The organism is Streptomyces spinosisporus (genome assembly GCF_022698145.1).
GTDB lineage: Bacteria > Actinomycetota > Actinomycetes > Streptomycetales > Streptomycetaceae > Streptomyces > Streptomyces spinosisporus.
In genome coordinates this window covers 1-56,082 of sequence record NZ_JALDAX010000025.1, presented here as the reverse complement: position 1 = coordinate 56,082, position 56,082 = coordinate 1, and the positions used below count along the sequence as shown (strand labels likewise).

Below are 56,082 nucleotides of genomic sequence, written 5' to 3'. Positions count from 1 at the left end.
TCGTACAGGATCTGGGCGAGGTCGCCGAGTTCCTCGGGCACCTTGGCGGATTCGCTGCGGCCGAGCCCGGCCATCTCCACGACGGTCACGCCGTCGGCGCCCTTGACCGCCCGCACCCAGACGCGGCGGCGCTGGATGAACAGGGAGCCGGCGAGACCGAAGATGGCGACGAGCGCGCCGCCGAGCGCCCAGTCGGTGCCCGGCTGCTGGACGATCTGGAAGTTCGCCCACTGCTTGGTGCCGTCGTAGGTGACCGAGCCGGCGCCGTTCGGGAGCTTCATGGTCTGGCCGGGCTTCAGATTGGCCCTGAGCTGGGCGCCCTTGGCGTCCTTGAAGCCCTTCACATGCGATTTGTCGAGCTGGTACACGCTCTGCGGGATGCCGGAGTTGACGCCGAGGTCGCCGTGGTACGGCTCCAGGTTCAGCACCGGGTTCTTCAGCGCGGGGAATGTGGAGGCCGTCTCGTTGCCCGGGGTGTACGTGGGCAGCAGGAAGGCCTTGATGCCCAGTTGCTCGCTGACGCCCTTGGCGTCGGCGTAGCCGTCGAGGACCTTGATGACGCCGGTGGAGGTGACGTTGGAGTCGAGCGGAAGGAGGGGGACGGCGTCGTGGTAGACGACCTTGCCCTTGCCGTCGCGGACGGTGATGACGGGCGCGTAGCCGTGGGCCGTGAGGTAGACCTTCGCGTCGCCGATCGACAGCGGGCCGTTGACCTTGACCAGGTCCTTCTGGTCCTTGCCGTAGGCGCCCACGCTGTAGTCGATGGCGGCCTGGTAGAGGCGGGGGGTGCCCTTGTTGGGCCCGCTGGCCTCGTAGGTGCCGGTGAACTTGTCCAGGGTGAAGCTGAACGGCACCAGGTCGTCGATGGTGAAGAGGTTGCCGGACTTGAAGTCGTCGTACTGCGTCGCGGTGTTGGAGAAGCCGTCGCCCTCGACGACGAGCTTGTTGCCCTCGGACTTGAAGAGCTGGCCCCAGCCGAAGGAGATCAGCAGCACGATCAGCGCGATGTGGAAGGCGAGGTTGCCGACCTCGCGCAGATAGCCCTTCTCGGCGGCGACGGCGTCACCGGCGAGGTGCGCGCGGAAGCGGCGCTTCCTCAGCTGGGCGAGCGCGGCCTCGCGGACCTGCTCGGGCCGGGCGTCGGTGCGCCAGGTGGTGTACGCGGGCAGCCGGGTCAGCCGCTTGGGTGCGCCCGGCGGGCGGCCGCGCAGCTGGCCGACGAACTGCCAGGTGCGCGGGATGATGCAGCCGACCAGGGAGACGAACAGCAGGATGTAGATCGCGGAGAACCACACCGAGCTGTAGACGTGGAAGAGGCCGAGCCTGTCGTAGACGGGCGCGAGGACGGTGTGCGCCTTGCGGAAGTCGGCGACCTTCGTCTCGTCGGTGCCGGACTGCGGGATCAGCGAACCGGGGATCGCACCGAGCGAGAGGAGCAGGAGCAGCAGCAGCGCGACCCGCATCGAGGTCAGCTGCCGCCAGAACCACCGGGCCCAGCCGATGACGCCCATCGCGGGCAGGTTGGGGGGTTCCTCCCGGGGGGCGGTGGACAGCTGGGAGCCGGCGGCGCCGAGGTCGGGTTCGTCGGCCCGCTCGGGGGGCGTGGCGGCGGTCGTGGTCTTGCTCATCGATCAGATCCCCACGGTGAAGCCGGCGGACCAGGACTGCATGTCCTGCACGAGACGGTCCCAGGCGCCGGTGAGCAGCAGCAGACCGGTCACGATCATCATCGTGCCGCCGATCCGCATCACCCAGACGTAGTGGCGCTTGACCCAGCCGAAGGCGCCGAGCGCCTTGCGGAAGGCGACCGCGGCGAGCACGAAGGGCACACCGAGGCCGAGGCAGTAGGCGACGGTCAGTATGGCACCGCGGCCCGCGCTGGACTGCTGGGAGGACAGGGCCAGCACGGAGGCGAGCGTCGGGCCGATGCACGGCGTCCAGCCGATGCCGAACAGCGCGCCGAGGACGGGGGCGCCCGCCAGGCCCGCCACGGGCCGCTTGTGGAGGCGGAACTCGCGCTGGGTCATCCAGGGCATCAGCCCCATGAAGAAGATGCCCATGAGGATCATGAGCCCGCCCAGCACCTTCGACAGGACGCCCTTGTTGTCCTGCAGCGTGTCGCCGAAGAAGCCGAACAGGGCGCCGCTGGAGACGAAGACGGCGGTGAAGCCGAGCACGAAGAGAGAGGCGCCGGCGACCATCCGGCCGCGCCGGGCCTCGGCCAGGTCGGTGCCGGTGACGCCGGTGACGTAGGAGAGATAGCCGGGGACCAGCGGCAGGACGCACGGGGAGAAGAAGGAGACGAGACCGCCGAGCAGCGCGATGGGCAGGGCGACCAGCAGTGCGCCGTTGAGCACCGTGCCGTTGTAGCCCGTCGCGGCGAGCGTGGTGACTGAGGTCACGTCACTTCTCCGCGAGGACCGGGGCGATCATCTTGCGCAGGTTGTCCTCGCTGAGCCCGGCAAGCGAGCGGGCGGCGATCTTCCCCTCGCGGTCGAGGACGAGCGTGGAGGGGACGGCCTGCGGGTTGAGGGTGCCCTTCTTGAAGCGGAGCATCAGCTTTCCCGTGGGGTCGTACAGGCTCTCGTAGCTGATGCCGTACTGCTTCTCGAAGGCGACCGCGTTCTGGATGCTGGTGTCGCGGGTGTTGATGCCGACGAACTGGACGCCCTTGGTCCCGAGGTCCTTGGAGACCTTCTCGAAGTTGGGCGCCTCGGCACGGCAGGGCGCGCACCAGGAGCCCCAGACGTTCAGGACGACGACCTTGCCCTTGTAGGAGGCGACGTCGAGCTTTCCCCCGTTGACCGTCTTGCCGGAGAGGTCGGGTGCCGCCGCCCGCTCCCCCTTCTTGGCGGTGGAGATGCCGTCCTTGCCCATGACGAAGTTGGTGTCACCGCCCCCGCCGGAGGCGCCCCCGCTGCTGCACGCGGACAGGGTCAGCGCGGAGGCCGCGGCCACCGCGGGGAGCAGGGCGGCACGGCTGAGCTTCGAGCGCAAGGGGGCGCGGTTGGCGGCACTCATGTGAAAAGTTTCGCATGCCCGTTCTGGGGATCTTGCGCACCCCCCTCAGGTCGCGGAGGCGGTCGACGAAGGCGTCGACGCGGCCTCCTTCAGGAAGGACTTCCAGCCGCCCGCGGGAGCCTGTCCGACGTCGAGCGTGCGCAGCTTGGCGAGCACCTCGGGCTTTTGTACGTCCATCCAGTCGACGTACTGCCTGAAGGAGACGAGGCGCACGTCCGCGCCCTTGTCCTTCTCGCGCGCGATGTGCTTGAACGCCTCCTCGACGGCGTCCATGTAGATGCCGCCGTTCCACTGCTCGAAGTGGTTGCCGACGAAGAAGGGCGCCCGGTTGGTCTCGTACGCCCGCTTGAAGCCGGATATGTAGGCGTTCGCTGCCTGGGTGCGCCAGGCCGGGTAGTGGTAGGCGGGGGCGTTGGTCGAGTTGACCGACTGGTTCGCGAGCATGTTGTAGTCCATCGACAGGACCTCGAAGCTGCGCCCGGGGAAGGGGATCTGCTGCAGCGGCAGGTCCCAGACGCCCTGCTTCTTCACGGGCCAGACCTGGCGGCCGCCGGGCGAGGAGGCGTCGTAGCGCCAGCCGAGTTCCTTGGCGGTGGGCAGCAGGTTGTTCTGGCCGAGCAGACAGGGGGTGCGCCCGCCGACGAGTTCCTTGTCGTAGTCGAAGGGCAGGGAGGGCAGGTCGCTGAAGCCGGTGTTGCTGCGCCACTCCTTCACGAAGGCCTTCGCCTGCTGGATCTCGCTCCTCCACTGCGCGGGCGTCCAGTTGCCGACGGTGCCGTAGCCGGAGCAGAAGTGGCCGTTGAAGTGGGTGCCTATCTCGTGCCCTTCGAGCCAGGCGCGGCGGACGTTGGTGAGCGTGGCCTTGATGTGCTCGTTCGTGAGGTAGCCGATGTCGGAGGCGCCGCGCGGGTTGTTCGGCGGGTCGTAGAGGCGCTTCTTGGACTCGGGCAGCAGATACAGCCCGGACAGGAAGAAGGTCATGGACGCGCCGTGCTCCTTCGCCAGGTCGAGGAAGCGCGGGAAGAGGCCGTTGCCGACCTCGCCGGCGCCGTCCCAGGAGAAGATCACGAACTGGGGCGGGGCCTGACCGGGCTCCAACGGCTCGGGCCTGTCCGGCTGGTGGGGCTGCTTGCCGGTGTACGAGGTCGAACCGTCGCCGATGGGGCGGGCGGAGGGCACTGAGCTGCCGGACCTGCCGCCCTGGGAACCCGAAGCATGGGTGGACCCGTCTGACGGTTTGAGGGAGCCGCACGCCGAGAGCCCGGCGGCGGCCGCGGCACCCGCGCCGAGACCGAGCATTCCCCTGCGAGTGAGAGCGCGCATTCCAACCCCGATTCGTCATGTCCTGTGCTGGTCACCCAGTCAGAGGACATGACGAACGGGGAGGTTCATCGCAAATATGTTGCTCTCGTAACAAAACAGCACGGGCAGTACAGGGAACCCAAACGGGGCGAGTTCCCTCTCCCGCTCAGGCGCCGAAGGCCTTGCTCCGACCCTTGTCCTTGCCCTTGGCCGGCTTCGCGCCCGCGAGGAGATGGGCGGGGACGAGATCGCGGGCCGGTTCGCTGTAGCCGACGGAGACGAGCTTGTCGCCCTGGTAGGTGAAGCTCGTCAGGGACGCCAGCGTGCACTGCCGCTTGCGCGGGTCGTGCCACAGGCGCCGCTTCTCGACGTACGACCGCACGGTCCAGATCGGCAGCTGATGGCTGACGAGGACCGCCTCGTGCCCGCGGGCCTGCTCCTTGGCGGCCTCCAGCGCCTGCATCATCCGTACGACGATGTCGACGTACGGCTCGCCCCACGACGGCTTGAAGGGGTTGGTCAGGTACTTCCAGTTGGCGGGCCGGCGCAGCGCGCCGTCCCCGACGCCGAAGGTCCTGCCCTGGAAGACGTTGTCGGCCTCGATGAGCCGCTCGTCGGTGGCGAGGTCGAGACCGTGCGCCTTGGCGATCGGTGTCGCCGTCTCCTGGGCGCGCTCCAGCGGGGAGGCGCAGACATAGGTGATGTCGCGCGGCGCCAGGTGCTCGGCGACCCGGTCGGCCATCTGCCGGCCGAGCTCGGAGAGGTGGTATCCGCCGAGGCGCCCGTACAGGACCCCGCTGGGGTTGTCGACCTCGCCGTGGCGCATCACATGGACGACGGTGATGTCGCTGCCCGCCGTGTTGCTGCTCTCGCTCATGCTGCCGTGGCCTCCGCCGCCGCTCGGGCCGCCGCCGGAAGGGCGTCGGCGATGCGCTGTACGGCCTGTTCGTCGTGGGCCGTGGACACGAACCAGGACTCGAAGGACGAGGGCGGCAGATAGACGCCCTGCGACAGCATCGAGTGGAAGAAGGCGGTGAAGCGGAAGGACTCCTGCTTCTTGGCGTCCTCGTAGTCGCGGACCTCACGGTCCGTGAAGAAGACGGAGAACATGTTGGAGGCGTTCTGCAGCCGGTGCGCCACGCCCTCCTTGGTCAGCGCCTCGGTGACGAGCGTGCGGATCTGCTCCGATACGGCGTCGACCTTGTCGTACGCGGCGTCGTCGAGCAGCCGCAGCTGGGCGAGGCCGGCGGCGGTGGCGACCGGGTTCCCGGAGAGGGTGCCGGCCTGGTAGACGGGTCCGGCGGGCGCGAGGTGCGCCATGACGTCGGCGCGGCCGCCGAAGGCCGCGGCCGGGAAGCCGCCGCCCATGACCTTGCCGAAGGTCATCAGGTCGGGCCGTACGCCGTCGATGCCGTACCACCCGGCGCGGCTGGTGCGGAAGCCGGTCATCACCTCGTCGGAGATGAACAGCGCGCCGTTCTTCTCGCAGGCGTCCTTCAGCCCCTGGTTGAAGCCGGGCCGGGGCGGCACGACGCCCATGTTCCCGGGCGAGGCCTCGGTGATCACACAGGCGATCTCGCCGGGGTGGCGGTGGAAGGCCTCGTGGACGGACTCCAGGTCGTTGTACGGCAGGACGATGGTGTCGCCGGCCTGGGCGCCGGTGACGCCGGGGGTGTCGGGCAGCGCGAAGGTCGCGACCCCGCTGCCCGCCGAGGCCAGCAGCGAGTCGACATGACCGTGGTAACACCCGGCGAACTTGATCACCTTGGAGCGGCGGGTGAACCCGCGGGCCAGCCGGATGGCGCTCATGGTCGCCTCGGTCCCGCTGGAGACGAGCCGCACCTGCTCCAGGGGCTCGATCCGGGCGACCATCTCCTCGGCCAGCGCGACCTCGCCCTCACCGGGCGTGCCGAAGGAGGTGCCGCGCGCGACGGCCTCCTGGACGGCGGCGACGACCTCGGGGTGGGAGTGCCCGAGGATCATCGGTCCCCAGGAACACACCAGGTCGACGTAGTCCCGGCCGTCCGCGTCCGTCAGATACGCCCCCTTGCCCGCGACCATGAAGCGGGGCGTGCCGCCCACGGCACGGAAGGCGCGCACGGGCGAGTTCACACCGCCCGGTGTGACGGCCTCGGCCCGGTCGAACAGAGCCTGCGAGACAGGCGCTTCGTATGAATATGGCAGTTCGCTCATGACCCGCGACTTCTCCGACCTTCTCCGACTCTTCCGGCTCCGGTTGCCAGTGACCTCCTCAGGGTAGGCCAGGGGGTGCCGGTGACAGCGGGGCGCTGCCGCCGACCGGGAGCCGGCCGCCTCCCGGGATGATCTGCGAAACTGGGACCTGATTCACACAGCTCAAACGGCCCTGCGTACGTATAGATGCTCAGATGGATGTACGGAGGCGTGTTCAGGGGCTGCGAAGATCCTGCGGACAGGTGTTTCAGCGCACGTTTCGGCGGGCGGCCGTGGGGGAGGTCACTGACACGATGATCGGGTTGCGCGGCGGGGGCCACGCGTCCTAGAAAAGCAGTCGGGTGGAGATATGCATCGCGGTGGCGGACTGGGCGAGGGGACTGACGACCTGGGTCCTCGACGTGCCCGGCGGGGAAGGCACCGACGCGCGGCGGAGGAGGCCGAAGCCCGTCAGACTCAGGGTCTATCGAACGAGCCCGGCCGGGCCGAGTCGCTCCGGTCGGGGAGCAGGAATGGTGGTCGGGTGGGGGTGACCTACAAGTACTTCGGCGCGCCGGACGGTGCGACCGCTGCCCGCGTCCCGATCTCGATGCGCCCGGAGGAACTCGGCGGCGACGAGCTCGGGATGAACGGCATGTTCACCAAGATCAAGCCGGAGACGATGGCGGCGATGGTCCTCACCGGCATCGAAGGCGTCCCCCTGCACAAGGTCCCCCCGCTGGAACTGGTCGTCCTCCACCCCGACTACGCCGTGGTCAAACTCCCCACGACCGTCGTCGACCCCCTGCGCGGCATAGGCGAGGAGGCGGTGGGCGCCGCAGCCTTCATCTGGTCGACGGTCCCGGACCGCGGGGGTCCGCGCGACGCGTTCAACGTGTACCAGCTGCTGCACGAGTGGCAGGACTTCAGCCATCGGCTGCATGAGGCGGGGCATCAGCCCTATTGCCTTGTCTGGCCGTGAGCTTGGCTTGCGGTCACTGTGTCTTGGCCTGCCCCCGAACTCCCCCTCCGGACCCGCCGGCTGTTTCAGCGCCGGTGAGTCTGACACTCGGCCCTCAGGCCGGAGGCACCCCCACCACCGAGAAGCCGATCACCGAGCCCCCGCCCTCGCGGCGGAAGGCGAACGGGGCGCCGCCGTGGGCTGTGGCGACCTCGCGGACGATCGACAGGCCGAGGCCGGAGCCGGGGAGGGAGCGGGCGTCCGTGGCGCGGTAGAAGCGGTCGAAGATGCGGAGCAGGTCGCATTCGGCGATTCCGGGGCCGCGGTCGAGGACCTCGACGCGGACCGTGCCCGGGCGGGCGGGGCCGAGGACGGCGATCTCGATGGGGCCCGTGCCGTCGCGGTCGAACTTGGCCGCGTTCTCGACCAGGTTGGACATCGCGCGCTGCAGCATCCCCGGCCGCCCGTCGGTCGTCGTGTCGCCGCTCGCGCGCACCCTGACCTCGCGGCCGGTGCGGCGCCGGGCGAGCCCCGCGACGTCCTCGGCGATCTCGGCGAGGTCCACCCGCTGCGGGGGCTCGCTGTCGGACTGTCCCGCCGCCAGGTCCACCAGCTCGTTCACCAGGTCGGTCAGCTCGCGGGCCTCCTGGCCGAGGTCGGCGACCAGGTCCTCGCGCGCGGCGGGCGGCAGTTCGTCGATCCGGCGCAGCAGGGAGATGTTCGTACGGAGCGAGGTGAGCGGTGTGCGCAGTTCGTGTCCCGCGTCCTGGACCAGGCGGCGCTGGTCCTCCTCCGACTGGGCGAGGCGGCCCAGCATGCGGTCGAAGGCGCGGCCGAGCCGGCCCACCTCGTCGTAGCCGGTGACGGGCACCTCGATGCCGAGCCGGCGGGTGCGGGCGACGTTCTCCGCGGCCGAGGTGAGGATGATCAACCGGCGGGTGATGCGCCGGGCCAGCCACCAGCCGAACAGGCCCGCGCCGAGCACCACCGCGCCCATCAGGATCAGCGTGCGCTGCTGCAGGGCCCGCAGCAGGTCCTCGGTGTCGCTGAACTCCTGCGCGACCTGCACCGCGCCCCGGCCGTCGCCGAGCGAGACGGTGGCGATGCGGTAGACGTCCTCGGCGACGTCGACGTCCTTGTGCTCGACCATCCTCCCGGCCGCCCGGCTCTCCACGATCGAGCGGTCGGCGGCCGTGACCGGCAGGCCGGGCCTGCCGCGGTCGACGACGTCGCCGTTTGGCCCCAGCACCTGTACGTCGGTCCGGGCGGGCCGCACCACGTCGTGCCCCGGCGCGGACGAGGAGAAGTCCTCCGGCGTCATCCGGTGCCGGCTCACCTCGTCCCGTACGTCCTGCACGACTTGGTCGAACACGGACTCCTGGTCGACGCGGACCAGCCGGGCGGCCGCGCTGTACGACAGCACGCCGACCAGCACCGTGACGGCGGCGGTGACCGCCGCGAACGACACGGCGAACGTCGTACGCAGGGAGACCAGCCCGGGACGCCGTAGGGTCGGCAGCCACCTGAGCCGGCTCACTCAGTCCTCCCGGAGCACGTAACCCACACCGCGGATCGTGTGGATCAGGGCCGGGGCCGTGGGTTCGTCGAGCTTGCGGCGCAGGTAGCCGACGTAGACGGCGAGGTTCTTGGAGCCGGGCCCGAAGTCGTAGCCCCAGATGCGGTCGTAGATGGTGGAGTGGTCCAGGACGATCCCGGCGTTGCGCACCAGCAGTTCGAGGAGTTCGAACTCCGTGCGGGTCAGCTCCAGTTCGCGTTCGCCGCGCCAGGCGCGGCGGGCCTGTACGTCCATGCGCAGGCCCGCGGCCTCGATCTGCCGGTCGGGGGCCTGGGGCTGCTCCTTCGGCTGGCCGGCCGGCTGGCCGTTGTCGGGGCTGGTGCGGCGCAGCAGGGCGCGCAGCCGCGCGAAGACCTCCTCGACGTCGAACGGCTTGACCACGTAGTCGTCGGCGCCCGCGTCCAGGCCCGCGATCCGGTCCGCGGTCTCGACGAGCGCGGTGAGCATGAGGATCGGTGTGCGGTCGCCCTCGGCCCGCAGCACCCGGCAGACCTGGAGCCCGTCGATGCCGGGCATCATCACGTCCAGCAGGAGGACGTCCGGCGGCGACTTGTGGGCCTGCGCGAGCGCCTCGACGCCGTCGGCGACCGCGATGACCTGGTAGCCCTCAAGGCTCAGGGCCCGCTGCAGGGCATGGCGGATGGCACGGTCGTCTTCGGCGAGCAGCACAGTCTGGGGCACGCATCCAGTCTGCCTTGGCCGGTCGTGGTTCAGCCGGGTGAGCCGGACCACGATCAGCCTTTTTACCGCGCTCTCACCGTCACAGGCCCGGCCTCACCGTCACAGGCGCGGCCTCACCGTCACAGGGCCCCGCCTCACCGTCACAGGCACGGCCCGCCGGTGCGCCTTCCGCCGTCTCACTGCAGCCCGCCGCCCCCTTGCGACAGCGCCGCGAGCCGCTCGGCGAACGGCACCACGTCGAAGTCGTCCCTGACCGGCCGGACCGGGCGCGCCGCCGACAGGCCCGTCATCAGCGCCGCCAGCTCCTGCGCCGCCCGGTCGATCCTGTCCTCCAGGCCCTCGGCGCCCCAGTCCTCGGAGGCGGCGTAGACCCCGGTGGGGACGACCACCGCGCGCAGGTAGGCGAAGAGGGGGCGCAGTGCGTGCTCCAGCACCAGGGAGTGCCGGGCGGTGCCGCCGGTCGCTGCGATCAGCACCGGCTTGCCCGCCAGGGCGTCCTTGTCGAGCACGTCGAAGAAGGACTTGAACAGTCCGCTGTACGAGGCCGAGAACACCGGCGTGACGACGATCAGTCCGTCGGCGCCGGTCACGGCCTCCTGGGCGGCGGACAGGGCGGGCCCCGGGAATCCGCTGGTGAGGTTGTGCGCGATCTCCACGGCGAGGTCGCGCAGCTCCACGACCTCGGTGTCGACCGGGGTGCGCCGCCCCACCGCGGCGGCCAGCCGGTCGGCCAGCAGCCGGGTGGAGGACGGCACGCTCAGTCCCGCCGAGACGACGACGAGCTTCATGCCACGACCTCCTTCGGTCCGGCGGCAAGCTGCTCCGCGGCAGGCTGCTCGGCCTGCTCGGCGGCCAGCAGGGACGCGTGGGTCGGCGGCTCGGGCACATCCGCCGGACGGTTCTTGGCGAACTCCTCGCGCAGCACCGGCACGACCTCCTCGCCCAGCATGTCGAGCTGCTCCAGCACGGTCTTCAGCGGCAGCCCGGCGTGGTCCACGAGGAACAGCTGGCGCTGGTAGTCACCGGCGTACTCGCGGAAGGTGAGGGTCTTCTCGATGACCTCCTGCGGGGAGCCGACGGTCAGCGGGGTCTGGTCGGTGAAGTCCTCCAGGGAGGGCCCGTGGCCGTAGACCGGCGCGTTGTCGAAGTAGGGACGGAACTCGCGGACCGCGTCCTGGGAGTTCTTGCGCATGAAGACCTGCCCGCCGAGCCCGACGATGGCCTGCTCGGGGGTGCCGTGGCCGTAGTGGGCGTACCGGGTCCGGTACAGCTCGACCATCCGCTTGGTGTGGTCGGCCGGCCAGAAGATGTTGTTGTGGAAGAAGCCGTCGCCGTAGTACGCGGCCTGCTCGGCGATCTCCGGGGAACGGATGGAGCCGTGCCAGACGAACGGCGGGATGCCATCCAGCGGCCGGGGCGTGGAGGTGAAGCCCTGCAGCGGGGTGCGGAACTTCCCCTCCCAGTTCACGACGTCTTCGCGCCACAGCCGGTGCAGCAGGGCGTAGTTCTCGACGGCGAGGTTGATGCCCTGGCGGATGTCCTGCCCGAACCAGGGGTAGACCGGGCCGGTGTTGCCGCGGCCCAGCATCAGGTCCACGCGCCCGTCGGCCAGGTGCTGGAGCATCGCGAAGTCCTCGGCGATCTTCACCGGGTCGTTGGTGGTGATGAGCGTCGTGGAGGTGGACAGGATCAGCTTCTCGGTCCGCGCGGCGATGTGGCCGAGCATCGTGGTCGGCGACGACGGCACGAACGGCGGGTTGTGGTGCTCACCGGTCGCGAAGACCTCGAGCCCCACCTCCTCGGCCTTCAGCGCGATGGCGACCATGGCCTTGATGCGCTCGCGCTCGCTCGGCGTACGCCCCGTGGTTGGGTCCGGCGTGACGTCGCCGACGCTGAAGATCCCGAACTGCATGGTCGCTCAACCTCCAAGTTGTTGACCGTTCAACTATATCGGTGAACGGTCACCAGGGTCTCCGTATTCCGGCACCACCAGGGTCCCGGTAGTCCGGCACCACCAGGGTCCCGGTAGTCCGGCATCACCTGGGTCCCGGTAGTCCGGCACCACCAGGGTCCCCTCACCCCGGCGACTGTCAGTACCCCGTCCTACGATCCGGACATGGCCGCCCCACGCCGTGACCACCGAGGGATCGTCGACGCCGCGGGGCTCCTCGCGCAGGTGCGCTTCCGCCGCCGCGAGCCCGCCGAGCCGCTGCGCCCGTATCTGGAGCACTACTGGCTGATCGACTGGGACCTCACCCAGCCGTACGCCTCGCACGTGGTCCCGCACCCGTCGGTCAACATCGTCTTCCAGCAGTTCGCCGGGCAGGAGCCGTTCGCCGAGATCGCGGGGATCGGGCTCGAACTGTTCACGCAGAAGCTGGAGGGGCGGGGGCGGGTCTGCGGCATCCAGTTCCGGCCGGGCGGCTTCCGCCCCTTCGCCCCCGGCCGGCCGGTGAGCGACTGGACCGGGCAGCGGATCCGCTTCCCGGAGGTCCCCCTCGACGCCGATCCGCACGTCGTGCTCGGGCCGGACGACGAGGACGCCCGGGTCGCCGCCCTGGACGCCTTCCTCCTCGGCCTCGCCCCGGAACCCGACCCGCAGGCCGACCTCGCGATGACCCTGGCCGACCGCATCCGCACCGACCGCACGATCCGCCGCGTCGGCGACTTCGCCCGCGCCGAGGGCCTGTCCGTACGAGTCCTGCAGCGCCTGTTCGCCGCGTACGTGGGCGTGGGCCCCAAGTGGGTCGTCCTGCGCTACCGCATCCACGAGGCCCTGGAGCGCGCCGAGACCGACCGGGACGTCGACTGGGCCGCCCTCGCCGCCGACCTCGGCTACGCCGACCAGGCCCATCTGGTACGGGACTTCACGGCGACGGTGGGGGTGCCGCCGACGGCGTACGCGACACAGGGCGTGCAGTAGCGGTAGCGAGGGGTGCGGCAGGCGCCCGCAAATCCGGTTGCACTGCGGCGGCCAAGCATGGATATTTACCTGCGTGACGCAGATTCTTCGTAACGCAAGAGATACTCCACCCCTGTCCCCCCGCGCCCGCTGGGCCGTCCTCACCGTGATCCTCGCCGCCGACGTCCTCGACCTGCTCGACGCCACGATCACCAACATCGCCGCGCCGACGATCACCCGGGACCTGGGCGGCGGCGCGAGCCTGGTGCAGTGGCTCGGCGCCTCCTACGCCCTCGCGCTCGGCGTGCTCCTGGTGCCCGGCGCACGGCTCGGCGACAAGTACGGGCGCCGGCGGCTGTTCCTGACCGGGCTCGCCGGGTTCGTCGCGGCCTCGCTCGCCTGCGGGCTCGCCCAGGCGCCGGCCTTCCTGATCGTCGCCCGGCTGCTCCAGGGCGCCTTCGGGGCGCTCCTGATCCCGCAGGGCTTCGGCATCCTCGGCGCGACCTGGCCGCGCGAGGAGATCGGCAAGGCGTTCAGCCTGTTCGGACCGGTGATGGGACTGTCCGCCGTCGGCGGGCCGATCCTCGCCGCCTTCCTGGTCGACGCCGACCTCGCGGGCCTCGGCTGGCGCCCCATGTTCCTGATCAACCTGCTCCTCGGCGGCGCCGCCCTGCTCGCCGCGGCCCGTCTGCTCCCCCGCGACAGCGGCGAGCGGACCGTGTCCGTGGACGGCCCCGGCTCCGCGCTGCTGGCCGGTGCCATGCTCGGTCTGCTCGGCGGACTCATCGACGGCTCGGGCGGCTGGAGCGTGCGGCCGGTCGCCCTGCTCCTGCTGGGCCTCGCCCTGTTCGCCGCCTTCTGCCACCGTCAGCGCACGGCCGCCGAACCGCTGATCCGCCCGACCCTGCTGCACAACCGCGGCTTCACCTCGGGCCTGATCCTCGGCGTCCTCGTCTTCGCCGCGGTCGCGGGTCTCCTCTACGTCCTCTCGCTCCACTTCCAGCGGGGCCTCGGCCACTCCCCCGCGGGCACGGCGCTCGGCCTGATCCCGCTGTCGGCGGGCATCGTCGTCGCGTCCATCGCCTGCTACCGGCTGATCCACACCTACGGCCGTCAACTCGTCGTCGCCGGGCTGCTGCTGATCCTCACCGGCTGCGGCTGCCTGGCCCTGCTCGCCGACCGCGACGGCTGGGTCCTGGTGCCACCCTTGCTCCTCGTCGGCCTCGGCATGGGCACCTGCTTCGGCACCGTCTACGACGTCACCATCGGCGACATCGCCCCCGAGGAGGCCGGCAGCGCGAGCGGGGCGCTCAACGCGGTGCAGCAGCTGGCCAATTCGGTGGGGGCGGCCACGGTGACGACCGTGTATTTCAGGACGACCGGCGGCGAGACCCACGCGGTCCTGGTGAGCCTTGCCGCCGTCGCCGCGAGCGTGATCCTGTGTCTGCCTCTTGTACGGCTGCTGCCGCGCAGGGCGCCCGCGCGGCCCGAAGGGGCGGGGTAGGCCCGCCCCCTTGAGGGCGCCGGCGCTCAGGGGATCAGGACCAGTCGCCCCCGGACCCCGCCCGCATCCAGCCGGGCGTGGGCCTTCGCCGCATCGTCGAGGGCGTAGGTCTCGGCCACCCGCAGGGTCAGTACGCCCTCGTCGACCAGGCCCGCCAGCTTCGCGAGACGGGCGCCGTCGGCCGTGACGGCGACCGCGGTGGTCCGCACCCCGCGCACCGACTCGGGGTGGCCCCCGGGCCGGACGCCCACGAAGGCACCGCCGTCGCGGACCCACTCAAGGGCGGCCTCGCCGAGGTTCGCGGCGTCCAGCACGGCGTCGTAGGTGCCCAGGTCGGCGTCCCCGGACGCGAAGTGGGCGGCGCCCAGGGACCGTACGAGCTCCTCGTCGCCCTCCCGGGCCAGCCCGGTCACCGACAGACCCCGGTGAACGGCGAGTTGGATCGCGAACCCGCCGACCGCGCCCGCCGCACCCGTCACGAGAAGCGACTGCCCTTCGGTCAACTCCAGTAGGTCCAGGGCCTGTTCGGCGGTCAGGGCATTCAGCGGCAACGTCGAGGCATGCACGGCGTCGACCGTGGCAGGCGCCTTCGCCACCGCGTCCGTGTCTACGACGACGTACTCGGCATGGGTGCCCAGCGGCCGCACCATGCCCGGGTCCAGGGCCACCACCTCGTCACCGGCGCTCCAGGCGGTCGCCACCCCCGTCGCGTCGACGGTCCCGGCGACATCCCAGCCGAAGCCGATCTGCTTGCCCGCGCCCCCGAAGAACCCGCCGCGCACACCGGCGTCCACCGGGTTCAGCGCGGCCGCCGCGACCTTGATCCGCACCTGACGGGCGCCCGGCTCGGGCACCTCCGCCTCCACGATCTCCACGGTCTCGGGCCCGCCGAAGGTCCTCACTACTGCAGCACGCATGGTTGTCTCTCCCAGAATCGATCAGAATCGAGATGTTTTTCCGCGTTTCTGAAGTGCTGCAACAACCGTAGGAAGAGTTACTATCCAGGAGGAAGTAGTTACCTGAAGGTGCCTACCTCACCCGGAGGAGAGCCATGGCGACCATGACCGCCGCCCAGAAGCGCGAACAGGCCCGCACCGACTACGACGCCTTCCTGCGCGCCTGCCCCACCAACCAGCTCCTGGACCGCCTCAGCGACAAGTGGGTCAGCCTGGTCCTCGCCGCCCTGTCCACCGGCCCGATGCGCTACAGCGACCTCAGCCGCAAGATCGCCGGCGTCAGCCCCAAGATGCTGACGCAGACCCTGCGCGCCCTGGAGCGCGACGGCCTCGTCACCCGCACGGTCACCCCCTCCGTGCCGGTCCGCGTCGACTACGAGCTCACCGAACTGGGCGGCAGCCTCGCGCAGTTGATGACCGCGGTGAAGACCTGGGCCGAGACCCACTTCGACGAGGTGCACGCGGCACGGGAGCAGTACGACGCCGAGAACGCCTAGGTGCACCGATCAGGGCGACGGCACGAGACGTACCCGAGGGCCCTCAGACCTCGCCCGCCCGCAACCGCGCGACCTGCTGCCCGCTGAACTCCACCGTCCGCCGCATGTGCCCGACGACCACGGCCAGTTCGGCGTCGTCCAGTTCGTCGAAGAGGGCGGACCAGTCGCCGCCCAGCCGGTCCCACATCCGCCCGAACTCGGCGATCCGCTCCGGCACGGTCGCCACCAGCACCCGCCGCCGGTCCTCCGCGTCCCGCTCCCGCAGGACATAGCCGGCCCGCTCCAGCCGGTCCACCAGCCGGGTCGCCGACCCGGTGGTCAGACCCGTCAGCTCCGCGATCCGGCCCGTCGTCACCGGCGCCCCCTCCAGCGTCAGCAGGTTCAGACACTGCAGATCGGTCGGGTGCAGGCCGAGGTGGTCGGCGACGGCCTGGTTGAACAGGGCGTACGAGGCCATGTAGCGGCGCGAGACGACGGACAGCTCGTCGAGCAGCCGCTCCCGCGCGGTCCCTGCCATGCCTCGCTCCTCTTCGCCTGCGCCGCCCTCGTCGTCTGCGCCGTGCAGAGATCGTACGGAACCCGCGCCTAGAAGTAGTACCTGTCCCCGGTGTCGAGGACGAGCACCCGCTGCCGGTCGTTCGACCGGTTGCGGTCCACGGCGCCCCCACTCCACACCGTGTCCGTCTCCAGCAGCACCTCGGAGGGCGCGCCCCGCAGCCGCACCCGCAGCCCGATCTGCCGGCCCCGGTCGTCCGCCGCCAGCGCCCCCACCCGGCACAGCACCTCCCGCGCGGCCGACCGCGCACACCCCTCCGGCAGCGCCTGCCCGTCCACCAGCGGCACCGACCAGCGCAGCCGCACCGTCGTGTCCGGCACCGCCGACGGCCCGTGGTTGCGCGGCGTGAACCGCAGGTCCACCCGGCCGCCCGACATGGAGACGACGCCGTGATAGGCGAGGTCGGCCTCGGGGTCGCCGCCGGCCGCACCGGCGGGCACGGTCCCCACGGCCACCGCAGCCAGCGCCGCCACGGCCACCACCGGCACCGACACCGACACCGGGAGAACCCTGCGCATGCCACCACTCCTCACTCGCCGCGGACGTACGGACGTATCTCCCGCGGACGTGTCCCACGGGGATGTATCCCACGCCGAGCCGCCGGCAGGCGCCGTCCATCAGGTGACAGCACCCGCCCGTGGCAGGCTTGCGCCATGCTCATCGCCCGCTCCGCCGCCCTCTTCGTCGTCGCCGCGATCTTCGAGATCGGCGGGGCCTGGCTGATCTGGCAGGGCGTGCGCGAACACCGCGGCTGGCTGTGGATGGCCGGAGGCGTGCTGGCCCTCGGCGCCTACGGCTTCGTCGCCACCTTCCAGCCCGACGCCCACTTCGGCCGCATCCTCGCCGCGTACGGCGGGATCTTCGTCGCCGGTTCGATCCTGTGGGGCGTGGTCGCGGACGGCTACCGGCCCGACCGCTGGGACATCACGGGCGCGCTCGTCTGCCTCGCCGGAATGGCGCTGATCATGTGGGCGCCGAGGAACGGCGGCTGAGCCTCACTTACGCTGAATGAAGCCGACCGCACACCGCAGAGCCGACCGCACACCGCAGACCAGGAGCACCGCATGGCAACCGCACCGTCCGCAGCCTCCCGCATCGCGATCGTCACCGGTGCCAGCAGCGGAATCGGCGCCGCCACGGCCCGTCAGCTCGCCGCAGCGGGATACCGCGTCGTCCTGACCGCCCGCCGCAAGGACCGGATCGAGGCGCTGGCGGAGGAGATCAACGCGGCGGGGCACTCCGCCGCGGCGTATCAGCTCGACGTCACCGACCGCGCGGCGGTCGACGAGTTCGCGACCGCCTTCCAGACGATCGGGGTCCTCGTCAACAACGCGGGCGGCGCGCTCGGCGCCGACCCCGTGGCCACCGGCGACCCGGCCGACTGGCGCACGATGTACGAGACGAACGTCATCGGCACCCTGAACGTCACCCAGGCCCTGCTGCCCAAGCTGGAGGCGAGCGGCGACGGCACGGTGGTGGTCGTCTCCTCCACCGCGGGCCTCGGCACCTACGAGGGCGGCGCGGGCTATGTCGCCGCCAAGCACGGCGAGCACGTCCTCGCCGAGACCCTCCGCCTGGAGATCGTCGGCCGCCCGGTCCGGGTCATCGAGATCGCGCCCGGCATGGTCAAGACCGACGAGTTCGCCCTCACCCGATTCGGCGGCGACGAGGCGAAGGCGTCGAAGGTCTACGAGGGCGTGGCCGCACCCCTGACAGCCGACGACGTGGCGGAGACGATCACCTGGGCGGTCACCCGCCCCAGCCACGTCAACGTCGACCTGCTGGTGCTGCGCCCCCGCGCCCAGGCCTCCAACACCAAGGTCCACCGGGAGCTGTGATGACGGACGAAAGGGAGCAGCAGCGCCTGAAGCTGGAGAAGAAACGCGAGCGGTACGTCTGGTACTACCTCGCCTACTTCCTCTTCGGCATCCACATCGTGGCGTTCGTGATGATCTACGCGGTACTGCACGCCAAGTAGGCGGCAGCGCAGCGAGGTTCGTGTGGCTCAGCCCTTCACGCAGACGACCTGCTTCAGCTTCGCCACGACCTCCACCAGGTCCCGCTGCTGATCCATCACCCGCTCGATCGGCTTGTACGCGCCCGGGATCTCGTCCACGACGCCGCTGTCCTTGCGGCACTCCACGCCCCGCGTCTGGTCCTCCAGGTCCTTCGTCGAGAAGCGCCGCTTCGCTGCGTTGCGGCTCATGCGCCGACCCGCGCCGTGCGACGCCGAGTTGAAGGCCTTCTCGTTGCCGAGGCCCTTGACGATGTACGTGGCCGTGCCCATCGAGCCCGGGATGATTCCCAGGTCACCTGCACCCGCCCTGATCGCACCCTTGCGGGTCACCAGCAGGTCCATCCCTTCGTAGCGCTCCTCCGCCACGTAGTTGTGGTGACAGCTGACCTCCATCTCGAAGGTCGGCTTCGCCTTCTTGAACTCCTTGCGGATCACGTCCTTGAGGAGCGCCATCATGATGGAGCGGTTGTACTTCGCGTACTCCTGGGCCCAGTAGAGGTCGCTCCGGTAGGCCGCCATCTGCGGGGTGTCCGCGACGAAGACAGCGAGGTCTCGGTCGACGAGACCCTGGTTGTGCGGGAGCTTCTGGGCCACGCCGATGTGGTACTCGGCCAGTTCCTTGCCGATGTTCCGGGAACCGGAGTGCAGCGTCAGCCACACGGCATTGTCCGAGTCGAGCGACACTTCCAGATGGTGATTTCCGGACCCGAGCGTCCCCATCTGCTTCGTCGCCCGCTCCGCACGGAACTTCACCGCCTCCGCGACGTCGTCGAAGCGCTCCCAGAATCCGTCCCATCCGCCGGTCGCGAACCCGTGCAGTCGTCCCGGATCGACAGCGGTGTCGTGCATCCCCCGCCCCACCGGAATAGCCTGCTCGATCTTCGTCCGCAGTCGGGACAGGTCGCCCGGCAGGTCGTTGGCCGTCAGGGAGGTCTTGACCGCGGACATGCCACAGCCGATGTCGACGCCCACTGCCGCGGGGCAGACGGCGCCCTGCATCGCGATGACCGAGCCGACCGTCGCGCCCTTGCCGTAGTGGACGTCCGGCATGACCGCGAGGCCCTTGATCCAGGGCAGGGTCGCGACGTTGCGCAGCTGCTGCAGGGCCACGTCCTCGACCGTCGCCGGGTCGGTCCACATACGGATCGGGACCTTCGCGCCCGGCATCTCCACGTACGACATTTCTTCCTCATTCCCCCGGAACAGCAATAGAAGTTTGAAAACGCAAAACCAGCGCCAAGGTCGGTGAAATGGGACAACGGACCGGCGTCCACGGCAGTGCGTGCGATACACATTGTCTGCAGCGGACGCCCCCGTGCAGCAAGCGAATAACCAGCGGGGACACTGGACCCACGGCCGTCGGCCACCGTCGAGAGAGGAGCCTGACCGTGCAGCGGAAGGCATATGTACCCGGCGTGGCCGCGCTCCTCGTGGCGCTGCTGGCCGGCTGCACCGGAGGCTCGGGCGACGGGGGTTCGACGGACGACTCGAACCCCGGCGATGCCGGTACGGCGTCCGCCGCGGCCCAGCCCGGCAAGTACCGCACGCTCCCGGAGCCGTGCAGCGCGGTCAGCCATGACACCCTCGACGCGATGCTGCCCGGCATCAAGCAGATCACGGACGAGGAGCAGCGCGACAAGGCGTACCAGGGCGAGGCCACGCTCACGTACGACACGGACCGCAAGGTCGGCTGCCGCTGGAAGGTCCAGTCGACGGCGGCGACCGACCATCTCCTCGTCGACTTCGAGCGTGTCGTCTCCTACGACAACTCCGTGAGCGACGACACCCAGGCGCAGGAGCTGTTCGCGCAGAAGGAGACGGCGGCCGACCTTCCCGAGCCGACGCCTTCCGGCAGCGGTACGCCCGGCGACGCCACGACTTCCGCCGACCCCGGTTCGGACGACGGCGCCGACCCGAGCACCTCGGCGTCCTCCTCGCCGTCCTCCTCGTCCCCGTCCGTCCCGCCGGCCGATCTGCAGCCCCGTGTCCTGAGCGGTCTCGGCGACGAGGCCTTCCTCGACGACGCGCTCAGCGGCTCCTCCTCGACGGCTCAGCAGCGCACGGTGACTGTGGCGTTCCGCACGTCCAACGTCATGGTGACCATCCAGTACGAGGAGCAGCCGGCCTCGGTCGGCGTCGTGCCGGACAGCAAGGAAATGCAGGACAGGGCCCGGAAACTGGCCGCACAGCTGGCGGACACCCTGGGCTCCTAGCGGCCGTTCGCGCGTCCCGGTCGCGCGACCGCAAAGCCTGTGAAGCAGAAGCACACAGTTTCCTCACCGCGTACCGTGGCCCCTCGGACCCGACCCGTCGACCGCAGGAACCACAGCGTCATGAGTGAAGGAACCATGCAGCGACCAGCAGAGCGAGACCGGCACAACCAGCGAGAGAGGCGGCACATGCGCCCCGTGCGCCTTGCCGTCTGCGCGCTCGCCCTCCCCGTGCTGGTGCTCACCGCCGGCTGCTCCTCGGACTCCGGCTCCGGTGACGGGGGCGGCAAGGGATCGGGCGGCGACTCGTCGTCCGCGTCGGGCGCGAGCGCCTCGCCGACGGTGCAGGCGGCGGCGTACCGCAAGCTGCCCGACTCGTGCGCGGTGCTGTCGAAGAAGACGCTGACCTCGCTCGTGCCGAAGGGCGCGAAGTCCGGCAAGGAGGGTCAGTCGGACGACACCGCGACGCGGGCCAGCTGCTCGTGGAGCAGCCTGGACAACAACGGTGTGAAGGGCTCGCAGTTCCGCTGGCTCAATGTCTCGCTGCTGCGCTTCGACTCGGACGCGCAGCGCGGTGAGGGCGACAAGCTGGCGCACGCGTACTACGAGAAGCAGGTCAAGGACGCCCAGGGCGTCGAGGGCGCGAAGAACACCAAGACGCAGCCGGTCGCCGGTACGGGCGACGAGGCGACGCTGGTGCGCTACGACCTGAAGAAGAAGGAAGGCGCCTTCAAGCAGCAGACGATCGTGACGCGGGTGGAGAACGTCGTCGTGACGCTCGACTACAACGGCGCGGGCCTGGCCGGTGAGAAGACCCCGTCGGCGGACGATCTGACGAAGGCCGCCGAGCAGGCGGCCAAGGAGGCGGTGGCTTCCGTGGCGTCGGCGAACGGCGACGGCTCGGGGGCGGGCGCCGGTTCGGGCGCGGGCAATGGCTCGGGTTCGGGCAACGGCTCGGGTTCGGGCAAGCCCTCGCCGTCCAAGTCGGCCTCGAAGTCGGCGTCGGCGAAGCCGTCCGCGTCGGCCTCGAAGGCCCAGAAGTCCTCTTCGCCCTCCGCGTCCGCTTCGGCTTCCAAGAAGAGCTGACTGTCACATCTGGACGCCAACTCGCAGCTCAACACCGCTTTTTGACGGAGCCCGGCCCCCTGTGGGGACCGGGCTCCGCCCGTCCCGGCGCTTCGTTCGCCGGACACTTGTGCCACTCTGTTGCGCGCAACAGCACGCAATGGGAGGGGAGTACGGGTGGCCGCGCCACTGCAGCTGACTCGGATGCACCGCGTTCTCATCGGCGTGGTCGTGACCGGCGCCGTGATCATCGCCGGCATCGGCTTCGCGGGTTCGTACGCGGCCGTGCGCGAGTTGGCCTTCAAGAAGGGTTTCGGGAACTTCGCCTATGTCTTCCCGATCGGCATCGACGCGGGCATCTGTGTCCTGCTGGCCCTTGATCTCCTGCTCACCTGGATCCGCATACCGTTCCCGCTGCTGCGGCAGACCGCCTGGCTGCTGACGGCGGCGACGATCGCCTTCAACGGCGCGGCCGCCTGGCCGGATCCGCTGGGCGTGGGGATGCACGCGGTGATCCCGGTGCTCTTCGTGGTGTCCGTCGAGGCCGCCAGGCATGCGATCGGCCGGATCGCCGACATCACGGCCGACAAGCACATGGAGGGGGTCCGCCTCACCCGCTGGCTGCTCTCGCCCGTGCCGACGTTCCTGCTGTGGCGGCGTATGAAGCTGTGGGAGCTGCGTTCCTACGAGCAGGTGATCAAGCTGGAGCAGGAGCGGCTGGTGTACCAGGCCCGGCTGCGTTCCCGCTTCGGCCGTGCCTGGCGGCGCAAGGCCCCGGTGGAGTCCCTGATGCCGCTGCGGCTGGCGCGTTACGGCGTTCCGCTGGCGGAGACGGCGCCGTCGGGGCTCGCTGCTGCCGGTATAGAGCCGGCGCTGCTGCCTCCGGCGCCTGCGCAGGAGATCGCGCCGCCCGCGGTGAGCGGTCCGGCGCAGATGGCGCCCGTGCCGCAGCAGGCGGCGCCCGTCGAGCAGTTCGAGCCCGAGCCCGACCAGAGCCCGTGGTTCGCCCCTCCCCACGAGGTCGCCTACCAGGGCGACTACGACCCCGAGTACGACCCCGAGCAGTACGCCCAGTGGTATGCCGAGCAGCAGCAGGCCGAGCAGTACCGGCAGGAGCAGGTGGGATACGACGAGCCCTCTCCGGAGGAGACCGGCAGCTTCCCCATTCCGGTGAGCCCGGGCCGTACGCGCGAGCTGGGTGAGGGCGGCGGTCCTCCCGAGCCGACCGAGGAGGACTTCTACCTGGTCTTCCGCGAGTCGATAAAGGGCGGCAACGGCGCGCCCACGCCGCGCGGGTTCATCGCGGACGTGGAGGCGACGTACGGCGTCACGCTGGAGGACGCGGAGTCCAAGCGCATGGTGAACCGCTTCTCCAACCGGCTCAACGCGGAGCTGGCGGAGGACCACATCGCCTGAGCAAAAGAACCGATCGCGTGCATATGACAGAGCGCCCGGTGCCCCACGGCACCGGGCGCTCTGTCATGGCGTCACTCGCCGAGCAGGGCCCGTACCCGCTCCTGTCCGACCGCCAGCAGCAGGGTGGGCAGGCGCGGTCCGGTGTCGCGGCCGACGAGCAGGTGGTAGAGCAGCGCGAAGAAGGACCGCTGGGCGGTCTTGATCTCCGGCGGCAGCTCCTTGGGCGTGGCGTCCGCGGGGAAGCCGGCCTGCACCTTGGGCACGCCGTAGACGAGGTGGGTGAGTCCGTCCAGGGACCAGTGCTCGGCGAGTCCGTCCAGGAGCAGCCGCAGGGACGTCCGGCCGTCCTCGTCGAGGGACTTGAGCAGTTCGGCGTCGGGTTCGTCGCGCACGATGGTCCGCTGGTCGGCGGGGACGTGCGTGTTGATCCAGGCCTCGGCCTTGTCGTACCTGGGCCGTGCCTCGTCCAGTGAGGCGAGCGGGTCGGCGGGGTCGAGCTCGCTCAGGATGCGCAGCGCCTGGTCCTCGTGTCCGGCGGTGATGTCGGCGACCGAGGCCAGCGTGCGGTAGGGCAGCGGGCGCGGGGTCTTCGGCAGTTCACCGGCGGCGGTGCCGACGGCACGCGTGTGTGCGGCCACGTCTCCGGGCAGGGCGCTGCCGTCGGCGACCTTGGCGTCGAGCTTGTCCCACTCGTCGTAGAGCCGCTGGATCTCCTGGTCAAAGGCGATCTTGAAGGACTGGTTGGGGCGGCGGCGGGCGTAGAGCCAGCGCAGGAGCTGGGGCTCCATGATCTTCAGGGCGTCGGCGGGGGTCGGCACGCCGCCGCGCGAGGACGACATCTTGGCCATGCCGGAGATGCCGACGAAGGCGTACATCGGTCCGATGGGCTGCTTGCCGCCGAAGATCCCGACGATCTGGCCGCCGACCTGGAAGGAGGATCCCGGGGAGGAGTGGTCGACGCCGCTGGGCTCGAAGACGACGCCCTCGTAGGCCCAGCGCATCGGCCAGTCGACCTTCCAGACCAGCTTGCCGCGGTTGAACTCGCTGAGCCGGACGGTCTCGGAGAAGCCGCACGCGGTGCAGGCGTACGTCAGCTCGGTGGTGTCGTCGTCGTACGAGGTGACCGTGGTCAGGTCCTTCTCGCAGTTGCCGCAGTACGGCTTGTACGGGAAGTACCCGGCGGAGCCGGACGAGCCGTCGTCCTCGCTCGCCGCGCCGGAGCCCTCGGCGGCCTCCAGCTCGGCCTCGTCCAGGGGCTTCTGCTGCTGCTTCTTGGCCGGGGCCTTCTTGGTGCGGTACTGGTCGAGGATCGCGTCGATCTCGGCCCGGTGCGCGATCGCGTGCAGGATCTGCTCGCGGTAGACGCCGCTGGTGTACTGCGCGGTCTGGCTGATGCCGTCGAACTCCACGCCGAGCTCGGCCAGCGAGTCGATCATCGCAGCCTTGAAGTGCTCGGCCCAGTTCGGGTGCGCGGAGCCCTTGGGCGCCGGGACGGAGGTCAGCGGCTTGCCGATGTGCTCGGCCCAGGTCTCGTCGACCCCGGCGACGCCGGCCGGCACCTTGCGGTAGCGGTCGTAGTCGTCCCAGGAGATGAGGTGGCGCACCTGGTGCCCGCGGCGGCGGATCTCGTCGGCGACGAGGTGCGGGGTCATGACCTCGCGCAGGTTGCCGAGGTGGATCGGGCCGGAGGGCGAGAGACCGGACGCGACGACGACGGGTTTGCCGGGGGCCCGACGCTCCGACTCCTCGATGACCTCATCCGCGAAACGGGAGACCCAGTCGGTGGTCTCGGTGCTCTGAGCCACGATCGGCACGTCCTTCTTTCTGACATGGGGCAGCCGGTACGGTCGCACGGCTGACCGCTCCATTCTCCCAGACCCCATAGCGGCGACGAAAACCGCTTTACCCACCATGGGATACTGGATGGGTCTATCGATCCCCACGAGGAGAACGGCACCCCTTCCTATGGCCTCGGTCACGTCCCTCAGCGACTCCGTCCAGCAGCAGCTCGCGTCCGCCCTCTCGGCCACCCTGCCGGAGGCCGCCGGTGCGGACCCGCTGCTGCGACGCAGCGACCGGGCCGACTTCCAGGCGAACGGCATCCTCGCGCTCGCCAAGAAGGCCAAGACCAACCCGCGGGAGCTGGCGGCGCAAGTCGTCGGCAACATCGTCACCGGTGATGTGATCAAGGACGTCGAGGTCTCCGGGCCCGGCTTTCTGAACGTCACGCTCTCGGACCGGGCGATCACCGAGAACCTCGCCGCGCGGTACGCGGACGGCGAGCGGCTCGGCGTGCCCCTGAAGGAGAACGCGGGCGTCACGATCATCGACTACGCCCAGCCGAACGTGGCGAAGGAGATGCACGTCGGCCATCTGCGCTCCGCCGTCATCGGCGACGCCCTGCGCGGCATGCTCGACTTCACCGGCGAGAAGACGATCGGTCGGCACCACATCGGCGACTGGGGCACGCAGTTCGGCATGCTCATCCAGTACCTGTTCGAGAACCCCGGCGAGCTGGCCCCGGCGGCCGACGTCGACGGCGAGCAGGCGATGAGCAATCTGAACCGGGTGTACAAGGCCTCGCGCGCGGTCTTCGACTCGGACGAGGAGTTCAAGGAGCGGGCACGCAAGCGGGTCGTCGCCCTGCAGTCCGGCGACAAGGAGACGCTGGAGCTGTGGCAGCAGTTCGTGGACGAGTCGAAGGTGTACTTCTACTCGGTCTTCGAGAAGCTCGACATGCAGATCCGCGACGAGGAGATCGTCGGCGAGTCGGCGTACAACGACATGATGGCGGAGACGGCGCGGCTCCTTGAGGAGTCGGGTGTCGCCGTGCGCTCCGAGGGCGCGCTGGTCGTGTTCTTCGACGAGATCCGCGGCAAGGACGACCAGCCGGTGCCGCTGATCGTGCAGAAGGCGGACGGCGGCTTCGGCTACGCGGCGTCCGACCTGTCCGCGATCCGCAACCGCGTCTTCGACCTGCACGCGACGACGCTGCTCTATGTCGTGGACGTGCGGCAGTCGCTGCACTTCAAGATGGTCTTCGAGACGGCCCGGCGGGCCGGCTGGCTGAGCGACGACGTCACCGCGCACAACATGGGCTACGGCACGGTCCTGGGCGCGGACGGCAAGCCGTTCAAGACGCGTGAGGGCGAGACCGTACGGCTGGAGGACCTGCTGGACGAGGCGGTCGAGCGGGCCACGGCGGTCGTGCGGGAGAAGGCCGAGAAGGTGGGCCTGAGCGAGGCGGAGATCGTCGAGAACGGCCGCTACGTCGGCATCGGCGCCGTGAAGTACGCGGACCTGTCGACGTCGCCGAACCGCGACTACAAGTTCGACCTGGACCAGATGGTGTCGCTGAACGGCGACACGAGCGTGTACCTGCAGTACGCGTACGCCCGTATCCGGTCCATCTTCGGCAAGGCCGGCGACCGCACCCCGCTGGCCCACCCGGAGCTCGAACTGGCCCCGGCGGAGCGGGCGCTGGCCCTGCACCTGGACGCGTTCGGGGAGACGGTCTTCGAGGCTGCGGCAGAGTACGCGCCGCACAAGGTGGCCGCGTACCTCTACCAACTGGCGTCGCTGTACACGACGTTCTACGACCAGTGCCCGGTGGTGAAGCCCGCCCCCGCTCAGGAGGTCGCGGAGAACCGCCTCTTCCTGTGCGACGTGACGGCCCGCACCCTGCACCAGGGCATGGCCCTGCTGGGGATCCGGACGCCGGAGCGGCTCTGATCAGGTGCGCCGGGCGATGACCGCCAGCGTCGCGTAGGGCATGGTGACCGTGCCGCCCCGCGCGTCGATGGCGGTCCCGACGGCGGCCAGGATCTCGGCGAGCTTGTCGGGTGGGAGGCGCGTGAAGGCGCCCTGGGTGGGCACGACATCCAGCCAGGCGTCCCGGGTGTAGGTGAACTCCCAGTCGTGGCGCCACTGTTCGGGCTCGTCGAAGCCGCCGGCTTCCCGGATGCCGTCGGCCGCCCTGACGAGGAAGCTCTGGTAGCCGTCCACCACCGACCTCGTCAGGGCGGCGCGGAAGTCGAACGGCGCGTCGGGCATGACGCGTTCGCAGCTGTCGGCGACCGCCTCGGCCAGGTCGGCCGGGATGTCCGCGACGTTCCAGAAGAGGGCCAGCAGGCCGCCGGGGCGCAGGAGCTTCGCCGCCTTGGCCACACCGGCGGCGTGGTCGACCCAGTGCCAGGCCGTCCCGGCGACGACGGCGTCGAACCGGCGCTGCCCCGGCTCCCACGCCTCGAACGTCGCCACTTCCGCGTCCGTGCCGAGCCGTCGCGCCAACGCGGCCATCCGCGGGTCGGGGTCGACCCCGAGCACGGTGCACCCCGCCTCCTGGAACTGCCGGGCGGAGATGCCGGTGCCGCAGCCGACGTCGAGTACGTCGGGGCCGGGCAGGGCGTCGGCGATGCGCCGCACGAGGGCTTCGGGATAGCGGGGCCGGGCGCGGTCGTAGCGCTCGGGGTCGGCGCCGAAGGACTCGGCGATGTCCCGGTGCTCGTGGGGGCGGTTGGGGGTGGGCGCTGGGTCGGATTCCGGGGTGGCCGCCGGGCTGGACGCCGGGGCGGACTCTGGGGCGGACGGGGAGGCGGACTCTGGGGTGGACGAAGGAGTGGGCATGTGCCCACTATGGGTGGGCGGGCGCCCACTCGTCAATGGGCGGGCGCCCACTCGTCAATGGGCGGGCGCCCACTCCAGCCCCTTCGACCTGGGAGAAAATGGCGGACATGCCGACAGGAGTGGCCATCCGCGACCCCCGCCAACAGCTCTTCGACGCCGCCGAGCGCATCCTGCTGCGGGCCGGCCCGAACGCGCTGACCAGCAGGGCGGTCACGGCGGAGGCGGGCGTGGCGAAGGGCGTCCTGCACCGGCACTTCACGGACTTCGACGACTTCCTGGTGGAGCTGGTGCGGACGCGCATCCGCGGGCTGGAGGCCCTGGGCGCGGCCCTGAACGAGTCCGCCGGAACGGGCACGGTCACCGACAACCTCACCACCGCCCTCACGGACCTCTTCGACCCGGTCGCCACCTCGGTCGTCGGCCTCGTCATCGCCCGCGACGAACTCCGCCAACGCCTGCGCACGGCCGGCTCCCGGGGCATCCCCCTGATGACGGAGGCGGCCGCGGTGCTCGCGGCCTACCTCTCGGCCGAACGCGACCTGGGCCGCATCGCCCCCGACGCGGACACGTCCGTCCTCGCCCCGACCCTCCTCGGCGCCGCCCACCTCCTGTTCGCGGACCGCGAGTCGGGGGCACCTGACCGGGAGACGGTGCGCGGGTCGGTGACGGCGGTGGTGGCGGGGGTCATGCGCTCCTGAGCGGGCCATGTCGCGGACCACGAGGGCCCGTTGTCAGTGGCCCGCTCTACAGTCACTGGCATGGCGACACTTCCGAACCCGCTGCCGAGGCTCGCGTCCCTCGGGCTGCAGCTTCCGCCGGGTGAGCTGGTCGACGCGACGGACGACGGGCCGTGGCACGAGCCGCTGCTGTGGCTGACGGACGGCCGGGCCGCGCCCGATGACTGGGTGGCGGTCCGGGCGACGGCGCCGGGCGTCGGGCTGCTCCCGGTCGTCCTGGACGTCGGTGCCGGTCATGAGGGCCCGCGGCACTGGGACTTGATGCCCGCGGAGGTGTCGTATCCGGGGGATCACGATGCCGAGGAGGTGCTGGAGGAGCTCTGGGACGAGTGCGCGGAGGCGGACGCGGACTGGCCCGGTCTGGCCGACGCCAGGGATGCCGCGGATCCCGACTCCGTCGCCGACGACATCGTGAACTCCCTCCTCGACGACGGCAGTCCGCTCAAGGACCCCCGCCTCGCCCTCGTCCCGGCCCGCCGCAGCGCCGACATCCCGACCGCCATCGGCTGGACGGGCCCGGTGAACCACGAGGGCGACACCGCGCGTCTGTCCGCGGTGCTCCGCTCCTGGGAGGACCGCTTCGGCATACGGGTGGTGGCGCTCGGCTTCGACACCCTGCTGGTGTCGGTCGCCGCGCCGCCCACCACCCTGGCCGAGGCGGAGGCGCTCGCGGCGGAGCACTTCGCGTTCTGCCCGGACAACATCTGGCAGAGCGACAACCCGAGCCGCACGGCCTATGCCGAGCGCCGGCTCCTCAACCAGCCTGCCTGGTACTTCTGGTGGGACTGACGACCCGCCCGGACCCTCGGCCGCTCAGCAGCCCTCAACTCAACAGCGCGATCCCGTCCGGAGCCTCGATCCCGAACTCCTCGTCCAGCAGCCGCCGCACCTCCGCCTCCGTCGTCAACTCCCGCTCGGACACGTCCCCGTCGGCCCGGGTCCGCGTCAGCACCCGCCCGTGCAGCAGGAGATGGCGTTCGGCGTCGACGCTCTGGACGTAGAGGCGCTGGGTGAACGGGGAGCGCGGGTTGGTGCCGATGTGCCAGTTGATGACGTCGTAGTCGGGCCTCTCGAAGGGCTCCAGGGTGAAGGCGTACTGCCCCGCCCAGTCGCCCGTGCCCCGGTCGTGCGCCTGGAGCAGCCACATCTCCAGCGGACCGCGGTGCGGCACCCGGACCAGGCGGTGGCGCCGCTCGGCGTCCCGGAACTCGACACCGGCCGTCAGCGGTACGGGCTCCAGCAGTGCGCCGATCGCTCCGAAGCCGACGTCGGCCAGATACGGCTGCGCGTCGCCGGGCACCTCGACGAGGAGCGCCATGTGCGTGCGCGGCCGTGTCTCGATGCGGTCGGCACCGACGACGACCCGCGCCGTCAGCAGCGTCACCCCGAACCCCAGGGCCTCCAGCGCGCCGGCGAGCAGGAAGTTGTGCTCGTAGCAGTAGCCGCCGCGTCGGCTGTGCACCAGCTTGGCCATCAGGTCCGCGGTTTCGAGGGAGGGGGCGGTACGCCGCAGGGCGTCCAGGTTCTCGAACGGGATGCCCCTCATGTGCGCCAGATGCACCCCGCGCAGCGTCACCGTGTCGGCCCGCCGCTCCCCCTCCCATCCGATCCGCCCGAGATACGCGTCAAGATCGAAGTCCACTGTGTCGGCCATCCGGCCACAGTAGACACCCGCCCGGATACGCCCGGGTACGCCCGGGTACGGCAGACCGGAACACCCGGGCACGTCAGAGAGGGGTCACGCCTTGTCGCCGACCCCCGCGTACACGTTGATGTCGGCGTCCGTGACGTCGTTGATGTCGGCGTACCGCACCTTCTCGATGTCGTCGAGGCCCCCCAGGTAGGACTCCTCGGGCTGCTCCGGGACGGGGGCGTCGTTGTCGGCGCGCCAGTGATGGACGGGGACGACGCCCGGCTCCACCAGCCGCAGCGAGTTCTCCGTGAAGAACCGCTCGACGTCCGCCCTAGTGCGCAGCACGAAGGTGAAGCCCCGCTCGGTGTACGTCCGCTGCACCGCGCGGATGTTCTCGGGGTTGAGGTCCTCGGTGAGATGGCTGAGCACCAGGCGGCTGCCGGACGGCAGCGCACGGACGAGCTCGCGCACGATCGGGTACGCCTCCTCGTCCTCCACGAAGTGCAGGATCGCGACGAGGCAGAGCGCGATCGGCTGGTCGAAGTCGAGTGTCTTGGCGGCCTGTTCGAGGATCTGCGCCGGGTTCTTGAAGTCGGCGTCGATGTAGTCCGTACGCCCCTCGGGGCCGCTGGTCAGCAGGGCCCGTGCGTGGGCCAGCACCACGGGGTCGTTGTCGACGTAGACGACGCGCGCGTCCGGGATGATCCGCTGGGCTATCTGGTGGACGTTCTCCGCGGTGGGCAGGCCGGTGCCGATGTCGAGGAACTGGCGGATGCCTTCCTGTCCGGCCAGTTCGTTCACCGCGCGGCGCAGGAAGTCGCGGTTGTGCCGTACGTCGAGGTAGCCGCGCGGGTTGGCGGCGAGCGCGGCGGCGGCCGCGGCGCGGTCGACGGGGTAGTTGTCCTTGCCGCCCAGGAAGACGTCGTAGACCCGGGCCGGATGTGCCCTGGTGCTGTCGATCCTCCTTCTCAGCTCGGCGGGGTCCTGGCTGAGGGCGTCACCGGACATGGGCGTCTCCCTGGAGAGTCGAGGCGGACGTTCGTTCAAGGAGCGACGAGGAGTCGCCAACAACCTAACTCCCGGGGGAACTTGATGGTGCCCGTACCGTGATGCCGCCACGACGCGTCCCGAACCGGCGTCCCGGGACATGGCATCCCCGCAGGTCGAACGGCATCCGGAAGGTCCGGCGTCCCGAATCGTCCGCGGACAGTGGCGCGCCGGACGGATCACCGAGCAGGCTGGAGTCCCGACCCCGAGTTCACCATCGAGAGGGCCGACCCATGTCCGCACCCCCCACCCGCACCCGCGCCCGCCTGCTCCTCGCCGCGACGGCCGCACTCGCCGCGCTCGTGCTGACGGCGTGCAGGGACGGCGAGGGGCTGCGCGACGAGGGCCCGTCGTCCCTGAACACCCCGGCGGCACAGTCGGCCCCGGCGGCGGGGGCAGCACCCTCGCCGCAGGCGCCGTAGAGCCTCAGGCGCCGTAGAGCCGCAGGCGCAATAAAGCCGCAGTGGGCTCAGACCAGCAGCCTCTGCGAGGCCTCGACGGCCCAGTAGGTGAGGATGTTCTGCGCCCCGGCCCGCTTGATGCCGGTCAGCGTCTCCAGAATCGCCCGCTCGCGGTCGATCCACCCCTTCTCGGCGGCGGCCTCGATCATCGAGTACTCGCCGGAGATCTGGTACGCGGCGACGGGCACGTCCGAGGCGTCGGCGACCCGGGCCAGGATGTCGAGGTAGGGCCCGGCCGGCTTGACCATCACCATGTCGGCGCCCTCCTCCAGGTCGAGCGCCAGCTCCCGCAGCGACTCCCGGGCGTTGGCCGCGTCCTGCTGGTACGTCTTCCGGTCGCCCTTCAGGGAGGAGCCGACGGCCTCGCGGAAGGGGCCGTAGAAGGCGGAGGCGTACTTGGCGGTGTAGGCGAGGATCGCCACGTCCTCGCGCCCGATCTGGTCGAGCGCGTCGCGGACGACGCCGATCTGGCCGTCCATCATCCCGCTGGGACCCACGACATGGGCGCCCGCGTCGGCCTGCACCTGGGCCATCTCGGCGTACCGCTCCAGGGTGGCGTCGTTGTCGACGCGACCCTCGGCGTCGAGCACGCCGCAGTGGCCGTGGTCGGTGGTCTCGTCGAGGCACAGGTCGGACATGACGAGCAGATCGTCGCCGACCTCGGCACGCACATCACGGAGGGCGACCTGCAGGATCCCGTCCGGGTCCGTCCCCGGCGTCCCGACGGCGTCCTTCTTCTCGTCCTCCGGTACGCCGAAGAGCATGATCCCGGAGATCCCGGCCGCCACCGCCTCGGCGGCCGCCTTCTTCAGACTGTCGCGCGTGTGCTGCACGACACCGGGCATCGCGGCGATGGGCACGGGCTCGGACACACCTTCACGCACGAACGCCGGAAGGATGAAGTCCGCCGGGTGCAGCCGCGTCTCGGCCACCATCCGCCGCATCACAGGGCCGGTCCGCAGCCGCCGCGGCCGCGCACCGGGAAAGGATCCGTACTTCGACATACCTCTACGCTACGCCCGCCTCGGGGGCACCTTTGCCGACGATATGTCGGTCTCCCAGGGCCCGGCAGTCACGGCACTGACCGGGAGCCGGTGCGCGGAAGGCCCGCTCGCAGCCGTCGCACGTCTGGAAGGGGTGGGGACGGAACCTCGTGTACGTACCTGCCGGTGCGGCCGGTGGTGGAGCGGGCGCCGGCAGGGGTACGGGGAGCAGTTCGCGGAGTCGGTAGGCGAGCACTCCGGCCGGGTGCCGCATGTCGGCGGGTAGATCGGCGGTCAGGGCGTGGTGCACGACGGCAGCGGTGGCACCCCCGTCGAACCAGGCTCTGACAGCGGGCGCGAGCCGATGCACGTCCCGACTGGAGAGGGTGAGACGGTCGTCGGTGCGACGCAGGCCGGCGAGCAGGGCGACGGCTTTTTCGTGGCTCGGCCCGTGAAGGGCTTTCACGGGACGTGGATCGGGCACTTTGGCGGGCCGTACGGGCGATGGAGCTGGAGCAGCGGTTCCCGCACCGCTGTCCACCTGCGGGTGCGCCCCTCCGTCGTCCTCCGGAGGTGCCTGCCGGTCTTCTACTGACGGACGGACCACACGCCCGCGGCTGCGGGGACGGGCCAGGGCGATCGGAGTGGCAGCGGGCGCTGCGGGCGCGTGATGGGCGTACGTACGAGTGACCAGCCGCCCCGTGTCCGTGCGCTCCCGCACCCGCTCCAGGTAACCGTGCGCCTCCAGCTCCCGCAGAGCGAAGGCGATCCGGTCCCGCCCCTCGGGGAACCGTTCGGCAAGGCTGCGGATGTCGACGGGCGACCCCTCTGGCAGTGACAGGATGTGCGTGGCCAGCCCGATCGCCGTCAGCGAGAGCTCACGGTGCTGCGCGAGGTGATTGCCCACGACCGTGTAGTGGCCCGACTGGGACGTCCGTACGTGGATGACACCGGAGGGGGTGGTGGTCTGGCGAACGCCCTGATTCGGGCGCGTGGCGGCGTTAGGCTTCTTCTCAGCCATGGGGAAGCGTGTCTCTTCCTCGTTGGTCAGGCCCTCGCACTGGGATTGCCGTCCCGGCGGGGGCCGAAGTATGTGTGGGGCTGTGCAGTTGTGGACTTTGCCTGTGGCTATTGCCCACGGCGAGACTGCCCGCCCAGTCCCCCAAACCGCCACCCAGACCAGCCAATTTCACCCGCCCGTGTGACGCGCGCGAGGTTTGGTTTGGTTGGTGGGTTATTTCCCCGGGTTCTTAAGGTCTTTTACCGCCTGCAACACCGGCCGCCACTTCACCGGATCCCGCATGGCCAGGCCCCTGTATGACCTGTCCACGCGGCCGGCGCAACGGAACGCCTAACTCCAGCCATCGATCGACACCTGCGGGCCGCCATCGAGATATCGGTGGAGGGCGCTGGCCGTGGTGTCCACGAACTCCTCGGGGATCGCGTCGGCATCGACCCAGCAGACCTGGGAGTGCTTGCGTGGTTCTCGGTTTTCGGGTTCGCCGCTCCATTCGTGGGCGGCGAACACGACGGTGAGGAAGCCATTGGGGGCCTCGACGCCCCAGGCGCCGTGAATGATGTGGGCGACCTTGAGGGCCTCGGGCTTCACGGTCAGGCCGGTCTCCTCGTACAGCTCCCGCGCTGCCGTCTGCGTGATGGGTTCACCGGGCTCGCTCTTTCCGACAGGCAGATCCCACATGCCCTGGGCGAACTTGGCGTTCCGGCTGCGTTGGAGGAGGACGACGCGGTTGGTGGCCTTGTCGTGGACGATGACGGCGGCGACGAGCAGGGTCATGGATTCGAGCGCGGGCGGGAGGGCTTCGGGGTGGTCGTCGGTGGTCCGCTGAGCCACGGCTGGTGTCCCTTCGTCGGCCGGTTGATGGGCAGCTTAGGCCAGTGCTTCGCGTGCGCGGCGGGCGAGTTCGGTGGCTCCGGGCACTTTGCGGCGCTGGTAGACGGAGAAGGTGGAGCGAAGCGAGGTGATCGCTTTGCGGGTGCGGTCGGAGGTCATGCCCTCCATCAAATTCAGGGCTTGTGACCAGGCGGCGACGGCTTCGTCGGCGCGGGCCTGCGCGGCCAGGCTGTCGCCGAGGTCGGCGTAGGTGAGGGCGTGGACGCGTTTGTACTTCTCGGGATCCCAGCGCACCAGGGCGTCGCGGTGCTGTTGCTCGGTGCCGACGTGGTCGGCGAGGTCGGTGAGGGTGCGGGCGGTGTGGCTGGCGACGGTGCCGGCGGCCGGACCACTGACGCGGGAGTAGCTGGGTTGGGGGCTGTCGTCACGCAGGAGGGCGTCTTCCGCTGCGAGCAGGGCGCGGGCCGCCGCGGGCTTCGCGCCGACAGCGGCGTACGCGCGGGCGTGGGTGATGTGCAGCAGCGCCTCGGTCTGGCCGTCGACGTGGCCAAGGCCGCGGGTGAGGGCGCCTTCGACGAGGTCGACGCAGTGGTGGGGCTGCTTGAGGCTGAGGGCTTGGTGGGCGAGGGCGCGCATCATCCAGGCGGCGTGGCCGCGCGGGTCGGCTTCGCACGCGAGTTGGTAGCCGACCTGGTAGTAGCGCTGGGCGGCGCCTTCCTGGCCGAGGTCGTGGTGCTTCCACCCGGCGAGGTAGGCGAGTTCGGCGACGGCACCGAAGGCCGCCTGTCGTAAGGCTTCGTTCGGGAAGCGACCGCGAAGCATGGGGGCGGCGGTGTCGGCGAGGTAGGCGGTGACGGTGGTCAGGCCGTGGCCGCCGCCGAGTCGTTCGTCGGCCGCGCTGAAGGCCGCGGTGATCTGCCGTACGACGCCCACGTCCTCCGCCCCGACCAGGGAGCTGCCGGTGCGGGCGCGCAGCATGCGGGCGGTGGCCTCGTGGTCGTGGAAGAGCGGCATGGCGACCCCGGCCGTGGTGAAGGCAGCCACGGCAAGGAAGCGACGGCGTTCGACGTCGGCCCGGCCCAGGTCGGTGGCCGCGAGCACAGGGTCCGACTCCTGCGACATCGCATCATCGCGCGATCGGAGGTCGATCTCGGCCAGGCTGACGGTGCGCCCTGCTCGGCGGGACAGCGCCTCAGCGAGGTACTGGCCGGTCCGTCCGGTCGGCCGGCGCGAGCCGTTCACCCAGTGAGAGACGGCCGATTTGTTGGTCTGGAGGATCTCTCCGTTCTCGGCTGCGATACGCCGGATGTCCTTCGCCAGAGCCTCATAGGTACAGCTGGTCGCCTCGATCACGTCCCGCAGGCGGGAGTTGGGACCCTTCGGCGCCGCCACGATCGCCTCCGCTCCGGGGCTGTAAACCGCGTATACCGCTTCAACTGGCTCTCACCGTACCCACTGTGCGTGACGGAGTGTTCACTAATCATCAGCCGCTCGTCCCCGGTCCGGTACGTGACCTGACTTCCCGATTCGGCCGAGCGAACCCAGAAGTTCCGTACACCCACACCGGGTTCGGGCATTCCTGTGCCCGAACCCGGCCGATCAGAGACGGAGACACGGTGACCACCACCGACACCGCGGCCATCACGGTCGTACTGCCCGAGGCGTTCGACGAGCGCTGGAGCCGCCTGCCCGGCATCCACGTCGAGGGCCGACGCATCACCATCGACCCGCACGAGTACTTCTTCCGTTTCGAGTCCGACACGTGGCTCCTCGCCGACTGGGAGCTGGTCAAGTCGCAGCTCCTGGACGTGGAGGAGACGACAGAGAGCGCGGTCGAGCAGGTCGCGCTGGACTTCATCAAGGCCCACGCCGAGTCCACCTCGGACGCCGCTCACGTGCTGTCCACCGCGTACGAGGTGTACGCCTATCTGTTTCGCGAGGAGCACCTCGCGGGCCTCGGCCTGCCGCAGATCACCGCCGAGCACCTGCGGATGCTGCGCGAAGCTGCCACGCTGATGGCGCTGAACAAGGTCGAGTTGGACGGGCACATCTCCAACGTCGGCCCGTGCTGGTTCTTCCCGGCAGCCACCTCCGTCGTCTTCGACCTGGACGACGACATGGGCGGCATGCTCGACGAGGTGTACCACGGCGGCTGGTTCAACGAGCACCGCCGCATCGAGTCCATCAAGGCCCACGCCGCCCTCGGCGGCCGGCTCGTACACGGCTGCCAGTCCGTGCCGGACCAGTCGGGTGGCGTCGTCGCGCCCTACGGTGCGTCGATGACCGCCTTCCGCGACGACCTCGCGGCCTTCAAGTCCGGCTGGATCGAGCAGGTCTACGCCCACCGCGTGAGCCCTGCCGCGTAGCACCGCACCGCACGCCAGGCTCCGGGGCGGGCCCCGCCTCTCGCCCGTCCCGGACGCCTTCAACCCCTCTGGAGCACCACGTGACCGCGAACCCCAGCGCCGAACTGCTCGACAACCTGCTCACCATGGCCGATCGGGCCACCGCTGTGCGCGAGAAAATACGCGTGTGGTCCATGTCGGGTGTGGAACGCCTGACCTTCCCCGACGCCACCACCGCGATTTTCAAGTACGCGAAGCGGCCCTTTGACTGCGAGGACCAGGCTCTGCGTCTGGCGCACACGCTCGGCGTTCCCGTCCCGCAGGTGCGCGCCTCTGCCGTCCTCGATGGCTGGCTCGGCATGCTCATGGAGGACCTCGGTCCCGCCGTCCGCGATGCCGACGACCTCGATGGCGTTGCCGCTGCCGTGGTCCTGCACGGCACCCGTACGGCTGCTGCCCTGCCCGTCCTGGATCAAAATCAGCTCCGCACGCTGCCGAACCGAGCCCTGGACCACCTCGCCCGGCTCCGCAAGGCCGAACGCTGGCAGGACACGGACGACGTCGAGGACGCCCTCAACCGCATCGCCGAGGCCTCTGAGGCCCGCTCGACCGGTGCGACCTCGGCACCGTTCGGCTGGGTGCACTCCGAGTACCACCCCACCAGCCTCCACCTCGGCCAACGCGGCTGGCGGCTGCTGGACTTCGCCCGCACCTTCACCGGCCCCGGCCTGCTCGACCTCGCCAGCTGGCACGGCACCCTCGACGCCCCCGACCCCGTACGCCTTCGGGTCTTCCTGGAGCAGTACGTCACCGCCGGCGGCACCCCCGACGCCCTCACCCCGCGCGGCGGACTCACGGCAGAAAACTGGGCTTTGGGCTGGCACCGCATGTGGGCCGTCGAGTGGTTCATGGAACAGTCCATCCGCTGGATCAACAACCCAGCCACCGACCCCGCCTACATCAAGGCCGTACGCCGCCACCTCACCGACGTCACGCATCTCCTCCTGGAGGTCTGACGTGCTCGCCCAGTCCTCCCCTTGGTACGTTCACGCGCTTCAACGCACCACGACCGGCCCCGCCGATCCGCTTTCGGTACCCGCGCGAATGGAGTGGACGACTCGGTCCGGTACCGGACCTGGTGCCGAGATCCTCGGCGCAGACCTGCGCCGCAAGCGGCTGCTGGAACTCGGATGCGGCCCCGGCCACAACGCCGCCCACCTCGCCACCCGCTACGGCGCCCAGGTCACCGGCGTCGACCTGGTCGGCCTCCAGATCCGCCGAGCCCGCTCGCACTACGGCCGCCTCAACAACCTCACCTTCGTCGCAGGCCACGCCCTGCACTACCTGCAAGCCTCTGACGAAGACTTCGATGCCATCTATTCCGTCTTCGGGGCCGTCGGCCTCGTAGCCCCCGAGCTTCTCCTCCAGGCCATCGCCCAGCACCTCAAACCCGGCCGCACTCTCGCCTTCTCCGTCCCCCACCCCCAGCGCGGCGGCCTGCGCCCCACCATCGACGACCGGCCCCGCCGGGACTACGTCACCCTCCCGGACCGCACCCGACTGCCCATCCCCCGCTGGGACTTCGACGCCGATCGCTGGGAAAAGCACCTCGACCGCGCCGGCCTCTGGCTCACCTCAGCCCAGGAGTTCCACGACGCCCGTCACGGCAGCCAGTGGCCCACCACTCTGCTGATCACCGCGCGCAAGCTCTGAGCTCGACTGCCGCCGCCCCTTGGGAGACAACGATGCGTCCGCCCTACCTGCTCCTCGATGTCGACGGCGTCCTCATACCCTTTCCGGACGCCGATGGGACCACTCCGGCAACCCACGGCCGCCACGATGTCGTTCCTGGCGGCCGCAACGCCGGCAACCCGGTCACCGTCTGGCTCAACCCCGCACACGGCCCCCTGCTCATGCACACAATCCGATCCGGCCTGGTCACCCCCCTGTGGTGCACCAGTTGGCGCCAGGACGCCACCACGCTCGTCGGCCCCCTCCTCGGCCTCCCGCCCATCCCCCACGTCGACCTGCCGCGTCCCCGGATCACCACCAGCCACCCCAACGGCTACCTCTGGAAACGCGATCACGTCGAGACCTGGCTCGGCGACGCACCCGCCATCTGGATCGACGACGACTTCACCAGCCTCGACCACACATGGGCCGCCGAACGCACCGCCCTTGGTCGGCCAACCGCACTGATCCAGCCCGATCCCCATGTCGGTCTCCTCGCGGAGCACCTTGTCGAGTCTCTGGCTTGGGCCGCACCACTTACTCTCGCGCAGGCACAAGCGATGGCCACGGCAAGCACCTTGGGTGCGGGCAAGGACAGCACGTTGGTCTTGACGCCGCCCGCGTAGAAAAATGCCAGTGGGCAGACGCAGCAGCGTCTGAGAAGCGGAAGGCGGCCACGACTCAGTGGTGCCCGTAACGCAAAGAAGCGCGGCGAAGCCCCCTGCACAAGCACAGGGGGCTTCCGCCTCGCCTCAGGTCGTCGACCGCCGCCTCCGAGCCCCCGGCCTCCGCTCGCTCGGCCGAGTCACCGCATCCCCCGCCTCCAGCGCGGCAGCCCGCCTCCGCAGGCCGAAGTCGGCGAGTGCCTCCGCCAGCTTGTGGACGGACGGTTCGGGGGCCATGACGTCGACGCGCAGGCCGTGTTCCTCGGCGGTCTTCGCCGTGGCGGGGCCGATGCACGCGATCACCGTCACGTTGTGCGGCTTGCCCGCGATGCCGACCAGGTTGCGCACGGTGGACGACGACGTGAAGAGCACGGCGTCGAAGCCGCCGCCCTTGATCGCCTCCCGGGTCTCCGCCGGCGGCGGCGACGCGCGCACGGTGCGGTACGCCGTGACGTCGTCGACCTCCCAGCCCAGCTCGATCAGCCCGGCCACCAGCGTCTCGGTGGCGATGTCGGCGCGCGGCAGGAAGACCCGGTCGATCGGGTCGAAGACTGGGTCGTACGGCGGCCAGTCCTCCAGCAGCCCCGCGGCCGACTGCTCACCGCTCGGCACCAGGTCCGGCTTCACGCCGAAGGCGATCAGCGCGTTCGCGGTCTGCTCGCCGACCGCGGCGACCTTGATGCCCGCGAAGGCGCGCGCGTCCAGGCCGTACTCCTCGAACTTCTCCCGTACCGCCTTGACCGCGTTCACCGAGGTGAAGGCGATCCACTCGTACCGCCCGGTGACGAGCCCCTTCACGGCCCGCTCCATCTGCTGGGGCGTGCGCGGCGGCTCGACCGCGATGGTCGGCACCTCGTGCGGCACGGCCCCGTACGACCGCAGCTGGTCGGAGAGCGACGCCGCCTGCTCCTTCGTGCGCGGCACGAGAACCTTCCAGCCGAACAGCGGCTTGGACTCGAACCACGACAGCTGGTCACGCTGGGCGGCGGCGGAACGCTCACCGACCACGGCTATCACCGGCCGTCCGCCCTCCGGGGAGGGCAGCACCTTGGCCTGCTTCAGGGTCTGCGCGATGGTGCCGAGCGTCGCCGTCCAGGTCCGCTGACGAGTGGTCGTACCAGCCACCGTCACCGTCATCGGCGTGTCCGGCTTGCGCCCTGCCGACACCAGCTCGCCCGCGGCGGCGCCGACGGAGTCGAGCGTCGTCGACACGACCACGGTCCCGTCGGAGGCCCCCACCTCCGTCCAGCACCGATCGGAGGCGGTACGGGCGTCCACGAACCGCACGTCCGCGCCCTCGGCGTCGCGCAGCGGAACACCCGCGTAGGCGGGCACACCGACGGCGGCGGCGACACCGGGGACGACCTCGAAGGGCACGCCCGCACCGGCGCAGGCGAGCATCTCCTCGGCGGCGTACGCGTCGAGCCCGGGGTCCCCGGACACCGCACGCACGACCCGCCTGCCGCCCCGCGCGGCCTCCATGACAAGATGTGCGGCATCCCGTACCGCGGGGACCCCAGCGGTTGTTGACGAGCCGTCAACAACCGCCAGCTGAGGTGTGCCCGTGCCCGGGTGGGAGTCCGCAGAAGGACCCCCGTCCGTGTGCACCTCGGCGACGCCTTGCCTGGCGTGCTTGCGCACCACGTCGAGCACGTCGTGCTCGGCGACCAGTACGTCCGCGTTCGCCAGCGCCTCCACGGCGCGCAGAGTCAGCAGTCCCGGATCCCCGGGTCCGGCACCGAGGAAGGTGACGTGCCCGTGTTCGAGGCCGGTGGGAAGGGTGGTGGGGCTCACAGTGCTCGCTCCCCCATCAGACCGGCCGCGCCCTGGGCAAGCATCTCGGCAGCGAGTTCACGGCCGAGCGCCATTGCTTGGTCGTACGTCTCGGGCACGGGACCGGTGGTGGACAGCTGCACCGTGCGCGAGCCGTCGGTCGTGCCGACTATGCCGCGCAGGCGCATTTCCTTGACAATCTGCCCGTCGGCCAGAAGGTCGGCCAGTGCGCCCACAGGGGCGCTGCAGCCGGCCTCCAGGGCGGCGAGCAGTGACCGCTCGGCGGTCACGGCGGCCCGAGTGGTCGGGTCGTCGAGTTCACCGAGTGACGCGATCAGGTCCACGTTGTCCGCGGCACACTCGATCGCCAGTGCTCCCTGGCCGGGAGCGGGCAGAACCGTGTCGACCGACAGGAAGTCGGTCACCTCGTCGATCCGGCCGATGCGGCTCAGGCCCGCGGCGGCCAGGACGACGGCGTCCAGCTCACCGTCCTGCACATACCGGATCCGGGTGTCGACGTTGCCCCGTATCGGGACCGCCCTTATGTCCAGCCCGTGGGCGCGGGCATACGCGTTCAGCTGCGCCGTGCGGCGCGGCGAACCCGTACCGATGCGCGCGCCGCGCGGCAGGTCGGTGAACTTCAGCGCGTCCCGGGCGACGATCACGTCGCGCGGGTCCTCACGCAGCGGGACGGCGGCCAGCACCAGGCCCTCGGGCTGCGCGGTGGGCAGGTCCTTGAGCGAATGAACCGCGAAGTCGACCTCACCCCGCAGCAGTGCGTCGCGCAGCGCCGTGACGAACACGCCCGTGCCGCCGATCTGCGCGAGGTGCTCGCGGGAGGTGTCGCCGTAGGTGGTGATCTCGACGAGCTCGACGGGTCGTCCGGTCACCTCTCTCACGGCGTCCGCCACCTGCCCGGACTGGGCCATGGCGAGTCTGCTCCGCCGCGTCCCCAGCCTCAATGCCTTGCTGTTCATGCCGGCCCTCGGTTCTTGCTGTTCTCAGATTCGTCGTCGGCGCCCCCGGCGCGGGAGACGGCGTCCACCGCCTCCTGGTCGAGGTCGAACAGGGTCCTCAGGGCATCCGCGTACCCCGCTCCACCCGGTTCGGCCGCGAGTTGTTTGACCCGTACGGTCGGCGCGTGCAGCAGCTTGTCCACGACGCGTTTGACGGTCTGGGTGATCTCGCCGCGATGCTTGTCGTCGAGGCCGGGCAGCCGCCCCTCCAGGCGGGCGATCTCGCTGGCCACGACGTCGGCGGCCATGGTGCGCAGGGCGACCACGGTCGGCGTGATGTGCGCGGCCCTCAGCGCCGCCCCGAAGGCCGCGACCTCGTCGGCGACGATCCGGCGGACCTGGTCGACGTCGGCGGCCATCGGCGCGTCGGCGGAGGCCTCCGCGAGCGACTCGATGTCGACGAGCCGGATGCCGGCCAGCCGGTGCACGGCCGCGTCGATGTCGCGCGGCATCGCGAGGTCGAGCAGGTACAGCACGGGCGCGGGCCGCGGCGGCCCGGCGACCGGTTCGGGCCTGCGGCGCTCGGGGATCCGGCCGACGGTCGCCGCGGTGGCGGCGAGCGCGGTGATCAGCTCGGCCTCGGCCTCGGTGCGCGCGGCCTCGCGGCGGTCCACGGTGCCGTTGTCCACCCAGGCGGCGTGCTGCTCCAGCGTGGCCGCGTCCATCCCGGCCACGGCGGCCTCGCCCATCACGGAGAAGCCCTGCTGCGGGGCGGCGAGGTCGAGCGGACAGCCCTCCTCGGTACCGAGGGAGGTGGGCGGCAGCGGACGTACGTCCGTGTCCACCGCGTCGTCCGCTACGGCGACGGGTGCGCCCGTACGGCCCTCGACGGCGGCCGCGACCGCCTCGGCCGTCAGCACCAGCCCCGTCGCTCCCGTGCAGGACACCACGACATCTGCACGTGTCAGCTCGACCGGCACCGCATCCATCGGTACCGCGCGGGCGGCCACGTCCGTGCCGTCGGCCCCGGACAGTATCTGCACCAGGCGCTCGGCGCGCTCGGCGGTGCGGTTGGCGACGACGATCTCGGCGACCCCGGCCCGCGCGAGCGTGGCGGCGGCCAGCGAGGACATCGAGCCGGCCCCGACGACCAGCGCCTTCTTGCCGCGGGCCCAGTCCAGGACGTCCTCCTGGGCGGAGAGCTGCTCCAGGCCGAAGGTGACCAGGGACTGCCCGGCCCGGTCGATGCCGGTCTCGGAGTGAGCCCGCTTGCCGACCCGCAGGGCCTGCTGGAACAGGTCGTTCAGCAGCCGTCCCGCGGAGTGCAGGTCCTGCGCCCTGGCCAGCGAGTCCTTTATCTGCCCGAGGATCTGCCCCTCGCCCACGACCATGGAGTCCAGTCCGCAGGCCACCGAGAACAGATGGTGGACGGCACGGTCCTCGTAGTGGACGTAGAGATAGGGGGTGAGCTCCTCGAGGCCGACCCCGCTGTGCTGGGCGAGCAGGGTGGACAGCTCGGCGACACCGGCGTGGAACTTGTCGACGTCGGCGTACAGCTCGATGCGGTTGCAGGTGGCGAGGACCGCGGCCTCGGTGGCGGGCTCCGCGGCGACCGTGTCCTGCAGCAGCTTGATCTGGGCGTCCGTGGTCAGCGCGGCGCGCTCCAGGACGCTGACCGGTGCGCTGCGGTGGCTCAGTCCGACGACGAGGAGACTCATGCCGGCATCACGGCGGGTACGTCCCCGTCCGGGCCCTTGTCGGCGGACTTCTTGCGCGCGGCGGCGACCGGTCCGGCGCCGTCGGCGGCGGCCTCCTCACCGGCCTTGCGCTGCTCGTGGAAGGCGAGGATCTGCAGCTCGATGGAGAGGTCCACCTTGCGCACGTCGACGCCCTCGGGGACGGACAGCACGGTCGGCGCGAAGTTCAGGATGGAGGTGACACCGGCGGCCACGAGCCGGTCGCAGACCTGCTGGGCGGCGCCCGCGGGGGTGGCGATGACGCCGATGCTCACGCCGTTGTCGTCGATGATCTTTTCCAGATCGTCGGTGTGCTGCACGGGGATGCCCGCCACGGGCTTGCCCGCCATCGCCGGGTCGGCGTCTATCAGGGCCGCGACCCTGAAGCCGCGGGAGGCGAACCCTCCGTAGTTGGCCAGGGCGGCACCGAGGTTACCGATACCGACGATCACAACCGGCCAGTCCTGGGTGAGCCCCAGCTCGCGCGAGATCTGGTAGACGAGATACTCGACGTCGTAGCCCACACCGCGCGTGCCGTACGAACCCAGGTAGGAGAAGTCCTTGCGCAGCTTGGCGGAGTTGACCCCCGCCGCGGCCGCGAGCTCCTCCGAGGAGACCGTGGGGACCGAGCGCTCCGACAGTGCGGTCAGGGCGCGGAGGTACAGCGGAAGCCTGGCGACGGTGGCCTCGGGAATCCCTCGGCTGCGGGTCGCCGGTCGGTGAGTTCGGCCAGTTGCCACGGTGCTCCTGCGGGTAGAGCGGGGCTGCAGGCGGTCACACGTTCCAAGACCGCCCCGTCGACAGCAGGCTATGTCTTTGTGAACGCGTGCACAAAGATGGTGTCCGATTTGCCCGGCCAACGTGACCGGGGTCACGCACACACGTCCCAGGCGTATCGCAGGGGGCAAACCCGACACACTCCTCGTGAATCCCGCCCCCCAGACCAGATCGCCTTCGATCCTAGGCGATGTCCGGTACGGCCTTGTACTACTCGGTCAGTTCTTTGCGCAGGCGACGCTCGTCCACCCGCCAGAAGGTGTGCTGACGGCCGTCGACCAGGACGACGGGGATCTGCTCCCAGTACTCGTCGTACAACCCCTGGTCACGGGTGATGTCCTTCTCCTCCCAGGGGACGCCGAGTTCGCCGCAGACCTTGTCGACGACCAGCCGTGCGTCGTCGCACAGATGGCAGTCGGGCTTGCCGATGAGAGTGACCAACCGCTCATGCGGAGCGGGCCTGCGGCGGAGGAGAGGACTCATGTCAGCCATTCTCGCGCGCACGCGAGGCGGCGGGACACCCGGGAAACCGCCAAGGAACGCCAGGATCGGATGAGTTCTTTAACGACACGGTCACGGAGAGTTCACAGGCTTCCAACCTTGCGCGTGTGGAGGCACCGAACAAACTGGCTATGCTCACGGGCATGGCCGCTCTCGGATGGCTCACTCCCCGTAGGCGCTCCGCCACGGCGCGGAGCGTGTTGGCAGGCGAGGCCTCTGCGGAGGCAGCGCGCAAGTCCTCGCAGGACATCGAGCCGGAGGAACCGCAGTTCCCCGTACTCGGCGACGACAAGGCTGCCGCCTTCTTCGACCTCGACAACACCGTCATGCAGGGCGCGGCGCTCTTCCACTTCGGCCGGGGCCTGTACAAGCGGAAGTTCTTCGAGACCCGCGACCTGGCCAAGTTCGCCTGGCAGCAGGCCTGGTTCAGGCTGGCCGGCGTCGAGGACCCGGAGCACATGCAGGAGGCGCGCGACTCGGCGCTGTCCATCGTCAAGGGCCATCGCGTCGCCGAACTGCAGTCGATCGGCGAGGAGATCTACGACGAGTACATGGCCGAGCGGATCTGGCCCGGCACCCGCGCGCTCGCCCAGGCGCACTTGGACGCGGGCCAGCGGGTGTGGCTGGTCACCGCGGCCCCGGTGGAGATCGCGACGGTGATCGCCCGCCGTCTCGGCCTGACCGGCGCCCTGGGCACCGTCGCCGAGTCCGTGGACGGCGTCTACACCGGCAAGTTGGTGGGCGAGCCGCTGCACGGCCCGGCGAAGGCGGAGGCGGTCCGCGCGCTGGCCGCGGCGGAGGGCCTGGACCTGAACCGCTGCGCGGCGTACAGCGATTCCCACAACGACATCCCGATGCTCTCGCTGGTCGGCCACCCCTACGCGATCAACCCGGACGCCAAGCTCCGCAAGCACGCCCGCAATCTGGAGTGGCGGCTGCGCGACTACCGCACCGGCCGCAAGGCGGCGAAGGTGGGCATCCCGGCGGCGGCCGGGGTGGGCGCGGTGGCCGGGGGGACCGCGGCGGCGATCGCGCTGCACCGCCGCCGCCGCTGACCGCGACACACCACGAATCGACGGGCCGGGCCAGGTTTCCCGGCCCGTTCGGCGTTTGTGCAGTCCAGTTGGCTGCACACCGCCACAACACGCCCCGTTCCCAAACGGAACCCGAACCATTTCGATCAACAACCGATCACTCAGAGGTACTTGATCGGGCGTGAATCGGTTACAGAAGCGACGTAATCGATGATTTGAGCAACTGGGTGTAGCAGCGCCTGTACGAAGCGTTATTCTCCTCAGACGCAAACCGGTACCACTCCGTCGCTACGACGGGTGAACGGTCCCGCACTGCACGTGATGGAAGCTCTGCCTCTGGGAGTCCCGTGTACCCACACGTCGGGGTTGACGCCTCGGGCCTGGCTACGCTGCGCGCAACGGTCCTCGACCTGTTGCGCGGCTTCGTCCCCACCGCGTACGCCGTCCCCGCCCTCGCCGTTGCCACCACCGCCGTCGGCCCGGCCTACGCGCTCGCCGACGGCAGCGCCGCCGTCGGCCGACGCGGCCGGGCGACGGGCACCACCACCCGCCGTCCCGCCGCGGACAGCGACAGCGCCCGGATGATGGACCTCGTCGAGCGCGCCCAGGCCGGCGAGGCCGACGCCTTCGGCCGCCTCTACGACCAGTACAGCGACACCGTGTACCGGTACATCTACTACCGCGTGGGCGGCAAGGCCACCGCCGAGGACCTCACCAGTGAGACGTTCCTGCGCGCGCTGCGCCGTATCGGCACCTTCACCTGGCAGGGGCGCGACTTCGGCGCCTGGCTGGTGACGATCGCCCGCAACCTCGTCGCCGACCACTTCAAGTCGAGCCGCTTCCGGCTCGAGGTGACCACCGGCGAGATGCTCGACGCCAACGAGGTCGAGCGGTCCCCCGAGGACTCCGTCCTGGAGTCCCTCTCCAACGCCGCGCTGCTCGACGCCGTACGGCGCCTCAACCCCCAGCAGCAGGAGTGCGTGACGCTCCGCTTCCTCCAGGGCCTGTCGGTCGCCGAGACCGCGCGCGTGATGGGCAAGAACGAGGGCGCGATCAAGACGCTCCAGTACCGCGCGGTGCGCACCCTGGCCCGGCTCCTTCCGGACGACGTCCGCTGACCGTCCCGGACGATGTCCGCTGACCGTCAGTGATGTCCAACTAGCAGTCAGTGAAAGTCCGTTGACTTCTCGTTCCGATCATCTGTCGTCCGTAACCCAAGTGCCAAGCCGCTCGTTGTGCGGGATGCAGGCTCCCTGTGGTCACTCCCTGGCCGTCTTCGATCACTCGATCGTGTGGAAGAGGTCAGAGGGTGCAACCCTCAGGACCCCCTGGGGAGTCGACCGTCATGACGAGAGGAGGTGCCGCCAGTGATCGCGAACGTCTCGGCACACCGGCGGGCGAACGCCTTCGCCCAGGCCCTGGAGGAGCAGCCGGACCGGGGCACGGCGGCCGAGCAGTCCGAAGGACCGGCCCCGGCCACGACTGCTGCGGAACAGAGCGAGCAGGGCCGGCTGCTGGAGCTCACGGAGTGTCTCGGCGAACTGCCCCGACCCGAGCTGGATCCGGAGGTCAAGGTCGTCCAGCGGGCGCAGCTGGTGGCCGCGTTCGAGGCGATGATGCAGGAGGGCGGCGAGGCCGAACCGGCGGTGCCGGTGCAGCGCTCCCGCGGCGCCCACCGCGCGAGCCCGCTGGGCAAGCTGCGGCCCCGGTCACGACTGACCAAGGGCCTGGCGGCGGGCGGACTGAGCGTGGGCGTCGCCGCCGGAGCCTTCGGCGGTGTCGCCGCGGCCAGCCAGGACGCCCTGCCCGGCGACTCGCTCTACGGGCTCAAGCGCGGCATCGAGGACTTCAAGCTCAACTACATGTCCGACGGCGCCGACCAGCGCGGTGTGGCCTACCTCGACCAGGCCTCCACCCGGCTGAGCGAGGCACGCCGGCTGATGGAGCGCGGCCGAGGGGGCAACACCCTCGACCACGAGTCGCTCGGCGAGATCCGGCGCACCCTGTCCGGCATGACGCACGACGCCTCCGAGGGCCACCGGCTGCTGCACGAGGCGTACGAGCGCGACCCGGACCGCCTCGGCCCCATCCAGGCCCTGTCGACCTTCTCGCGCTCGCACCGCGACGCCTGGGGCGCCCTGCGCGAGCGGCTCCCGCTGCAGCTCGGTGACGTCAGCGAGCAGGTGTCGTCGGTGTTCGCCGCCATAGACGACGAGGTCGCCCCGCTGCAGTCCCTGCTGCCGCAGTCCCCGGCCCAGGGCGGCGGAGACGGCAAGCGCCACGGCTCGGACCGCGCGTCCCAGGGCACCTCCGGCTCCGGCCGGAAGTCCGCCGAGCCCAGCGCCGGACAGGGCTCCTCCGAGCACAGCAGCCCCAGCAAGCCGAGCCAGTCGACCGGCTCCACGGGCGAAGGCCTGCTCGGCGGCAGCACCGGCGGTCTGCTCGACCCGCCGAAGGACAGCGACAGCGCCTCCCCGTCGGAGAGCAAGTCCCCGTCCACCGAACCGGACGTGACGATCCCACCGCTGCTCCCCGGCCTGCTCCCCGGCCTCGGTATCGACAGCGAGGACACCGACCAGTAGGCCCTACGGCTGTGGGGGCGCCCTTCTCACCGAAGGCGCGCCCCCACAGCCGTACTCAAGTCAGAAAAAACCGACCTCAGAAGAACACCGACCGCCGCTGCACCAACAACTTGTACAGCGTGTGCTGGATCTGTTCCCTGACCTGGTCCGTCAGGTTGAACATCAGCATCGGGTCCTCGGCAGCCTCCGGAGGATACCCGTCCGTGGGGATCGGCTCGCCGAACTGGATCGTCCACTTCGTCGGCAGCGGGATCGCGCCGAGCGGGCCGAGCCACGGGAAGGTCGGCGTCAGCGGGAAGTACGGGAAACCCAGCAGCCGGGCCAGGGTCTTGGCGTTGCCGATCATCGGATAGATCTCCTCCGCGCCGACGATCGAGCACGGAATGATCGGGGTGCCGTGGCGCAGCGCCGTGGAGACGAAGCCCCCGCGGCCGAACCGCTGGAGCTTGTAGCGCTCGCTGAAGGGCTTGCCGATGCCCTTGAAGCCCTCCGGCATCACCCCGACCAGCTCACCCTGTCCCAGCAGCCGTTCGGCGTCCTCGGCGCAGGCCAGGGTGTGGCCCAGCTTGCGCGCCAGCTCGTTGACCACCGGCAGCACGAAGACCAGATCGGCGGCGAGCAGCCGCAGATGGCGTCCCGCCGGGTGGTTGTCGTGGACGGCGACCTGCATCATCAGACCGTCCATCGGAACCGTCCCGGAGTGGTTGGCCACGATCAGCGCGCCGCCCTGGGACGGGATGTTCTCGACGCCCTTCACCTCGACCCGGAAGTACTTCTCGTACACCGGCCGCAGCAGGGACATCAGGACCTGGTCGGTCAACTCCTCGTCGTAGCCGAAGTCGTCGACCTCGTAGTCGCCGGTGAGCCGGCGGCGCAGGAAGGAGAGCCCGCTCGCGACGCGCCGCTCCCAGCCACCGTCACTCTGCGGCTGCTGGGGCGGCTGTTCCTCTTGCGTCACGGGAACATCATCCTGCGCAGGCGCCCTGCTGGGCAGGGGCTGGACGTCACCGACCAGTGCGGGTTCCGTGGTCCTGCGTCGGCTTCCCATGCTCCGACGCCGCGGCGGCCGCTGCACGGCTCCACGGGACCGGTCGTCGTCGAACGGAATGACCTTGGCATCCGCCATCGTTGATGCGCTCCTCAGTTGGCGCTCTGCGTCGGGGGGTGGCCGCCGCCCAGGACGGGCAGCGCGGCGATCCGGTCGACGGCCCCCGCCAGAGCCTCCGGCGGCAGGAGCCCGGGTCCATGACTGCGTGCGAAGTCCGCGAAGGCCTCCGCCGTCGTGTACTTCGGCTGGAATCCGAGCGTCTCACGCATCTGGTCCGTCGCCACGACACGGCCATGGGTCAGCAGCCGGATCTGTTCGGGTGAGAAGTCCGTCATGCCCAGCGTCCGCACCAGCGAGCCGGCCCAGGTGACCGCCGGCAGCAGCAGCGGCACCGTGGGGCGGCCCAGGCGCCTGGAGCACTGGGAGAGCAGCAGGACCCCGTCGCCCGCGACATTGAAGGTGCCGCTGTTGAGCGTGCCCCGCGCCGGTTCCAGCGAGGCGATCCGCAGCACCTCCATCACATCGTCCTCGTGCACGAACTGCAGCCGCGGGTCGTAGCCGAACACGGTCGGCAGGACCGGCAGCGAGAAGTAGGAGGCGAGCGGTGTGTCCGCCGCGGGGCCCAGGATGTTGGCGAAGCGCAGCACGCACACGGCCACGTCCGGCCGGCGCCGCGCGAAGCCCCGTACGTACCCCTCGACCTCGACCGTGTCCTTGGCGAAGCCGCCGCTGGGCAGGGACTTGGGCGGGGTGGTCTCGGTGAACACCGCGGGATCGCGGGGCGCGGACCCGTAGACGTTCGTACTGGACTTCACCACCAGCCGCTTGACCGTCGGCGACTTCTGGCAGGCGCCGAGCAGCTGCATCGTGCCGATGACGTTGGTCTCCTTGACCGCCGCCCGGCTGCCGCTGCCGAGCCCCGTCGCGCTCACATCCATGTGTACGACGGTGTCGGCGCCCGTCTCGGCGAGCACCCGCCCTATGCCGGGCTGCCGGATGTCGGCCTGGATGAAGTCCGCGCCGCCCAGGTGGTGCTCGGGCGGGATCGCGTCCACCGCCACGACCCGGTCCACCTCCGGGTCACGCTGGATCCGTCGTACGAACCGGCCCCCCAACCTGCGGGCCACTCCGGTCACGAGCACGACCTTGCCCAAGATCTGCGCCTTCCTTCCAGCCCATCCGGTACTCGTAGCCTGCCGGGTTCCCCGCGTGCGGCCAACTTAGCGGGTCGATGTTGCGCTGTGATGACCGCCCAATGCATGACGTGACGACATCCACAGACGTACGTACAGACCAAGCCATGTGAAAACGCATGTGGCCCCCCACCGGTTGCGGTGGGGGGCCACAGAGCACGCTCCTGGCGCGTCGCCTACTTCTTGTTGCGACGCTGAACGCGCGTGCGCTTGAGCAGCTTGCGGTGCTTCTTCTTCGCCATCCGCTTGCGCCGCTTCTTGATAACAGAGCCCACGACTACCCTCGCTCACTTCTCATCACTCGGCGTTGGGCGCCATGGGCCCATACGACCTACAAGGGGCCAGCCTACCCGGCCGAGCGCTGAGGTTGTAATCGAGGGTTCCGGGAGGAGTTCATCACGTGCCCTGAGGCTCCCCCCGGAACAACCGTCAGGCGGTTTCCACCCCCACGTAGCTCTCGCGAAGGTACTCGTGAACCGCGTTCTCGGGGACGCGGAAGGACCGCCCCACCCTGATCGCGGGCAGATGACCGCTGTGCACCAGCCGGTACACGGTCATCTTCGACACTCGCATCACCGAGGCGACCTCCGCCACGGTAAGGAACTGAACCTCGCTCAGAGGCCTCTGCTCAGCAGCCATGACACACCTGAACCTTCCGCACTCGACGGCCACCGGCTTCCCCTTCCGGTGACTCTTCGTCGCTGCGTGCTCACTCCCCAATGTAGGGGCGGGTGATGCGAGTGGGGAAGAGGTGCACCCATCGCAGGCCTACTGTGACAGACACGCTCGATTGAGTACGTAGCGGGTAAGCGGCCGGTAGTAATCAGACCGCACAGCGTCATCAAGTGGAACGACGACGGACACGGACCCCTCCGCCTCCCCCACGAAGAGCGCGGGGTCGTCCGTATCGGCGAGGCCGATCGCCTCGAACCCCAGCTGACCTGCCCCGCAGACCCAGCCGTGGTCCCCGACGACCAGCTCGGGAAGCGGCCCGCCGGCCTCCGCGGCCGCGGCCAGCGCGGTGCGAACCGGGAGCGGAGAGTGCGTGTGCACGCCGGTGGCACAACCGGGGCGGGGCGCGCCGGGTTCCCGCACCAGCGCGACTCCCTGTACGTAGTCAAGGTTGTACGTGCGTAGACCGAACCGGGTCGTTATGTCGACACAGTGACCATACGCAGGGGTGAGTACGGCACATCCCGCCGCCGACAGCGCGTCTGCCAGAGCTGCGTAGAAACCGAGCAGGCGGTGCGGATGACCGGTACCGAGGAGCACGGGTGCGCCACGCTGGGCCGCTGCCGCGAGACGCTCCGCGAAGGAATCCAGAGCGGACAGAGTGCGCTCCGGATCGATCACATCTTGACCGGAGACATGATGCGGATCGGCCGAAACCCCGCACTTGTCCGCCATCAAATCGATCAAATCCCGCTGCCGCCAGGTCCATTCGGGATCGAGCCCCAGCAGCGCACGGGGATCGCGGGCGGCGAAGAGCCGATAGCTGCGAAGGCTCTCCTCGCGGGAGGTGGCCACCGGCCCGGCGAGACGGGCGGCCAGCAGATGAGCGCGCATGGCTCCGGTGCTCAACACGTCTGCGATGGTGACGGACCGGGACGGGCCGCGCGGCAGAAACAGGGGAAACAACGCACTGTTGGCGTAATTAGCACGATTGTGCCCACTCCTGCCGCTTCGTCTTACGGCAGCAGCCCCCGCAGCGGAAACGCGGCCCGCCGCGTGGCCAGCACCGCCTGGTCCAGCCGGTCGGCGGGGTCGTATCCCGCATCCCAGTCGGCGAAGGACACCGGCCACCGCCCGTCCGTCATCCGCGCCGGCGCCAACTGCCGGGTCCGCGCGAACACTTCCTGCCGCCAGCCGTCGGGAATCACCGTCTCCGGCTCGATCTCCCGCCCCGCCGCGATCCCCACGAGATGCGTCCACGACCGCGGCACCACCTCGACGACCGCGTAGCCCCCGCCGCCCAGCGCGACCCACCGGCCGTCGGCGTACTCGTGCGCCAGCTCATGACATGCGACCTGCACCGCCCGCTGCGCGTCCAGCGACACGGCCAGGTGCGCGAGGGGATCCTCGAAGTGCGTATCGGCCCCGTGTTGGGTCACCAGGACCTGCGGCCGGAAATCGGCGATCAGTTCCGGTACGACGGCGTGGAAGGCCCGCAGCCACCCCGCGTCCCCGGTCCCGGCCGGCAGGGCGACATTCACGGCCGAACCCTCCGCCGACTCCGCGCCCGTCTCCTCCGGCCACCCGGTCTGCGGAAACAGCGTCCGCGGATGCTCGTGCAGGGAGATCGTCAACACCCGCGGATCGCTCCAGAACGCCGCCTGCACCCCGTCCCCGTGATGTACGTCGACGTCGACGTACGCGACCCGCTCGGCGCCCAGCTCCAGCAGCCGCGCGATCGCCAGCGCGGCGTCGTTGTAGATGCAGAACCCCGAAGCGCCGCCCGGCATCGCGTGATGCAGCCCGCCCGTGAAGTTCACCGCGTGCAGCGCGTCCCCGCCCCACACGGCCTCGGCGGCGGCCACCGACTGCCCGGCGATCATCGCCGACACCTCGTGCATCCCGGCGAAGGCGGGATCGTCCAGCGTCCCCAGCCCGTACGCCGCGTCCGCCGCCGCGGGATCGGCCGAGGCCGCCTTCACGGCCGCGATGTAGTCCTCGCGGTGCACGAGCCGCAGTGTCGACTCACCCGCGGACTTCGCCGCCACCACCCGCACGTCCTTGTCGAGCCCGAAGGCGTCGACGAGGCGCCTGGTCAGGGCGAGCCGGACCGGATCCATCGGATGGTCCGGCCCGAAGTCATAGCCCGTTACTGCCTCGTCCCACATCAGCTGTGCGCGGCCGCTCATGCCCGCCACCGTATCGGTCCGGTTGAGGAGCGAACGACCGGGCGTAGACCAGCGTCACCAGCACCAACAGCATCGGCACGAGCATCGCCCAGCGATAGCTCCACGCATCCCCCAGCGCCCCCACCAGCGGCGAACCGATCAGGAAACCGACGTAATTGAAGATGTTCAGCCGCGCGACGGCCGCGTCGGAGGCGTTCGGGAACAGCCGCCCGGCCGCTGCGAAGGTCTGCGGCACCAGCACGCACAGGCCCAGACCGACCAGCGTGAACCCGAGCATCCCAACCCACGCACCCGGCGACACCGCCACCACGGCGAACCCCAGCGCCGCCACCAGCGCACCCAGCCGCACCACAGCCACGGCCCCGAACCGCCGCACACCCCAGTCCCCCAGCGACCGCCCCAGCAGCGTGGTCACCATGTACACGTTGTACGGCACCGTCGACAGCTGCTCCGAGCTCCCGAGCACGTCCTTGAGGTACTTCGCGCTCCAGTTGGAGACGGTCGAGTCCCCGATATAGGCGAAGGTCATCACCAGACACAGCGGCAGCAGGAGCTTGAAGACGATGCCCCGGCTCTGCGCCCGCTCCTCCTCCTGCTCCGCCACGGCCGCGGACGAGCCCCCGTCGACGTACCAGCGGCTCCCGATCAGCGCGGCGGGCAGCAGCACCGCGACGACGGGCAGATACGACACCCACAGCGCCAGATGCCAGTGCGCCCCCGCCCACGCCAGCGAGGCCCCCACGATCCCGCCGAGGCTGAACGCCGCATGGAAGCTGAGCATGATGCTCCGGCCGTACGACCGCTGCAGGCTCACCCCGAGCATGTTCATCGAGGCGTCCAGGCCGCCCACGGCCAGCCCGAACGCCGCCAGCGCGATGCCCAGTTCGACCAGGTGCTCCCCCGCCCCGACGCCGAGGAGCGCCAGCAGCACCACCGGCTGGGCACACCGCAGCAGCAGACTCGGCCGCACCCGCTTGACCAGCTGCTCGGTCGTCACACTTCCCACGCCGGCCAGGATGGGCACGGCGGCGAGGAAGACGGGCAGCAGCGCGTCGGAGACTCCGTAGCGGTCCTGAATGGCCGGAATCCGCGTCACCAGCAGGGCAAAGGTGGCGCCCTGGGCGAAGAAGCTGAACGCCAAAGAGGCCCTGCCGCGCCGCAGCACATCTGTCATGGCGGCGAGCGTAGGGCCCCTGGCTACCTGTGGGTAGATCAAGCCAAAGGTGAATTTTCCTCAACTTCACCTCTCGGCGCTTCAGGCGGCGACGGCCGACCCGGACGCCCCCGGCTCCTGAGCACTCGCGGCGACCTCGCCGGCCTCGGCCTCCTCGGAGAGCATCCGCTCCATGGGCCCGGCCCCGAAGGCGCCGCCGACCACGATCCCGATCCCGATCGCGGCGAGCAGAATGACCGTCCCGAGCCACACCATGGTGTCCACCGGCACGGTGTACGCACCCACGACCCGCACGACGCACTCCACGAGCAGGGCGACACCCCACACGATCGAGAAGACCCGCTCCTTGCGCCGGAAGTCCGCCGACGCCGCCGCGGTCCCGTCCATCAGCCGGTCCCAGGCGGCCTGCCTGGCCTCGCTCTTGATCAGGAAGGGCTTGAGCCCCTCGGTCATCATCGGTCGGCCCAGCGCCACCGACACCAGGATCCCGATCGCGATGGTGCTGCTGACCCCGCTGTCCTTGGCCAGGAGCAGCCGCGGATCACCGGAGACGAAGCTCAGCGCCAGCGACACGACGGTCACGACGAGGATGAGAGCGGCCAGGGCGTTGATCTTCCGGTCCTTGACCACGGACCATACGGTCCGCAGGGCCGGCACCACGGCGCTGCAGGCGAGCGACGCGAGGGTGCTCATCCCGAAGCCGTCCTTGAACAGGTAGTACGACCCCAGCGGGATGGCCACGTCCACGATCAGCGGAAGGAAATCGTTCGACTTGCCTGTCGACTTGCCAGTCTTCGTCGTCATGCACCCAGCTTGCCGACAGGCACTTGAACGCCAGTAGAAACGATCGTCCGGACCTCGCCATGACAAATGTCAGACGAGCAGGTCAGCCAACTCCCCCAGATCCGAGAAGAGTCGAGTCGCTCCTACGAGCCTCTCGGCAGGCGTCATCGCGGTGAACCCGTAGACGTCCATCCCGGCCGCGACAGCCGCCTGGACCCCCAGGGGACTGTCCTCGACCACCACACACCGCTCGGGCACGGCACCCATCCGCTCGGCCGCGTAGAGGAAGAGATCCGGCGCCGGCTTGCCCCGCCCGACATCCTCCGAACTGAAGATCCGACCGTCGTCGAACAGCCGGTCCAGCCCGGTCTTCCGATGCCCCACCCGAATCCGCTCATGACTCCCGGAGGACGCGACACAGTACGGCACCCCGTCGGCCGCCAACTTCTCCAGCAGCCCTACGGCTCCGGCAACCGGCTCCAACTCCCGCTCGAACGCGGCGAACACCCGCGCATGGAAGACATCGTCGAAGTCCTCCGGAAGCCGCTCCCCGGTCCGCTCCTCGATGAGGTCATGGACCCGGTGCATGGCGGAGCCCATGTAGTCACGCAGCGATTCCTCGTACGAGGTCGGATGCCCGAGCTCGGTGAGATAGCCGGCGAGGAGCCGGTTGGAGATGGGCTCGCTGTCGACGAGGACACCATCGTTGTCGAAGATCACAAGGTCGTAGCGCATGACGTCGAGCCTA

General features: G+C 70.2%; 57 protein-coding genes (1 of these 57 only partly in view). 21 read left to right on the top strand and 36 right to left on the bottom strand.

Features of this window, described 5'->3' with window-relative positions; all coding sequences use genetic code 11:
- From resB to hemL, 6 genes are all read right to left on the bottom strand, one after another.
- Positions 1-1,628 carry the 5' portion of a cytochrome c biogenesis protein ResB gene (resB, locus tag MQN93_RS39825; RefSeq protein ID WP_242713335.1) on the bottom strand. It extends 109 nt beyond the left edge of the window, so 1,628 of the gene's 1,737 nt are visible here — the first part of the coding sequence; it begins with the start codon at positions 1,626-1,628; its stop codon lies off the left edge, out of view.
- A 3-nt stretch (positions 1,629-1,631) separates the two neighbouring features.
- Positions 1,632-2,402: a cytochrome c biogenesis CcdA family protein gene (locus tag MQN93_RS39820; protein ID WP_016437545.1), complete on the bottom strand. Its 771-nt coding sequence runs from the start codon at positions 2,400-2,402 to the stop codon at positions 1,632-1,634.
- Position 2,403: 1 nt separating this feature from the next.
- Entirely contained in the window at positions 2,404-3,021 is a 618-nt protein-coding gene (locus MQN93_RS39815) for a TlpA family protein disulfide reductase (protein WP_016437544.1), read from the bottom strand.
- 45 nt (positions 3,022-3,066) lie between these two features.
- Entirely contained in the window at positions 3,067-4,344 is a 1,278-nt protein-coding gene (locus MQN93_RS39810) for a polysaccharide deacetylase family protein (protein ID WP_242713334.1), read from the bottom strand.
- 145 nt (positions 4,345-4,489) lie between these two features.
- Positions 4,490-5,200: a histidine phosphatase family protein gene (locus tag MQN93_RS39805; protein ID WP_242713333.1), complete on the bottom strand. Its 711-nt coding sequence runs from the start codon at positions 5,198-5,200 to the stop codon at positions 4,490-4,492.
- The gene (gene hemL, locus MQN93_RS39800; RefSeq protein ID WP_242713332.1) at positions 5,197-6,516 is read right to left on the bottom strand and encodes a glutamate-1-semialdehyde 2,1-aminomutase; all 1,320 of its coding nucleotides are present in this window, start codon (positions 6,514-6,516) and stop codon (positions 5,197-5,199) included. Before hemL ends, MQN93_RS39805 begins: the two co-directional genes overlap by 4 nt.
- A 349-nt stretch (positions 6,517-6,865) precedes the next feature.
- Here hemL and MQN93_RS39795 point away from each other — a divergent pair, with 349 nt between their 5' ends.
- Complete coding sequence (locus MQN93_RS39795; protein WP_199786607.1) at positions 6,866-7,477, top strand: hypothetical protein; 612 nt, start codon at positions 6,866-6,868, stop codon at positions 7,475-7,477.
- Between the two features lie 94 nt (positions 7,478-7,571).
- Here MQN93_RS39795 and MQN93_RS39790 read toward each other — a convergent pair whose 3' ends face one another.
- The 4 genes from MQN93_RS39790 to MQN93_RS39775 form a co-directional block, all read right to left on the bottom strand.
- The gene (locus MQN93_RS39790; protein WP_016437533.1) at positions 7,572-8,993 is read right to left on the bottom strand and encodes a sensor histidine kinase; all 1,422 of its coding nucleotides are present in this window, start codon (positions 8,991-8,993) and stop codon (positions 7,572-7,574) included.
- Complete coding sequence (locus MQN93_RS39785; protein WP_037783451.1) at positions 8,994-9,701, bottom strand: response regulator transcription factor; 708 nt, start codon at positions 9,699-9,701, stop codon at positions 8,994-8,996.
- 188 nt (positions 9,702-9,889) lie between these two features.
- Complete coding sequence (locus tag MQN93_RS39780) at positions 9,890-10,501, bottom strand: FMN reductase (protein WP_016437531.1); 612 nt, start codon at positions 10,499-10,501, stop codon at positions 9,890-9,892.
- Positions 10,498-11,625 (bottom strand): LLM class flavin-dependent oxidoreductase, encoded by a 1,128-nt coding sequence (locus MQN93_RS39775; RefSeq protein ID WP_242713331.1) that lies wholly within the window; start codon positions 11,623-11,625, stop codon positions 10,498-10,500. Before MQN93_RS39775 ends, MQN93_RS39780 begins: the two co-directional genes overlap by 4 nt.
- Before the next feature lie 204 nt (positions 11,626-11,829).
- Here MQN93_RS39775 and MQN93_RS39770 point away from each other — a divergent pair, with 204 nt between their 5' ends.
- On the top strand, positions 11,830-12,636 hold the full coding sequence (locus tag MQN93_RS39770; protein ID WP_242713330.1) for a helix-turn-helix domain-containing protein: 807 nt from the start codon (positions 11,830-11,832) through the stop codon (positions 12,634-12,636).
- Between the two features lie 73 nt (positions 12,637-12,709).
- The gene (locus MQN93_RS39765; RefSeq protein ID WP_242713329.1) at positions 12,710-14,119 is read left to right on the top strand and encodes an MFS transporter; all 1,410 of its coding nucleotides are present in this window, start codon (positions 12,710-12,712) and stop codon (positions 14,117-14,119) included.
- Positions 14,120-14,145: 26 nt separating this feature from the next.
- On the opposite strand, the gene MQN93_RS39760 is transcribed toward MQN93_RS39765, so the two are convergent.
- Positions 14,146-15,036 carry an NADP-dependent oxidoreductase gene (locus MQN93_RS39760; RefSeq protein WP_242713328.1) on the bottom strand — a complete coding sequence of 297 codons (891 nt, stop codon included), beginning with the start codon at positions 15,034-15,036 and terminating at the stop codon, positions 14,146-14,148.
- Positions 15,037-15,170: 134 nt separating this feature from the next.
- Here MQN93_RS39760 and MQN93_RS39755 point away from each other — a divergent pair, with 134 nt between their 5' ends.
- On the top strand, positions 15,171-15,572 hold the full coding sequence (locus tag MQN93_RS39755; RefSeq protein WP_242713327.1) for a winged helix-turn-helix transcriptional regulator: 402 nt from the start codon (positions 15,171-15,173) through the stop codon (positions 15,570-15,572).
- Positions 15,573-15,615: 43 nt separating this feature from the next.
- Here the strand turns inward: MQN93_RS39755 and MQN93_RS39750 are convergent, their stop codons facing one another.
- Positions 15,616-16,089: a MarR family winged helix-turn-helix transcriptional regulator gene (locus tag MQN93_RS39750; RefSeq protein ID WP_016437525.1), complete on the bottom strand. Its 474-nt coding sequence runs from the start codon at positions 16,087-16,089 to the stop codon at positions 15,616-15,618.
- 68 nt (positions 16,090-16,157) lie between these two features.
- Positions 16,158-16,646 carry a hypothetical protein gene (locus MQN93_RS39745; protein WP_242713326.1) on the bottom strand — a complete coding sequence of 163 codons (489 nt, stop codon included), beginning with the start codon at positions 16,644-16,646 and terminating at the stop codon, positions 16,158-16,160.
- A 135-nt stretch (positions 16,647-16,781) separates the two neighbouring features.
- On the opposite strand from MQN93_RS39745, the gene MQN93_RS39740 reads away from it, so the two are divergent.
- The 3 genes from MQN93_RS39740 (at position 16,782) to MQN93_RS39730 (ending at position 18,106) form a co-directional block, all read left to right on the top strand.
- Positions 16,782-17,120: a YnfA family protein gene (locus MQN93_RS39740; RefSeq protein ID WP_016437523.1), complete on the top strand. Its 339-nt coding sequence runs from the start codon at positions 16,782-16,784 to the stop codon at positions 17,118-17,120.
- A 72-nt stretch (positions 17,121-17,192) separates the two neighbouring features.
- Entirely contained in the window at positions 17,193-17,966 is a 774-nt protein-coding gene (locus tag MQN93_RS39735) for an SDR family NAD(P)-dependent oxidoreductase (protein ID WP_242713325.1), read from the top strand.
- The gene (locus tag MQN93_RS39730; RefSeq protein ID WP_016437521.1) at positions 17,966-18,106 is read left to right on the top strand and encodes a hypothetical protein; all 141 of its coding nucleotides are present in this window, start codon (positions 17,966-17,968) and stop codon (positions 18,104-18,106) included. The genes MQN93_RS39735 and MQN93_RS39730 overlap by 1 nt, the downstream gene beginning before the upstream one ends.
- A 27-nt stretch (positions 18,107-18,133) precedes the next feature.
- Here MQN93_RS39730 and MQN93_RS39725 read toward each other — a convergent pair whose 3' ends face one another.
- Entirely contained in the window at positions 18,134-19,327 is a 1,194-nt protein-coding gene (locus MQN93_RS39725; protein ID WP_242713324.1) for an RtcB family protein, read from the bottom strand.
- A 206-nt stretch (positions 19,328-19,533) separates the two neighbouring features.
- On the opposite strand from MQN93_RS39725, the gene MQN93_RS39720 reads away from it, so the two are divergent.
- The 3 genes from MQN93_RS39720 (at position 19,534) to MQN93_RS39710 (ending at position 22,836) form a co-directional block, all read left to right on the top strand.
- Positions 19,534-20,358, top strand: a complete 825-nt coding sequence (locus tag MQN93_RS39720) for a DUF3558 domain-containing protein (RefSeq protein WP_242713323.1) — start codon at positions 19,534-19,536, stop codon at positions 20,356-20,358.
- Positions 20,359-20,493: 135 nt separating this feature from the next.
- On the top strand, positions 20,494-21,441 hold the full coding sequence (locus MQN93_RS39715) for a DUF3558 family protein (protein ID WP_372504530.1): 948 nt from the start codon (positions 20,494-20,496) through the stop codon (positions 21,439-21,441).
- A 156-nt stretch (positions 21,442-21,597) separates the two neighbouring features.
- The gene (locus MQN93_RS39710; RefSeq protein ID WP_242713322.1) at positions 21,598-22,836 is read left to right on the top strand and encodes a DUF2637 domain-containing protein; all 1,239 of its coding nucleotides are present in this window, start codon (positions 21,598-21,600) and stop codon (positions 22,834-22,836) included.
- Between the two features lie 71 nt (positions 22,837-22,907).
- Here MQN93_RS39710 and lysS read toward each other — a convergent pair whose 3' ends face one another.
- Entirely contained in the window at positions 22,908-24,650 is a 1,743-nt protein-coding gene (lysS, locus tag MQN93_RS39705; protein ID WP_037783545.1) for a lysine--tRNA ligase, read from the bottom strand.
- 151 nt (positions 24,651-24,801) lie between these two features.
- On the opposite strand from lysS, the gene argS reads away from it, so the two are divergent.
- Positions 24,802-26,568: an arginine--tRNA ligase gene (gene argS, locus MQN93_RS39700; protein ID WP_242713321.1), complete on the top strand. Its 1,767-nt coding sequence runs from the start codon at positions 24,802-24,804 to the stop codon at positions 26,566-26,568.
- Here argS and MQN93_RS39695 read toward each other — a convergent pair whose 3' ends face one another.
- Positions 26,569-27,462 (bottom strand): class I SAM-dependent methyltransferase, encoded by an 894-nt coding sequence (locus MQN93_RS39695; protein ID WP_242713320.1) that lies wholly within the window; start codon positions 27,460-27,462, stop codon positions 26,569-26,571.
- Positions 27,463-27,569: 107 nt separating this feature from the next.
- Between MQN93_RS39695 and MQN93_RS39690 the strand changes: the two genes are divergently transcribed.
- Positions 27,570-28,160, top strand: coding sequence for a TetR/AcrR family transcriptional regulator (locus tag MQN93_RS39690; protein ID WP_242713319.1), 591 nt, complete (start codon positions 27,570-27,572; stop codon positions 28,158-28,160).
- A gap of 60 nt (positions 28,161-28,220) precedes the next feature.
- Positions 28,221-28,988, top strand: coding sequence for a DUF4253 domain-containing protein (locus MQN93_RS39685; RefSeq protein WP_242713318.1), 768 nt, complete (start codon positions 28,221-28,223; stop codon positions 28,986-28,988).
- A gap of 34 nt (positions 28,989-29,022) precedes the next feature.
- Here MQN93_RS39685 and MQN93_RS39680 read toward each other — a convergent pair whose 3' ends face one another.
- Positions 29,023-29,853 (bottom strand): arylamine N-acetyltransferase family protein, encoded by an 831-nt coding sequence (locus MQN93_RS39680; RefSeq protein ID WP_016437511.1) that lies wholly within the window; start codon positions 29,851-29,853, stop codon positions 29,023-29,025.
- Positions 29,854-29,937: 84 nt separating this feature from the next.
- On the bottom strand, positions 29,938-30,840 hold the full coding sequence (locus tag MQN93_RS39675; protein WP_016437510.1) for an SAM-dependent methyltransferase: 903 nt from the start codon (positions 30,838-30,840) through the stop codon (positions 29,938-29,940).
- 272 nt (positions 30,841-31,112) lie between these two features.
- Between MQN93_RS39675 and MQN93_RS39670 the strand changes: the two genes are divergently transcribed.
- On the top strand, positions 31,113-31,301 hold the full coding sequence (locus MQN93_RS39670; RefSeq protein ID WP_016437509.1) for a hypothetical protein: 189 nt from the start codon (positions 31,113-31,115) through the stop codon (positions 31,299-31,301).
- Positions 31,302-31,348: 47 nt separating this feature from the next.
- On the opposite strand, the gene hemB is transcribed toward MQN93_RS39670, so the two are convergent.
- The 4 genes from hemB to MQN93_RS39650 form a co-directional block, all read right to left on the bottom strand.
- Positions 31,349-32,344, bottom strand: a complete 996-nt coding sequence (gene hemB, locus MQN93_RS39665) for a porphobilinogen synthase (RefSeq protein ID WP_242713317.1) — start codon at positions 32,342-32,344, stop codon at positions 31,349-31,351.
- Between the two features lie 4 nt (positions 32,345-32,348).
- The gene (locus tag MQN93_RS39660) at positions 32,349-33,344 is read right to left on the bottom strand and encodes a helix-turn-helix domain-containing protein (RefSeq protein ID WP_242713316.1); all 996 of its coding nucleotides are present in this window, start codon (positions 33,342-33,344) and stop codon (positions 32,349-32,351) included.
- Positions 33,345-33,674: 330 nt separating this feature from the next.
- Entirely contained in the window at positions 33,675-34,175 is a 501-nt protein-coding gene (locus tag MQN93_RS39655; RefSeq protein ID WP_242713315.1) for an NUDIX domain-containing protein, read from the bottom strand.
- 36 nt (positions 34,176-34,211) lie between these two features.
- A complete protein-coding gene (locus tag MQN93_RS39650) occupies positions 34,212-35,567 on the bottom strand; it encodes an NsdA family TPR-like regulatory protein (protein ID WP_242713314.1) in 1,356 nt (451 codons plus the stop codon).
- A 224-nt stretch (positions 35,568-35,791) separates the two neighbouring features.
- On the opposite strand from MQN93_RS39650, the gene MQN93_RS39645 reads away from it, so the two are divergent.
- The 4 genes from MQN93_RS39645 to MQN93_RS39630 all read left to right on the top strand — a co-directional run bounded on the left by MQN93_RS39645 (position 35,792) and on the right by MQN93_RS39630 (position 38,877).
- Entirely contained in the window at positions 35,792-36,541 is a 750-nt protein-coding gene (locus tag MQN93_RS39645; RefSeq protein ID WP_242713313.1) for a hypothetical protein, read from the top strand.
- Between the two features lie 80 nt (positions 36,542-36,621).
- A complete protein-coding gene (locus MQN93_RS39640; RefSeq protein WP_242713312.1) occupies positions 36,622-37,536 on the top strand; it encodes a phosphotransferase family protein in 915 nt (304 codons plus the stop codon).
- A 1-nt stretch (position 37,537) separates the two neighbouring features.
- Positions 37,538-38,233 carry a class I SAM-dependent methyltransferase gene (locus tag MQN93_RS39635; RefSeq protein WP_242713311.1) on the top strand — a complete coding sequence of 232 codons (696 nt, stop codon included), beginning with the start codon at positions 37,538-37,540 and terminating at the stop codon, positions 38,231-38,233.
- A 32-nt stretch (positions 38,234-38,265) separates the two neighbouring features.
- Positions 38,266-38,877: a hypothetical protein gene (locus tag MQN93_RS39630; protein WP_242713310.1), complete on the top strand. Its 612-nt coding sequence runs from the start codon at positions 38,266-38,268 to the stop codon at positions 38,875-38,877.
- 126 nt (positions 38,878-39,003) lie between these two features.
- Here MQN93_RS39630 and MQN93_RS39625 read toward each other — a convergent pair whose 3' ends face one another.
- The 5 genes from MQN93_RS39625 to MQN93_RS39605 form a co-directional block, all read right to left on the bottom strand.
- Complete coding sequence (locus MQN93_RS39625) at positions 39,004-40,710, bottom strand: bifunctional uroporphyrinogen-III C-methyltransferase/uroporphyrinogen-III synthase (RefSeq protein WP_016437498.1); 1,707 nt, start codon at positions 40,708-40,710, stop codon at positions 39,004-39,006.
- The gene (hemC, locus tag MQN93_RS39620; protein ID WP_242713309.1) at positions 40,707-41,666 is read right to left on the bottom strand and encodes a hydroxymethylbilane synthase; all 960 of its coding nucleotides are present in this window, start codon (positions 41,664-41,666) and stop codon (positions 40,707-40,709) included. The genes MQN93_RS39625 and hemC overlap by 4 nt, the downstream gene beginning before the upstream one ends.
- Entirely contained in the window at positions 41,663-43,363 is a 1,701-nt protein-coding gene (locus MQN93_RS39615) for a glutamyl-tRNA reductase (protein WP_016437496.1), read from the bottom strand. Before MQN93_RS39615 ends, hemC begins: the two co-directional genes overlap by 4 nt.
- The gene (locus MQN93_RS39610) at positions 43,360-44,121 is read right to left on the bottom strand and encodes a redox-sensing transcriptional repressor Rex (RefSeq protein ID WP_016437495.1); all 762 of its coding nucleotides are present in this window, start codon (positions 44,119-44,121) and stop codon (positions 43,360-43,362) included. The genes MQN93_RS39615 and MQN93_RS39610 overlap by 4 nt, the downstream gene beginning before the upstream one ends.
- 247 nt (positions 44,122-44,368) lie before the next feature.
- Positions 44,369-44,650 carry a glutaredoxin family protein gene (locus MQN93_RS39605; RefSeq protein ID WP_078516747.1) on the bottom strand — a complete coding sequence of 94 codons (282 nt, stop codon included), beginning with the start codon at positions 44,648-44,650 and terminating at the stop codon, positions 44,369-44,371.
- Between the two features lie 152 nt (positions 44,651-44,802).
- Between MQN93_RS39605 and MQN93_RS39600 the strand changes: the two genes are divergently transcribed.
- From MQN93_RS39600 to MQN93_RS39590, 3 genes are all read left to right on the top strand, one after another.
- The gene (locus MQN93_RS39600) at positions 44,803-45,714 is read left to right on the top strand and encodes an HAD family hydrolase (protein ID WP_078516757.1); all 912 of its coding nucleotides are present in this window, start codon (positions 44,803-44,805) and stop codon (positions 45,712-45,714) included.
- 326 nt (positions 45,715-46,040) lie between these two features.
- Positions 46,041-46,811, top strand: a complete 771-nt coding sequence (locus tag MQN93_RS39595; protein ID WP_016437492.1) for an ECF subfamily RNA polymerase sigma factor, BldN family — start codon at positions 46,041-46,043, stop codon at positions 46,809-46,811.
- Positions 46,812-47,060: 249 nt separating this feature from the next.
- Positions 47,061-48,275 (top strand): DUF5667 domain-containing protein, encoded by a 1,215-nt coding sequence (locus tag MQN93_RS39590; protein ID WP_242713308.1) that lies wholly within the window; start codon positions 47,061-47,063, stop codon positions 48,273-48,275.
- Between the two features lie 76 nt (positions 48,276-48,351).
- On the opposite strand, the gene MQN93_RS39585 is transcribed toward MQN93_RS39590, so the two are convergent.
- From MQN93_RS39585 to MQN93_RS39545, 9 genes are all read right to left on the bottom strand, one after another.
- Positions 48,352-49,401: a lysophospholipid acyltransferase family protein gene (locus tag MQN93_RS39585; protein ID WP_242713307.1), complete on the bottom strand. Its 1,050-nt coding sequence runs from the start codon at positions 49,399-49,401 to the stop codon at positions 48,352-48,354.
- 14 nt (positions 49,402-49,415) lie between these two features.
- On the bottom strand, positions 49,416-50,477 hold the full coding sequence (locus tag MQN93_RS39580; RefSeq protein WP_242713306.1) for an NAD-dependent epimerase/dehydratase family protein: 1,062 nt from the start codon (positions 50,475-50,477) through the stop codon (positions 49,416-49,418).
- A gap of 215 nt (positions 50,478-50,692) precedes the next feature.
- Positions 50,693-50,791: a 30S ribosomal protein bS22 gene (locus MQN93_RS39575; RefSeq protein ID WP_003948845.1), complete on the bottom strand. Its 99-nt coding sequence runs from the start codon at positions 50,789-50,791 to the stop codon at positions 50,693-50,695.
- 154 nt (positions 50,792-50,945) lie between these two features.
- Complete coding sequence (locus MQN93_RS39570) at positions 50,946-51,155, bottom strand: helix-turn-helix domain-containing protein (RefSeq protein WP_016437488.1); 210 nt, start codon at positions 51,153-51,155, stop codon at positions 50,946-50,948.
- A 129-nt stretch (positions 51,156-51,284) separates the two neighbouring features.
- Positions 51,285-52,100 carry a phosphatase gene (locus MQN93_RS39565; protein WP_242713305.1) on the bottom strand — a complete coding sequence of 272 codons (816 nt, stop codon included), beginning with the start codon at positions 52,098-52,100 and terminating at the stop codon, positions 51,285-51,287.
- A 104-nt stretch (positions 52,101-52,204) separates the two neighbouring features.
- Positions 52,205-53,377 carry an acetoin utilization protein AcuC gene (locus MQN93_RS39560; RefSeq protein WP_242713304.1) on the bottom strand — a complete coding sequence of 391 codons (1,173 nt, stop codon included), beginning with the start codon at positions 53,375-53,377 and terminating at the stop codon, positions 52,205-52,207.
- Complete coding sequence (locus tag MQN93_RS39555; protein ID WP_016437485.1) at positions 53,328-54,551, bottom strand: MFS transporter; 1,224 nt, start codon at positions 54,549-54,551, stop codon at positions 53,328-53,330. Before MQN93_RS39555 ends, MQN93_RS39560 begins: the two co-directional genes overlap by 50 nt.
- Before the next feature lie 81 nt (positions 54,552-54,632).
- On the bottom strand, positions 54,633-55,355 hold the full coding sequence (locus tag MQN93_RS39550; RefSeq protein ID WP_242713303.1) for a VC0807 family protein: 723 nt from the start codon (positions 55,353-55,355) through the stop codon (positions 54,633-54,635).
- 69 nt (positions 55,356-55,424) lie between these two features.
- Positions 55,425-56,069, bottom strand: a complete 645-nt coding sequence (locus MQN93_RS39545; RefSeq protein WP_242713359.1) for an HAD family hydrolase — start codon at positions 56,067-56,069, stop codon at positions 55,425-55,427.
- Positions 56,070-56,082 lie beyond the last annotated feature (13 nt).

Coding starts and splice junctions, on each gene's coding strand:
- MQN93_RS39815 (WP_016437544.1), bottom strand. CDS start 3,021: ATGAGTGCCGCCAACCGCGCCCCCTTGCGCTCGAAGCTCAGCCGTGCC.
- MQN93_RS39810 (WP_242713334.1), bottom strand. CDS start 4,344: ATGCGCGCTCTCACTCGCAGGGGAATGCTCGGTCTCGGCGCGGGTGCC.
- MQN93_RS39805 (WP_242713333.1), bottom strand. CDS start 5,200: ATGAGCGAGAGCAGCAACACGGCGGGCAGCGACATCACCGTCGTCCAT.
- hemL (WP_242713332.1), bottom strand. CDS start 6,516: ATGAGCGAACTGCCATATTCATACGAAGCGCCTGTCTCGCAGGCTCTG.
- MQN93_RS39795 (WP_199786607.1), top strand. CDS start 6,866: ATGCATCGCGGTGGCGGACTGGGCGAGGGGACTGACGACCTGGGTCCT.
- MQN93_RS39780 (WP_016437531.1), bottom strand. CDS start 10,501: ATGAAGCTCGTCGTCGTCTCGGCGGGACTGAGCGTGCCGTCCTCCACC.
- MQN93_RS39775 (WP_242713331.1), bottom strand. CDS start 11,625: ATGCAGTTCGGGATCTTCAGCGTCGGCGACGTCACGCCGGACCCAACC.
- MQN93_RS39770 (WP_242713330.1), top strand. CDS start 11,830: ATGGCCGCCCCACGCCGTGACCACCGAGGGATCGTCGACGCCGCGGGG.
- MQN93_RS39760 (WP_242713328.1), bottom strand. CDS start 15,036: ATGCGTGCTGCAGTAGTGAGGACCTTCGGCGGGCCCGAGACCGTGGAG.
- MQN93_RS39755 (WP_242713327.1), top strand. CDS start 15,171: ATGGCGACCATGACCGCCGCCCAGAAGCGCGAACAGGCCCGCACCGAC.
- MQN93_RS39750 (WP_016437525.1), bottom strand. CDS start 16,089: ATGGCAGGGACCGCGCGGGAGCGGCTGCTCGACGAGCTGTCCGTCGTC.
- MQN93_RS39745 (WP_242713326.1), bottom strand. CDS start 16,646: ATGCGCAGGGTTCTCCCGGTGTCGGTGTCGGTGCCGGTGGTGGCCGTG.
- MQN93_RS39740 (WP_016437523.1), top strand. CDS start 16,782: ATGCTCATCGCCCGCTCCGCCGCCCTCTTCGTCGTCGCCGCGATCTTC.
- MQN93_RS39735 (WP_242713325.1), top strand. CDS start 17,193: ATGGCAACCGCACCGTCCGCAGCCTCCCGCATCGCGATCGTCACCGGT.
- MQN93_RS39730 (WP_016437521.1), top strand. CDS start 17,966: ATGACGGACGAAAGGGAGCAGCAGCGCCTGAAGCTGGAGAAGAAACGC.
- MQN93_RS39725 (WP_242713324.1), bottom strand. CDS start 19,327: ATGTCGTACGTGGAGATGCCGGGCGCGAAGGTCCCGATCCGTATGTGG.
- MQN93_RS39715 (WP_372504530.1), top strand. CDS start 20,494: ATGCAGCGACCAGCAGAGCGAGACCGGCACAACCAGCGAGAGAGGCGG.
- argS (WP_242713321.1), top strand. CDS start 24,802: ATGGCCTCGGTCACGTCCCTCAGCGACTCCGTCCAGCAGCAGCTCGCG.
- MQN93_RS39695 (WP_242713320.1), bottom strand. CDS start 27,462: ATGCCCACTCCTTCGTCCACCCCAGAGTCCGCCTCCCCGTCCGCCCCA.
- MQN93_RS39690 (WP_242713319.1), top strand. CDS start 27,570: ATGCCGACAGGAGTGGCCATCCGCGACCCCCGCCAACAGCTCTTCGAC.
- MQN93_RS39685 (WP_242713318.1), top strand. CDS start 28,221: ATGGCGACACTTCCGAACCCGCTGCCGAGGCTCGCGTCCCTCGGGCTG.
- MQN93_RS39680 (WP_016437511.1), bottom strand. CDS start 29,853: ATGGCCGACACAGTGGACTTCGATCTTGACGCGTATCTCGGGCGGATC.
- MQN93_RS39675 (WP_016437510.1), bottom strand. CDS start 30,840: ATGTCCGGTGACGCCCTCAGCCAGGACCCCGCCGAGCTGAGAAGGAGG.
- MQN93_RS39670 (WP_016437509.1), top strand. CDS start 31,113: ATGTCCGCACCCCCCACCCGCACCCGCGCCCGCCTGCTCCTCGCCGCG.
- hemB (WP_242713317.1), bottom strand. CDS start 32,344: ATGTCGAAGTACGGATCCTTTCCCGGTGCGCGGCCGCGGCGGCTGCGG.
- MQN93_RS39660 (WP_242713316.1), bottom strand. CDS start 33,344: ATGGCTGAGAAGAAGCCTAACGCCGCCACGCGCCCGAATCAGGGCGTT.
- MQN93_RS39630 (WP_242713310.1), top strand. CDS start 38,266: ATGCGTCCGCCCTACCTGCTCCTCGATGTCGACGGCGTCCTCATACCC.
- hemC (WP_242713309.1), bottom strand. CDS start 41,666: ATGAACAGCAAGGCATTGAGGCTGGGGACGCGGCGGAGCAGACTCGCC.
- MQN93_RS39615 (WP_016437496.1), bottom strand. CDS start 43,363: ATGAGTCTCCTCGTCGTCGGACTGAGCCACCGCAGCGCACCGGTCAGC.
- MQN93_RS39605 (WP_078516747.1), bottom strand. CDS start 44,650: ATGGCTGACATGAGTCCTCTCCTCCGCCGCAGGCCCGCTCCGCATGAG.
- MQN93_RS39600 (WP_078516757.1), top strand. CDS start 44,803: ATGGCCGCTCTCGGATGGCTCACTCCCCGTAGGCGCTCCGCCACGGCG.
- MQN93_RS39585 (WP_242713307.1), bottom strand. CDS start 49,401: ATGGCGGATGCCAAGGTCATTCCGTTCGACGACGACCGGTCCCGTGGA.
- MQN93_RS39570 (WP_016437488.1), bottom strand. CDS start 51,155: ATGGCTGCTGAGCAGAGGCCTCTGAGCGAGGTTCAGTTCCTTACCGTG.
- MQN93_RS39560 (WP_242713304.1), bottom strand. CDS start 53,377: ATGAGCGGCCGCGCACAGCTGATGTGGGACGAGGCAGTAACGGGCTAT.
- MQN93_RS39555 (WP_016437485.1), bottom strand. CDS start 54,551: ATGACAGATGTGCTGCGGCGCGGCAGGGCCTCTTTGGCGTTCAGCTTC.
- MQN93_RS39550 (WP_242713303.1), bottom strand. CDS start 55,355: ATGACGACGAAGACTGGCAAGTCGACAGGCAAGTCGAACGATTTCCTT.
- MQN93_RS39545 (WP_242713359.1), bottom strand. CDS start 56,069: ATGCGCTACGACCTTGTGATCTTCGACAACGATGGTGTCCTCGTCGAC.